Source organism: Arthrobacter stackebrandtii, from assembly GCF_017876675.1.
Lineage (GTDB): Bacteria > Actinomycetota > Actinomycetes > Actinomycetales > Micrococcaceae > Specibacter > Specibacter stackebrandtii.
The window spans coordinates 2,920,989-2,978,659 of record NZ_JAGIOI010000001.1; the positions used below are offsets into that span (position 1 = coordinate 2,920,989).

The following is a 57,671-nucleotide window of genomic DNA, read 5'->3' on the forward strand; positions in this document are numbered from 1 at the left end:
GGACAACCGGGACCTGATCCGCAAGATCTACCTGCCCCGGGAACTGTTCCCCGTGGCCACGGTGCTGGTCTCGGCCGCACACTTCCTGCCGCAGGTGGTGATCCTGCTCGGGGCTGCCCTTTTGGTTGGCTGGGCGCCGTCGGCACTGCAGCTGCTGGCAGCGGTGGCCGCGTTTATTGTGGTGGCCATCCTGGCCATGGGGCTGGGCCTGTTGTTTGGTGCCGTCAACGTCTACTTCCGCGACTCTGAAAACATTGTGGACATGATCCTCATGGTGGTCACCTGGGCCTCGCCCGTGCTCTACCTGTGGACCATGGCCAGGGACGCCCTGGGCCAGTGGTTCTTCCTGTACCAGGCGAACCCCATGACCGTCGCCGTGGAGATCTTCCACTGGGCGTTCTGGTATCCCACGCTCGACGGCGGCCAGACCGCCATGGTGGAGCTGCCGCCCAATCTCCTCACCCTGTGGCTTCCGGTGTCGCTGCTGGTGTCCCTGGGCGTGCTGTTCCTTGGCCAGTACGTGTTCCGCCGCCTCGCCGTCCACTTCGCCCAGGAGCTTTAGATGAGCGTCGAAACCGTTCCCGACAACATTGCCATCACGTGCCGGAAGTTGCGCAAGGTGTTTGTGCTGCGCAACACCCGGTCCATGAAGGAGTCCATCGTGTGGCTTGTGAAGGGCCGCAAGGGGGATCTCTCCAAGCGCTTTGATGCGCTGCAGGACGTGTCCCTGGACGTGGCCCAGGGTGAGACCGTGGCCCTGCTGGGCCTGAACGGTTCCGGCAAGTCCACGCTGCTCAAGCTCATCTCCGGCGTCCTGCAGCCCGACGGCGGAACCGTCCAGACCCGGGGCCGGGTGGCCGGGCTGATCGAGGTCGGCGCCGGTTTCCACCACGACCTGAGCGGCCGCGACAACGTATACCTCAACGGCGCCATCCTCGGCATGACCGAGAAGCAGATCGATACCATGTTTGACTCCATCGTGGAGTTTTCGGAGATCGGCGAGTTCATCGACACCGAGGTGAAGTTCTACTCCTCGGGCATGTACCTGAAACTGGCCTTCTCCATCGCCGTGCACACCGACCCGGAGATCTTCCTCATCGATGAGATCCTGGCCGTGGGCGACGAACCGTTCCAGCGCAAGTGCATCAAGAAGATCAAGGAACTGGCCGCCGCCGGCAAGACCCTCTTTGTGGTCAGCCACGACCTGGACCTGGTCTCGACCGTCTGTGAACGCGGTGTCCTGCTGGAACACGGCAAGGTCATCATGGATGCCGAGGTCCATGACGTGGTGCGGGAACTGCGCAAGCGATCGGAAGCCGCGTAGCCGGCAACACCGGCCCGGGACACCCGGAACGGCATGCCGGCCGGGCACTCCCGGACGGCTGAGAACAGATTTGTCCGGCCGGCCCTGTCGGGCCGGCCGCAGAAGTAGCAGTAAGGAAGCGTGGCATTGGTGACTTGGTGGGAAGCTCTACCCTTGATTTTGGTGGCGGGGGCAATCCTGGTCGTGCCCGGCCTGGTGTTCTCACTGGCCGTACGGGCCCGGGGCCTGGCCGCCCTGCTGCTCGCCCCGCTGTTCAGCGTGGCCATGGCCAGTGTGCTCTCGCTCGTGCTTCCCATGGCGGGCATCCGGTGGAACCCCGTCAGCTACGGCCTCGGCGCCCTCGCCCTCGCAGCCGTCGCCTTCGGCATCAAGCTGCTGCTGGCGCGCAGGTGGCCCGACCCCGATTGGCAGCCCGAGCCACGCACCCTGGTGCTCGTGTCCGCCGTCGGACTTCTTGGTGCGGGTGCCCTCATAGCCCTGCAGGTGGCAAGCGCGATCGGCGAGCCGGACAACATTTCCCAAACGTTTGACAACGTCTTCCACCTCAACGCCGTCCGCTGGGCGATCGACTCCGGCAACGCCTCGCCGCTGAACCTCGGTGCCTTCACGGGCATTGGCGCCTACCCGTCGGCCTGGCATGCAATGACCAGCCTCGTGGCCGTTGCCACCGGCGCCAGCGTCCCCGTGGCGATCAGTGTCACCAACGTCGCCATCGGCGCCATCGCCTGGCCCCTGGGCGTGCTGTACCTGGTGCAGCAGGTCGCGGGCCGGCGCCTGGTTGCCACGGCCGCCGCCATGATCTTTGTTGCGGGCTTCACCGGTTTCCCCCTGATGATGATCGACTGGGGCGTGCTCTACCCAAACCTGCTCTCCATTGCGCTGCTCCCGGCCGCGCTGGGCCTCGTGTTCAGCGCCATGGGCCTGGGCAGGGGCTGGCGCCCCAGCTCGCCCGTGGCCTGGCTTTTGGTGCTCGTGGCCGTGCCGGCCGTGGCCGTCGCCCACCCCAGCACGCTCATGGCGCTGCTGGCATTTGTGCTCCCCGCCGTCATCCTGTGGGCCTGGGGCCTGACGGCCCCGCTGCTGCCGGCCAACACACCCGAACGCCGCCGCAAGCTGTGGCTTATCATCGGTGCCGCATTTGTCACCGTGGCGGTCCTGGCCCTCGTCTGGCGCAAGTTCCGCCCGCCGCCCGGTGCAGCCGGCTGGGGCGCCGTGGAAACCCCGCCGCAGGTCATCGGGGAGATCTTCCTCGGCGGCGCCATGCAGCGGCCCGCGGCACTCATCATCGCCGTCTGCATGGTGGCCGGGCTGGTGCGCATCCTGGTGACCCGCCGGCAGCTGTGGCTCCTGGGCACCTTCCTCGTCGCAGCCATCCTGTTCTTCTACGCGGCCGGGCTGGACTTCAGCCCGCGCTGGTTCCTGACCGGCGTCTGGTACTACGACAGCTACCGACTGGCGGCCCTGCTGCCGGTGGCGATGATCGGCCCGGCAGCCCTCGGCGCCACCTACCTGTGGGACTGGGTGCACACCCGCGTGTCCGCATACCGCCGCAAGAAGGGCCTTGGCGCGGCCTCCGCCTCCCCATGGCGCATCCCCGCCTACGCCGCCGGCATCCTGGCCCTGGTCATCGGCACCCAGTACGGGGTCATGACATGGGCTGTGGTCCACGCCAACTTCAACTACCAGGCCACTGCCACCTCGACCCTGCTCAGCCCCGACGAGGAGGCGCTCCTGAAGCGGTTGGACCGGACGGTGGAACCCGGGGCCGTCATCGCCGGAGTGCCCAGCACCGGTGCCGCCCTCGCCTATGCATACTCCGGCCGGGAAGTCCTGCAGCCGCACATCCTCACCACGCACGGCGAGGACGTTGACATTGTCAACGCCGGCCTCAAGAGCGCCGGTGAGTTCCCCTGGGTGTGCGATTCCGTGCGGAAGCTCAATGTGAAGTACGCGCTGGACTTCAGCACCCGGACCGTCACCGGCACCATGCCCGGCATGGGAGGGCTCATGGACTTGGGCTGGTCCACGTCCATGGAACTGGTGGACCAGGAAGGCCCCAACGCCAAGCTCTACAAGGTCACCGCCTGCTGGTAGCGAGGGGCTGGACAGTCCCGGGCTGAAGGCCGGCATAAAGAAGTGCGACGGCGGGAGGCCACCTTCCATGTGAAGGTGGCCTCCCGCCGTCGCACTTTTTTGTTTGGGAGGGCTGTCTAGGACTCCAGGAGGCCCAGCAGGTAGGCCCCGTAGCCGCTCTTCATCAGCGGTTCGGCGCGCTGCCGCAGCTCGTCGTCGCTGAGGAAGCCCTGGCGCCAGGCAATCTCCTCTGGTGCGCCAATCTTCAGGCCCTGGCGGCTTTCCACCGTGCGGATGAAGTTGGAGGCATTGTTCAGGTCCTCGAAGGTGCCGGTGTCCAGCCAGGCGGTGCCGCGGGGCAGGATTTCCACCTGCAGCTTGCCGCGTTCCAGGTAGGTGCGGTTGACGTCGGTGATTTCCAGTTCGCCGCGGGGCGAGGGCTTGAGTGCCTTGGAAATTTCCACCACGTCATTGTCATAAAAGTACAAGCCGGGGACTGCGTAATGGCTCTTGGGGAATTCAGGCTTTTCCTCGAGGGAAATGGCGGTGCCGGCGTTGTTGAATTCAACAACGCCGTAGGACTTGGGGTCCTTGACCCAATAGCCAAACACGGCGCCGCCGTCAATGTTTTCGTGCCGGCGCAGCTGCGTGCCCATGCCCGGGCCGTAAAAGATGTTGTCGCCAAGCACCAGGGCAACGGTTTCGGAACCGATGTGGTCCTCGCCCAGGATGAAGGCCTGGGCCAGTCCGTCGGGGGATTCCTGCTTAACATACGTAATGGAGACGCCAAATTGGGAGCCGTCGCCCAGCAGACGCCGGAACTGCTCGGCGTCGTGCGGCGTGGTAACGACCAGAATGTCCCGGATTCCGGCCAAAATCAGCGTGGAAAGCGGGTAGTAAATCATGGGTTTGTCATAAACAGGCACCAGCTGCTTGCTGATACCATGTGTGATTGGATGCAGTCTCGAGCCTGTTCCGCCCGCAAGTATTATTCCTCGCATAGAGCAATCATGTCTGTTTGCCAAGGAGGAACGCAAACGGAAGGGCCGGGCATCCCTGAGCAACAGCAGCATCGCTGGCCGGGGACCAGCGAAACGTGCGTGTCTGGCGTCCACATTGCTAAGTGGAAGAGCTGGGTAATCTTGGGTCGTGCAAAAGTGGCAGGCAATGGCGCTGCCGGTATGTGGTTTGGTTCGGCGCTGGATGTTCGCAACAACAGCCTGAACATGATTCGACTGTTTCTGGCGTTTGCGGTGCTTGTCCACCACAGCTGGCCGCTCACAGGCCATGGCGGGGAACTCGCCTTCGCTGGCGAGACCGTGGGCGGGTGGGCCGTTGCCGGATTCTTCGGCATCAGCGGCTACCTCATCACCTCCAGCCGCTGGTCCAACGCACTGGGCCCCTACCTCGTGAACCGCGTGGCCCGCATCATGCCGGCGTTCTGGGTCTGCCTGGCCATGGTGGCCTTCGTCTTTGCACCCATCGGCTACCGCGTGGCCAACGGCACGCTGGACGGGTTCCTGACGGCCGGGCACTCACCCCTGAATTTTGTCTGGTCCAACGCCTTCCTGGAAATGCGGTTCTACGATGTTTCCGGGACACCTTCCAACGTCCCGTACGAGGGTGCCTGGAACGGTTCCCTGTGGAGCCTGTACTACGAATTCATCTGCTACCTGATCGTTGCCGCACTCGGCTGCTTCGCCTTCATGAAACGATCCCGCTGGCCCATGACCGCGGCGTTTGTGCTGTCCGTGGCCGCCCAGGCCAACATCGACACCATCAGCCGGCTGACCAACGACAACTTTGATGTTGTACTGCTGCTGCGGCTGCTGCCCTTCTTCCTTGGCGGGGCCACCATTTTCATGTGGCGGGAGCGGATTGGCTTCCACTGGATCCCCGGAATCCTGGCCTTCGTTGTGGCCGTCATCATTTGTTCCACAGTGCCCCGCTGGGGCGTGCAGGCATCGGCATTGTTTGTCACCTACGGCGTCATTTGGCTCTCGACGGTGATCAGGCAGCCGCTCCTGATCGCGAAGAACGACATTTCCTACGGCGTCTACATCTATGCCTTCGCCGTCCAGCAGCTGCTTGCGGTGTTCGGCATTCACGAGCTGGGACTGTTCTGGTTCAGCGTGATCGCGGCCATCCTGACGGTGCCGCTGGCCACGGCAAGCTGGCTGTTGGTGGAACGTCCCGTCATGCGCAGGGTGCGGGGCACACGCGGGAAAGCCAAGGCCGTGCACGTCCCCGCTGTGGGGGTGCACGCCGCACCTGGCGTGTGATCCGCATCGCATTGCGTCCCCCTGTGACGCAATGACAGGTATTCTGTCTGGTTGGGGGATCGTGGCGCAGAAAGCGATCACGTCGTTTTCTTGAGGTACCAAATCCATGACTTCCAGCGCCACACTGCTGCGCCCCGCCGGGCCCGCGGCCGCCGACACCCCGCCGCCGCCACCGGCACCGGCACGGACTACACGCAAGTTCCTCCCGGAAGTGCAGGGCCTGCGTGCACTCGCGGTGCTCATGGTGGTGGCCTACCACGTCTGGTTCGGCCGCATATCCGGCGGCGTGGACATCTTCCTGCTGATCTCGGCCTTTCTGCTGACCGGCCAGTTCACCCGGCGGCTGGAAGCGGGGCGGCCCCTTGAACTCCTGAAGTACTGGGTGCACCTTTTCAAGCGCCTGCTGCCGCTGATCGCCGTGACACTGTTGGCCGTCTTGGGCGCCGCGTGGCTCTTCTTCCCGGTGTCGCGCTGGCCTGACGTCTTTGGCCAGGCCTGGGCATCGCTGTTCTACTACCAAAACTGGTACCTGGCCGCAGAGTCCGTTGACTACTACGCGGCGCAGCACAGCGTCGCCAGCCCCCTGCAGCACTTCTGGTCGCTGTCCATCCAGGGCCAGATCTTCATCCTGTGGCCGCTGCTCTTCGCTGTCGCCGCGCTTTTGGCCAAGCTGTGCCGGCTGCGGATCCGCCCCGTGCTGATTGCCCTGTTTGGTGCCGTGTTTGCCGGTTCCCTGGCGTTCTCCATCACCAGCACGGCCACCCACCAGGCCTTTGCCTACTTTGACACACGCGCCCGCCTGTGGGAATTTGCCCTCGGATCGCTGCTGGCGCTGCTGCTGCCCTACCTCAAGCTGGGCCGCGGCGTCCGCATCGTGCTCGGCTGGGCGGGCCTGGTGGCCATGTTCGCCTGCGGCATCGTGCTGCAGGTCGGCCAGCAGTTCCCCGGCTACATGGCGCTCTGGCCCACCCTGGCAGCCGCAGCGATCATCGTGGCCGGCTTCACCGACAGCCGCCTCGGCGCCGACCGGCTGCTCAGCCTGAAGCCGCTGGTCAAGCTCGGCGACAGCTCCTACGCCCTTTACCTGTTCCACTGGCCCGCACTGGTTTTCTACCTGGTGGTCTCGGGCAACGAACAGGCGGGCCTCGTGCCCGGGCTGGTGATTGTCCTGGGCTCAGTGGCCGCCGCCATCCTGGCCACCAAATTCATTGACGCACCCATTCGCCGCAGCCCCTGGATCGAACGAAAGCGCCGCCGCGCCGTCACCGTCATCCTCGTGTGCGTGGCCCTCGTCGCGACACCCCTGGCTGCCTGGCAGCATCAGCTCAACGCCGCCAACGAGGCTGCCCGGCAGGCCGTGCTGTCGCAGGCGGCACCCAACAACCCCGGCGCGATCTCCCTGCTGCCGGACTACGTGGACCGGACAGGTCCGGATGCGGTGCTGGTTCCCTCGCAGCTGGACATGCCGGATGAGTGGCCGCGGTTCGAAGGGGGAAAGTGCCGCAGCGACGGCAAGGAGATGCTCAACATCTGCAACAACGGGATCGAGGACGGCGAGAAGTCCCTGGTGGTCCTGGGCAGCTCCCACGCCCATGTCTGGAACACGCCGTTGCTGGCCATCGCCAAACAGAACAACTGGTCCGTGAACTCGTACACCAAGGGTTTCTGCCCCCTCGGAGACGACTTGTCCACGGGCATCACTGAGAGTTGCCAGAAGTTCAACGAAGACACCATGAGTGAAGTCGTTGCCTTGCACCCCGACCTCGTGGTGACCACCAGCACCCTGACGAGTTCTGAAAAGGGCGAGCCGGAAGTACTGGAACCGTCCTGGGTTGCCGCTGTGGGAACGCTCAACACAGCCGGGATCCCGGTCCTGGCCATCCGGGACACTCCGCGCTTTGCAAACCTCGTACCCGAATGCGTCGAAGAGTCCCCGGAGGACCTCTCAGACTGCGGCTCGGTGCGGTCCGAATTGTTCGCCGCGGTGCCGCCCACGGACGCGGTGGCAGGGTCGCTGCCGGAAACCACTTTTGTGGATTTCACCGACTACTTCTGCGACGCCACCACCTGCCCGGCCGTGATCGGCAACGTGATTGTGTACAAGGACGACAACCACGTGACGAGCAGCTACCTGAAGACCATGACACCGATCTTCGAGCGTGAACTCCACACCGCCACGGGCTGGGACATGAAGTAGCGCCGCACCCGGAACATTTTGGGCGGCGCCACCGGATCCGCAGCGTCATGCCCTTTACATCACCGCGAACGTACAGAAGATGCCAATGTTGGCGGGCAACATTGGCATCTTCTGTACGTTCGAGGGGGATTGGGCGCTACGCGGGCTTTACATCAGGCTGGACATCGATCCAGTCGGCCAGCCGGGCGATGCCCTGCTCCAGGTTGTAGCGCGGTTCCCAGCCCAGGACTTCACGGGCTGCCGTGATGTCTGCCCAGGCGTGCCGGACGTCGCCCTGGCGGTACTGGCCCGTCACGTGCGGTTCTGGGGCGCCGTAGCGGGCCGCGATGGTCGCAGCCGCCGTGCCGATGGTCTGGAATTCACCGGAGCCGATGTCCAGCGGGGTGGCCGGCGCCTGCTCCGAGGTGGCGGCGGCAACCACGGCGGAGGCGATGTCGTCGATCAGGATGAAGTCGCGGCGCACCTCGCCGTCTTCGTAGAGGGGGATGGAGCGCCCGCCCATGGCCATGCGGCAGAAAAGGCTCATGATGCCTGTGTAGGGGTTGATGAGGGACTGGCCGGGGCCGTAGACGTTCTGCAGGCGCAGGATGGCGCTCTCCACGCCGTAGGACTTGGCCCAGGCGAGCAGGATGTTCTCCTGTGCCAGCTTGGTGGCGCCGTACACACTCACAGGGGCAGGGAACACCTCAGAGGCCTTCATCGCCGTGGGCTCGGCGCCAGGGAAGTCCCACTCGGAATGGTCCAGGGTCTCGCTGGTGCGCTGGCCCGGGTAGAAGAGTGCGCCGTCGGCATTGCGCCAGGCACCCTCGCCGTACACGGCGCGGCTGGAGGTGAGCACGATGCGGCGGGGGAGCGCCTTGTTCCGGAGGAAGCCGTCCAGCAGCTGGGTGGTGCCCACCACGTTGACGTGTGCGTGGCGCGTTGCTTCCTCAAGCGACTGGCCGGTGCCGGTTTCAGCGGCAAGGTGGATGACGACGTCGGGCTTCACCTCAGGCAGGACGGCGTCCCAGACGGCAGCATCGGTGATGTCGCCAACAACCAGTTCGACGCCGGCTGCCAGGCCCGCGGGCCGCTCGCCGCTCTCGTGGATCTGCGGGTGCAGGTTGTCCACAACCACAACCCTCTTGAAGGATTGCAGCAGGGACTCGGAGATGGCGCATCCAATGAAGCCTGCACCGCCGGTGACGAGGACGGTCTCGGTCCGTGATTCGGGGGAGTTCTGCATGGTGGGGTTCTTTCTTGACTGGGGGATGACGGCGGCGATGGAGGGCTTATGACCCGAAGGCGTGGCGTGCCAGGGTCTTGGCGGCCTTGGTGTCCCGGGCCAGCAGGGCCTTGGGCACCAGCGCAAGGGCATGGGCGCGGGAGGTGATGCGCAGCTTGGCGGCCCGCTCGGCCTTGGTCCAGCCCAGTTCACGTGCCTGTCCGGCGGCGACGGCGAAGTAGTCGCGTTCGCCCACAAACCGTGAACCGTCCACGAGCTTCGAGGACGAGGCGCTTTCGGAGTGGCGGCGGTAGGAGAAGCAGACCGTGGGTTCGATCAGCAGCTGGTCGCCGGCGTAGATCATGTCCATGATCAGGGCCAGGTCCTGGATGATGGGGAAGCCGTCGCGGAAGTCCACGGCCTGCATCCGGTCCGTGCGGAAGGCCAAGGCGGGCCAGTACAGCCAGTCGCCGTGCATCAGGTTCGCGGCGATGGACTCGCCTGAGACCAACTGGGGGCCGTTGCCGTGGGGGCGCACGACCTTCTGCTTGACGACGTCGACGAAGGTCTTGACGACGTCGCTGTTTTCATCGATCACCTGGACGCCGGGCTGGATGATGGCCGCCGAGGGGAAGCGCTTGTGGGCCGCCAGGATCGTCTCAACGTAGTTGGGCAGCATGACGTCGTCGCAGCCGAGGATCACCATGACTTCTTCGGTGGCCAGGGACACACAGGTGCGGTAGTTGGCGGTGATGCCGCCGTTTACTTCCTTGCGGATGTACTTGATGCGGGGGTCGTTGAAGCCGGCCATGAAGTTCTGGATCTCAAGGTCCGCGTAGGCGTCGTCAACAACCGTCAGGAGCCAGTCGTCGCTGGTTTGTGCCAGGACGCTGTTGACAGTTTCCTTCATGTAGCCGGGGTCTCCCCAATAGGGGATGAAAATGTCCAAGGGCATGGTGGGGTGTCACTTTCTCCCCTGGGGGCAGGGGTTGGGCCGTGCGGCCTATTCGTCGGTGGGGGCCTCTGTGCGGACCGGTGCGGGGCCGGTGTCGCCGGCCAGGGAATCGAGGCGGCTTTCCAGCGCGGTCAGCTGGGCCCGCAGGATGGCGGATTCCTCCGCCAGGACGCGGGTTTCATCTTCAACCACGGAGATCTCCCACGACAGGTGCAGGCAGACCCCCAGCGCGAGCACGATGCTCATGGCGAAGAGCAGGTTGGAGGGAACCTGCACGTTCAGTATCTCGGCCACGAATTCCAGCAGGCGCGGGAACACCGCCAGCACCAGCATGGCCAGGCCCACCAGCAGCCACAGGGCGGCGTACTTCTCACGGATCTTCTTGCGCCGGAGCATGTCAAAAACTATGAACAGTATGAAGAGGGAGAGGATGAATGCGGCAAGGACGGACATGTTCACCCCACTTCACTTTCAGCGTGGACCACTGTGGACGGTTTCCTTGTCATGGCGAAGAGAAAGGCAAAGATGCTCCGACCCAGGTAGAGGGCGGCCTTTGCCGGGTTGTGGCTGGGAGTGCCGGCCTGCCGGACGCGCATTTCCACGGGGACCTGGGTGACCTTGCAGCCGGAACGGATGGCCACCACGAGCGAGTCAATGGTGTCGCCGAGGTATTCGGCAGGGTAGTGGTCCAGGTATTGGGCAATGCCCCGGCGGTTGGCCGCACGGAACCCGCTGGTCACATCAGTGAGCCGTGTTCCGGCCAGCCGGGAAATGGTCCTGGCCAGGAACACCATGGCCCACTTGCGGGGGCCGCTGACCGTGTAGGTCCCCTTTTCGGCAAAGCGGGCGCCGATGGAGATGTCTGCGTTTTCCAGCCCGTCAAGCACGACGGCGATGTCCTTCGGGTCATGCTGTCCGTCGGCATCAACCTGGATCACGGCGTCATAGTTCAGCCGGTGGGCGTACTTGAAACCGGCCCGCATGGCCCCGCCCACGCCCAGGTTGAACGGCAGCTGGAGCACGGTGGCGCCGGCGTTCGCGGCCACCTGGGCCGTGTTGTCGGTGGAGCCGTCGTTGACCACGAGGATGTCGTATCCCTCGGGCCGGGCGAGCACTTCCCGCACCGTGTTTCCGACGGCGAGCCCCTCGTTCCACGCCGGCATGATGACGAGAACGCGTTCTAGAAGTGGTGGGGTCATGGTCTCTAATCTATACCAATCAGGGGCAGGGACAGGGGTCGTGGCATGCGCCGTGGCTCACGCGCGCCGGCCGGGGAGCTACTCCAGGCCATAGCTTTGCGCGGAGTGCTTAAGGTAAATTTTGGCGAAAGTTGAAGGCGCCGCCTTGAGCAGCAGCGCCGCTGCTGCGAACTTCGGCTTGACTGTGGCAGCACCCGCAATCCAGGCGGGCCGGAGCGCCCGGCGGCAGTCGTCCACCGTGGCCTGCGCTGCCGGCTGGGCGGCCAATTTCATGATGGCGCTCTGGGCCGTGAGCATGGTGATGAGCAGGCGCATGGTGGCGTAGGGCTTGGCATACGATCCGGTTCGCAGTTCCAGCGGCAGGTGCTGGTGGAGGTCGGCCAGGGCCAGGTCGGCGTCGCTGCGTGCCGGGATCCGGCCCCAGGTCAGCGAACCGGACGAGATGTAATAGCGGTTCAGCGGGACGGGCGAGCTGGTGACCTTTCGGGCCCGGGAGTCGAGCAGGATGTTGATCGTCATGTCCTCGAACCTGGTGGAACCCTCGGGGAATGCGACATCGGAGAACAAGGTGCGCCGGTAGACCTTGTCCCACGCGAACGGCAGGATTTCATCCAACATGGCGGCCCGCACGGCCTCATGCCCCGTGGATTGCCCAATGAACGCACTGTGCCGGGTGCTTTCGCTCCCGTCGGGCCGGACCACGACGTGCCCGGCCATCGAAATGTCGAAATCGGAGCCCAGCGCGCCGACGTGGTGGGCGAGAAAGCCCGGGAGGTACTCGTCGTCGGAATCCAAAAACGCAACAAAGGTCCCTGTCGCTGCACGCAGTGCCTCGTTGCGGACACCCGAGGGTCCCACATTGCGGGGCATGTCAATCAGCGTCACCCGCGCGTCGCCCGTGGCGGCACCCAGGGCCTTGACGAGCTCCACGGAGTTGTCCGTCGAGGCGTCGTTGACAACGAACAGCTCAAAGTCGGTGAAGGTCTGGGCCAGGACGCTGGAGATGGCCCTTTCCACGGTTGCCGCTGCGTTGAAGCACGGCATGATGATCGAGACTTGGGGGGAACTAGGCATCGCTTGGGTCCTTCGACGTCGACGGGGCAGGGGCCGGCTGGCGGCGCAACACACCGATTCCATGGACCAGCGCACCAACGGCCGGTCCGGCAAACAGGCTGGCAACCACCACCAGGTCCAAGGGGCCGGGCACAAACAAGATGCCGACGGAGACTGCGGTTGCTGCCACCCATCCGGCCAGGTACAGTCCGTGGCGGCCCTGTGCCATGGCCGTGGTGCCAGTCAGGGTGAGGATGGCCAGGAACGCTGCGGCCAGCGTCAGGGCACCGAGCAACCAGCCGTCGACGGAGTAGTCCGGGCCGAAGATGAGCATGATCCACGGCCCCACCAGGGCAGCGGCCACAGCACCTACAAGCCCAAGGGCAACCACTGCCAGAAACGGTTTGGCCAGCACCCGGTAGGCGGGCTCCCTGGAATGGATCAGCGCCGTCATGACAACGCCCTGAAAGGCCTGCAGCGGAATCATGATGGGTGCCCGGGTCAGGGAAACCGCCAGAAGCAGCGGGGCCGCCAAGGCAAAGTCTGCCGGATCCGCCGCAATCTTGATAACAGCGGGAAAGCCGGTGACCAGCACGGCGGTCGCCGCCGCCGTGGCCATGGCCATGAGGCAGCGCACCATGTAGGGGAGCATGCCGACATCGGCGCGGGCGCGCATGCCGGCGCGGCCGCCGGAGGAGAAGACGGCGAAGTACAGCCAGACGAGTGTTCCGCTCAGTGCTGCATACTCGAGCCCCGCCAGGCTGCCCCCGATGAAGGCGGCAACGGCCATGACCAGCAGCCTGAAGACGGCTTCGGCGGCAGCCAGCCCCGAATAGGTGCCCCACCGTTCCTGCCCTGCGCTCGCCCCGGCCAGCCCAATGTGCCCGGAGTACAGCAGGACGGCCAGGGCGATGCCCAGCCACAGCAGGGCCGGCGCGTCCGGAATCAGCACCGGCATCCACCAGGGGCTGGTGACGGCCACGATGAGGGCGGCGGCCCCGCCGATCAGCAGGGACACGGGGAGTACCGGGGCTCCAGCCATGGCGGCCGCGTGGTGCATCATCCGCCGTGACTTCACGGCCCGGGTCGCTTCCGTCATGAGGCCGGTCAAGACCCCGAACAAGCCGAGCAGGACACCCCAGAACGCGAGGAAGTTTGCGTTGTCGGCTGGTGTCAGGCTGCGCGAGGCCACGATGAGCACAATGTATCCGCAGGCTGCGGCAACCAGGGAGGACAGGCCGACGGCGGAGAGTGTCCTGCCCTTGCCGGGAGCTGCGGACGGCACCTCTAGCCGCGTCCTATGATCGGAATCAGCTTGTCCCACGCCCTGGCATTGCACAGGTTGTTGCGCTGGAAGGAAACCCGCACGTGCTCGCCCCTGGACTCGCCGAACACGTCCGCAATGATGTCGTTGCCGGTGTCGGTGCAGGCATCGTTGTCCGTGGGGACGAGCTCGCTGTCAAAGAGTTTGGCGGAGCCGGCGATCAGGGCGCATGCCTCGTCTGCGTCGGGGATGTTGGAGGGTGCAACGGCAGTGTCCCCGGAGCAGGCCAGCTGCCGTGTGGTAACAGTCTTGTTGTTGCCCATGAGTTCGGTGATGACGAGGTTGGTGTCCACCTCGCCGGTGACAGTTGGGTAGTTTGAATCCTGCGGGGCCGCGCTCGAGGCGGGCGGTGCACCCTGCACATTCACTGTTTCATCGACGACGGTACATCCGGAAACCGCGGTCACCAATGCAGCTGTCAGGGCGCATGTGGCCCAGAGTTTCTTCAAGATGCTCCTTACATATATTGCGTAGCCAGCCTACCTTACGGCGCCATCCCGGAATTTGCGGTTCGACGGCGGAAATCAGCTGCCGCCGCCGTCGCCGGGCATGCTCCCGGCTGGGTTGGGCAACGGGCAGGACGGCGGCCGGCCACGGGGAACGGCGGCCCGTTCACGTATGCTGGCCTAATGCGAAATCTCCTTGTTACCGGTGGGGCCGGGTTCATTGGTTCTAATTTTGTCCATTATGTGCTTGAGCACACGGAGATGTCCGTGACGGTGTTGGACAAGCTGACGTATGCCGGGAATTTGGCGTCGTTGGAGGGTTTGCCGGCGGAGCGGTTCACGTTTGTGCGTGGTGATATTTGTGATGCGGGGCTGGTGGATTCGCTGGTGGCTGGGGTGGATGCGGTGGTGCATTACGCGGCGGAGTCGCACAATGACAATTCGTTGCAGGATCCGCGCCCGTTCCTGGAGACGAACATCATTGGCACGTACACGCTGATTGAGGCGGCCCGCAAGCACGGCAAGCGGTTCCACCACATCTCCACCGACGAGGTTTACGGGGATTTGGAGTTGGATGACCCGCAGAGGTTCACGGAGGAGACGGCGTACGCCCCCTCGAGCCCGTATTCGTCCACGAAGGCCGGTTCGGACATGCTGGTCCGTGCCTGGGTGCGCTCCTTTGGCCTGGCGGCGACGTTGAGCAACTGCTCGAACAACTACGGCCCGTACCAGCATGTGGAGAAGTTCATTCCGCGCCAGATCACGAACGTGATCGACGGGATCCGTCCCAAGCTTTATGGTGCGGGGGAGAACGTGCGGGACTGGATCCATGCCGATGACCATTCCTCGGCCGTGCTGGCGATCCTGGAGCGGGGCCGCATTGGGGAGACGTACCTGATCGGTGCCGACGGGGAGAAGAACAACAAGGACGTGGTGGAGTTGATCCTGTCGATGATGGGCCAGGCCCCGGACGCGTACGACCATGTCATTGACCGTCCCGGCCATGACCTGCGCTACGCGATCGAGTCTTCCAAGCTGCGCACGGAGCTGGGCTGGGAGCCGGAGTTCGCGAACTTTGATGCCGGCCTGGCCGAGACCATCAAGTGGTACCGGGAGCATGAGGGATGGTGGCGCCCGCAGAAGGCCGCGACCGAGGCGAAGTACAAGGAACAGGGCCAGTAACCGTCATGGGCATCGAATTTTCCAAGCCGCTCACGGCCACGCAGACCCCGATCCCCGGCGTCATCCTCTACGAACTGCCGGTCCATGGTGACAACCGGGGCTGGTTCAAGGAAAACTGGCAGCGGGAGAAGATGCTGGCCCTGGGCCTGCCGGACTTCGTCCCGGTGCAAAACAACATCTCCTTCAACGAAAAGGCCGGCACGACCCGCGGGATCCATGCCGAGCCGTGGGACAAGTTCATCTCCGTCGCGACCGGGAAGATCTTCGGCGCCTGGGTCGATTTGCGCCAGGGCCCCTCGTTCGGGGCCGTGTTCACCACCGTCATGGACCCCTCCCAGGCGATCTTCATCCCGCGCGGGGTCGGCAACGCCTTCCAAACCCTGGAAGACAACACCGCGTACACCTACCTCGTCAACGACCACTGGTCAGCCGACGCGCAGGGCCAGTACACCTTCTTGAACCTTGCCGATGAGCAGACGGCCATTAACTGGCCCATCCCGCTGGGGCAGGCCGAACTCTCCGAGAAGGACAAAAACCATCCCCGCCTGGGCCAAGTCACCCCCATGGCGGGCAGGAAGACCCTGGTGCTGGGCGCCGACGGGCAACTCGGCCGCGCCCTGCGCACCCTCTACGCCGGGGATGCCAGTGTCGAGTTCGCGGCCCGGGACGGCTTTGACCTGACCAACCCGGACTCCTACACGGGCCGGAACTGGAGGAACTACGCCACGATCATCAACGCCGCCGCGTACACCGGCGTCGACACGGCAGAAACCCCCGCAGGCCGCACCCAGGCATGGGCCATCAACGCCACCGCCGTCGCGGACCTGGCCAAGGTCGCGACCGCGCACGGGATCACCCTGGTCCACATCTCCAGCGACTACGTCTTCGACGGCACCACCAACCTCCACACCGAGGACGAGGCCCTGTCCCCGCTGGGTGTCTACGGCCAGTCCAAGGCCGCCGGCGACCTCGCCGCGGCCACCGTGCCAAGGCACTACATCATCCGCACCAGCTGGGTCATCGGGGACGGGAACAACTTCGTCGCCACCATGGCATCCCTCGCCAACCGGGGCATCAAACCCGCCGTCGTCAACGACCAAACCGGCAGGCTCTCCTTCACCACCGACATCGCAGCAGCCATCAAACACCTCATCGACACCGGTGCGGCCCACGGCACCTACAACCTCAGCAACGACGGCGAGCCCCAAACCTGGGCAGACATCGCCGCCGACGTCTACGAACTCACCGGCCACCACCGCGCCGACGTCACCGGCACCAGCACCGCCGACTACTTCAAGGACAAAAACGCCGCCCCCAGGCCCCACCACAGCACCCTGGACCTGGCCAAAATCAAGGCCACCGGATACACCCCCGCCCCCGCAGCACAACGCCTGCGCGAATACCTCGCCCAATAGAAATGGAAACAATGAAAGTACTTGTCACCGGCGGCGCCGGCTACATCGGCTCGCACATGGTCCTTTGCCTGCTCGAGGCCGGGCACGACGTTGTGGTGCTCGACAACCTCCTGAACTCCTCGGCCGAGTCGCTGCGCCGGGTGGAGGAACTGACGGGGCGCCACCCGGAATTTGTGGAACTGGACCTGCTCGACGCTGCAGGCGTGGATGCGCTGTTTGCCTCCTCGGGCTTTGACTCGGTCATCCACTTTGCCGGTCTGAAGGCCGTGGGCGAGTCCGTGGCCAAGCCGCTGTGGTACTACCAGAACAACATTGTGGGCACCCTGAACCTGCTGGCCTCCATGGACAGGCACGGCGTGCGCTCGCTCGTATTCAGTTCTTCTGCAACCGTCTACGGTGCCAGCGAGGAAGTTCCGCTGATCGAGAAGATGCCGCTGGACGCGACCAACCCCTATGGACGCACCAAGGAACAGATCGAGGACATCCTCACCGACCTTGGCGCAGCAGACCCCACCTGGCGGATCGCCCTGCTGCGCTACTTCAACCCGGTGGGCGCACACGAATCCGGACGCATCGGCGAAGACCCCACGGGCGTGCCCAACAACCTGCTGCCGTTCGTGGCCCAGGTTGCCGTTGGCCGCCGCGAAAAGGTCATGGTTTTCGGCAACGACTACCCCACGCCGGACGGCACGGGCGTGCGCGACTACATCCACGTCATGGACCTGGCAGCCGGGCACCTGGCCGCACTGCAGTACCTTTCCGACCATGAGGGCGTGTTCCGCTGGAACCTGGGCACCGGCAACGGCTCTTCCGTCCTGGAAGTCATCCAGGCGTTTGGCGAAGCCGCCGGCAAGCCTGTTCCGTTTGAGTTCGCGCCCCGCCGCCCCGGCGACGCCGCGGTCAGCTACGCCGATCCCTCCTCCGCACTGGCGGACTTGGGCTGGTCGGCCCACCGCAACCTGGCCCAGATGTGCGCCGACCACTGGCGCTGGCAGAAGGACAACCCGAACGGCTACGCGCAGCCCTGACCCGCGGCCTGCAGAATGTACGGATAACCCATGAGTTGGTTTGAAACAGTGCCGGTCATCCTGGCCGCCGCATTGGTCATTTTTGTGCCCGGTGCCGTCCTGGGCCGGGCGCTCGGTGCCCGGGGGCTGGCCTGGCTGGCGGCATCGGCACCCCTGACGGCCAGCCTCGTGGCGGTGGGCACCATCGCGGCGGCGGCCATCGAACTGACGTGGAACCCGCTGGTGCTGGGCGCGTTCACCGTGCTTGCATCCGCTGCAGCCTGGGGCGTGCGGACGCTGGTTGCCGCGCGCCTCGCCGTCGTCCGCGGCCGCACGGCTGAATCCAGGCTGCGCACACCGGACCGGCCCAGGCCGGCCCTGCTGCTGGCGGGACTGGGCGGCTTCTGCTTTTCCGCAGCCACGCTCGGGACCAACCTTGCCAGGACGTTTATTGCGCCGGAGAACATCTCCAACACCTACGACAACGTCCACCACCTGAGTGCCGTCCGCGCCGTCGTGGAATCCGGGAACGGATCGGCCTTTGACGTCGGTTCCATGATCCACAACGGGCCTTCCTCCGTGTACCCGTTTACCTGGCACAATCTGGTGGCCCTGACCATGGAGCTGGGCAATGTCGCGTCGCTGCCGGCAGCCGTCAACAGCGCCAACATTGTCATCGGCGCCATGGTGTGGACCTTGGGGTGCATGTTCCTGGCCACCCGGGTGGCAGGCACCCGCCCGGCAGTCCTGCTGGTGGCGGGCGTGCTGGCCGGAGGGTTCGGGGCGTTCCCCTTCCTGGCCCTTGGCTGGGGAGTGCTGTACCCGAACTTCCTGGCGATCGCGCTGCTTCCCACTTTTGTGGGGCTGGTTGCCGACGTCCTGAAGCTCTCCCCGAAACCCAGGGTTGGAACCGCCCTCGGCGTCGTGCTGCTGGTTCTCGGTGCGCCGGGGCTGGCACTTTCCCACCCCAACATCGTCATGACGCTGGCTGCCTTCACTGTCCCCATGCTCCTGTTCTGGCTGGTGCGGCTCTTTGCCGCCCGTCGGCACCCGTGGCAGGCAACCGCTGCTGCTTCGGCCGGAGTGGCCCTGTACCTTGTTGTGTTTGTCGTCGCCTGGGACAGAATTCGCCCCAGCTCGGCAGGATCGCACTGGCCGCCAACGCTCACCTTTTCCGACGCCGTCGGGGAAGCGCTGGCCGTTGCCCCCCACGGGGTGCCGGCCTTCTGGCCCGTGTTCCTTCTGATTTTGTCCGGCCTTGCAGCGGTGTGTGTCCAATGGCGCCGGATCTGGGCTGCGGGGATCTTTTTCGTGGCGGCCTTGTTCTTTGTTGTGGTGGCAAGTTTCCCCGAGGCTGCCCTGCGCAATGCCATAACTGGAGTGTTTTTCAACGACAGCAACAGGCTGGCGGCGCTGCTGCCGGTTGCCGCCCTGCCGATCATGGCGGCCGGCGCCGTCTGGCTCTGGGACCTGGCCGTGAAGCTCATTCCGGCAGGAGCCCTGGATGTGAAGCCCCGTGCCATGGTGCTTGGTGCGGTGGGCGGCATTGCCGCACTGTTGCTGGGACTGGCCATGCAGAACAATTCGCTGCAGGCCGTGGTGGCGTCGACCGGCGACCAGTACTACGCCTCAACACCGGAGTCATGGCTGCTTTCCAGCGATGAAGCAGCCCTGCTCAAGCGCGCACCCGAGCACATCCCCGCAGGGGCCATGACGATTGGACACCCGGCAAACGGGGGCTCGCTCATCTATGCCCTCGACAACTACCCCACCGTGGTGCCGTCGCTGTCTTCCGCGCAAAGCCCCGAGATCCAACTGATCTGGACCAGCCTGCCGCAGCTAAACGATGACCCGGCCGTGTGCGAGGCCGTCCGCAAGCTGGACGCCTACTACTACCTGGATTTTGGCAGCGGCCGCCAGGTCAGTGACATGCGCATGACCATCCCCAGCTCGGAAGACCTCGCAGCAACCCCCGGCCTGACCCTCCTCGACGAGCAGGGTGCGGCACGTCTCTACCGGATCGATGCGTGCGGGTAGTGTGAAATAGTGGGCTGGCTCTCTTTTGGCGCGTGGGCGGCCCAAAGCTCGATATTCTAAGTGTCAAGGCAAACGGCACGGACGGCCTTGTCCGGGGCCCGGCAATTTACTGAAGATTAGGTTACACACGTGAAGATTGCAGTTATTGCACTCGGCAAGATCGGCCTGCCACTGGCTGTCCAGTTCGCATCCAAGGGCCACGACGTGGTGGGCGTTGACGTCAACCAGGCCGTGGTGGACCTGGTCAACGCCGGCACCGAGCCCTTCCCCGGTGAGGCGCACCTGCAGGAAAAGCTCGCCGAACTGATCCCCGCCGGCAAGCTGCGTGCCACCACCGACTATGCCGACGCCGTCCCCGGTGCCGATGCGGTGGTCCTCGTTGTGCCGTTGTTTGTTGACAAAGATGCGAACCCGGACTTCGGCTGGATGGACACCGCCACGGCCGAGCTGGCCCGCCACCTGACCCCCAACACCCTCGTTGCCTACGAGACCACCCTGCCCGTCGGCACCACCCGGACCCGCTGGAAGCCTGCCCTGGAAGCCGGCTCCGGCCTGGTCGAGGGCAAGGACTTCCATTTGGTCTTCTCCCCGGAGCGGGTGCTGACCGGGCGTGTTTTTGAGGACCTGCGCAAGTACCCCAAGCTGGTGGGCGGCCTGTCCGACGCCGGTGCCGCCAAGGCTGTCGAGTTCTACGAGGCGGTGCTCGACTTCGATGAGCGCCCCGACCTGAACCGCCCCAACGGCGTCTGGGACCTGGGCTCCGCCGAGGCCTCCGAGCTCGCCAAGCTGGCCGAGACCACCTACCGGGACGTCAACATCGGCCTGGCCAACCAGTTCGCCCGCTTCGCCGCCAAGACCGGCATTGACATCTACCAGGTCATTGCCGCCTCCAACTCGCAACCCTTCAGCCACATCCACCAGCCGGGCATTGCCGTCGGCGGGCACTGCATCCCCGTCTACCCGCGCCTTTACCTGTGGAACGACCCCGACGCCACCGTGGTCCGGGCCGCCCGCGCCGCCAACGCCGACATGCCCGACTACACGATAGGCCTGCTGGAAGGTGCCTTCGGCGACCTCACCGGGGCACGCGTCGTCGTGCTGGGCGCCGCCTACCGCGGAGGGGTCAAGGAGACGGCGTTCTCCGGCGTGTTCGACGCCGTCGAGGCCATCACCCGCCGCGGCGGCACCGCCCTGGTGCACGACCCCATGTACACGGACGCTGAACTGGCCAAGCTGGGTTTCGCCGCCTACCACCTGGGCGAGCCGGTGGATGCCGCCGTGGTCCAGGCCGACCACGCCGAATACCGCGAGCTGGGCCCGGCCGACCTGCCGGGCATCACAACGTTTATCGACGGACGCCGGGTAAGCTCGGCAGGGAAGTGGCCCGGCGTCACCTACCGCGTCATTGGCAAGGCCTAGCGGCCGCCCGCATCCACCAGGAGTAGCAGCATGAGTTACATTGCCCCCAGCGCCGACGTCGCCGAGGCGGCCACACTCGGCGAAGGCACCAAGGTGTGGCACCTTGCCCAGGTCCGTGAGGACGCGGTGCTTGGCGAGAACTGCATCGTGGGCCGCGGTGCGTACGTCGGCACCGGCGTCAAGATTGGCGACAACACCAAGATCCAGAACTACGCGCTCGTGTACGAGCCGGCGGTGCTGGGGCACGGCGTCTTCATCGGCCCGGCAGTGGTGCTGACCAACGACACCTACCCCCGCGCCGTCAGCCCGGACGGCTCACTCAAGAGCGCCCACGACTGGACCCCGGTGGGTGTCACCATTGAGGACGGCGCCTCCATCGGGGCACGGGCCGTGTGCATCGCCCCGCTGACCATCGGCCGCTGGGCCACGATCGCCGCGGGCTCCGTGGTGACGAAGGATGTCCCCGCGTTCGCCCTCATGGCTGGCGTCCCCGCTCGGCGGCTCGGTTGGGTGGGCAGGGCCGGCTTCCCGCTGAAGGAAGAGGGCGGCGTCTGGGTGTGCCCGGAAACCGGGGCACAGTACATTGAAGAAACAAACTCCCTGAACGAGACCTCCCTGACTGAGGCCGACACGAACCACGCAGAGGACAACGCATGAGCCAGGACTTCATCCCCGCAGCAAAACCGATCATCGGCGCGGAGGAGCGGGCAGCGGTCGACGCCGTCATGGCCTCCGGCATGCTGGCCCAGGGCCCCGAGGTGGCCGCCTTTGAGAAGGAATTCTCCCAGGTGATGGTGGACGGGCGCTCGTCCGTCGCTGTGAACTCCGGCACCTCCGGTCTCCACCTGGGCCTGCTGGCCTCGGGCGTCGGCCCCGGCGACGAGGTCATCGTCCCCTCCTTCACCTTTGCCGCAACCGGCAACTCCGTTGCCCTGACCGGCGCCACGCCGGTGTTCGCCGACATCGAGCTGGACTACTACACACTCGATGTTTCCCATGTGGAATCGCTCATCACGGACAAGACCAAGGGCATCATGCCGGTGCATCTCTACGGGCACCCCTTTGCCGCCGACGCATTCACGGCGCTGGCCGAAAAGCACGGGATCGACCTCTACGAGGACGCAGCCCAGGCACACGGTGCCGCCGTCAACGGCAAGAAGGTGGGCACCTTCGGCAAATTCGGCATGTTCAGCCTGTACCCCACGAAGAACATGACCTCCGGCGAGGGTGGCATGGTCACCACCGCGGACGCCACGGTTGAGCGCAACCTCCGCCTGCTCCGCAACCAGGGCATGGAGAAGCAGTACGAGAACGAGCTGGTGGGCTTCAACAACCGCATGACGGACCTGCACGCAGCCATCGGCCGCGTCCAGCTGACCAAGGTGGAAGCATGGACGGCGCAGCGCCAGAAAAACGCCGCATTCCTTTCTGCCAACCTTGAAGGGGTGGGCACGCCGAAGGTGGCGCCCGGCGCAGAGCACGTCTACCACCAGTACACGGTCCGCGTCTCCGAGGGCCGCGACGAACTGCACGAGCGCCTGCGCTCCGAGTTCAACATTGGCTCCGGCGTGTACTACCCCGTCCCCAACCACCGCCTGCCGTCCTTCAACCGCACCGAGGACCTGCCCAACACCGAAATCGCGGCCAGGGAAGTTCTCTCCCTGCCCGTGCACCCGTCGCTGACGCAGGGCGACCTTGAACGCATCGTGACCGCCGTCAACACCATCGTCAAGGCAGGTGCCTGAGCCATGGCGAACCTGCGCGTGGGCCTGATTGGCCTGGGCATGATGGGGCGCCACCACGCCCGCGTCATCCGCGAAGTTGAGGGCGTCGACCTGGTGGCCGTCGCCGATGCCTACGGCGACCCGCACGGCGTCGCCAAGGACCTGCCGGTCCTGCGCAACGTCGAAGAGCTCATCGCTGCCGGCATCGACATGGCCGTCGCGGCCGTGCCCACCGGCATGCACGAGGAAGTGGGACTGGCCCTTGCAGAGGCCGGTGTCCACACGCTCGTTGAGAAGCCCATTGCCGCGAGCACGGAAGCCGGCAAGCGGCTCCTGGCCGCCTTCACTGCGAAGGGCCTCGTCGGCGCCGTCGGACACATTGAGCGCTTCAACCCGGCGCTGCAGTCGCTGCGCAAGCGCATCGCCGACGGCGAGCTCGGCGAGGTCTACCAGATCGCCACACGGCGGCAGGGCCCGTTCCCGTCCCGCATCGCCGACGTCGGTGTGGTCAAGGACCTTGGCACGCACGACATCGACCTGACGGCGTGGCTGGCGCAGAGCCACTACGAATCCATCTTTGCCCAGACCACCACGCGCAGCGGACGCCCCCACGAGGACATGGTCTCCGCCACTGGCAAGCTGGACAACGGCATCATCACCAACCACCTGGTGAACTGGCTGTCCCCGATGAAGGAACGCCTCACCGTGGTGACGGGCGAAAAGGGCGCCTTCGTGGCCGACACCGTAACGGCCGACCTGACGTTCTACGAAAACGGCACGGTGGCCACCGAGTGGGACTCGATCGGCGCGTTCCGGGGCGTGTCGGAGGGCAATGTGACCCGGTTGGCCATCGCCAAGCCGGAACCGCTGCGCACCGAGCACGAGGCATTCCGCGACGCGGTCCTGGGGCTGCGCAGCGATGTCGTCACCATGGCCGAGGGCCTGGAGACGCTGGTTGTCGCCGAGGCCGTGCTGGAGTCCGCCCGCACTGGCCAAAGCGTGAGGATCACCGTTTAGTGGCTGGTGAAGTGGCCACAAAGGTAACCGTCGTATCCCGCCTCTATGCGCCTGAGGTGGGAGCGGCATCCTTCCGGCTCAAGGCCCTTGTCGACGGCCTCGGGGCCGCGGGTGCCAGGGTAAACGTTGTCACCACGAAGGCCCCCGCAGGGTCGAAGCCCTTCAAACCAAGCTACAAGATCAGCCGCTGGCCTGTCCTGCGGGATGCCGGTGGCAATGTCCGGGGCTACGTGCAGTACCTGAGCTTTGACATCCCCATGTTCTTTCGAATCCTCCTTGGTCCACGTCCCGACGTCTTTGTCGTTGAGCCGCCTCCGACCAGCGGGTTCGTCGTAAAGACGGTTGCATGGCTCCGCAGGGTCCCGTATGTCTACTTTTCTGCGGATGTCTCCTCGAGCGCTGCCCGCGGAATTGGCGTCAACCCGGCTGTGGTGAAGGTGCTCACTGCCGTGGAACGGTCCATCCTCAGTTCAGCCTCGGCTGTATTGGCCGTGTCGGACGGGGTGGAACGGGAGATTGGCCAGCTGACCGGGAACACGGCACGTGTGGTCAACGTGGGCACCGGTGTGGACACGGCCGCGTTTTCCTACGAGGGGCCCAAGGAGCCGGCGGAGGGCCGGTACTTTGTCTATGCCGGAACGATGTCGGAAATCCAGGGGGCCGGTGTCTTCGTCGATGCTTTCAAGGAAATTGCGGCGGAATACCCGGACGTGCAGCTCATGATGTTTGGTCAGGGCGTCGAGTTGCAAGAGCTGAAGGCCAGCGCAGCGCCGCTGTCCGGCCGGGTTCGCTTCCTGCCGCCCGCACAGGGGACGGAAATCGCGCGGTGGCACCGTGGTGCGGCTGCGAACCTCGCTTCAGTGCGTCCCGGTCGCGGCTACGACTTTGCATTTGCCACGAAGGCACTGGCCGGCCTCTCGGCCGGAGCCCCTGCCGTCTATGCGGGCGTTGGTCCGCTGGCAGAGATCATCAGGGAACACAGACTGGGGATCGCCTGCGAGTGGGACGCCGTATCCGTTGCCGACGCAATGAGGACAATGCTGGAACGTCCATTCGACGGGGATCGCCGCAAACAGCTCTCCGAGTGGGTTGAAGAAAACTACTCATTGAATGCCGTGGGCGCGGCTGGTGCCGAGGCCGTTCTATTGGCGGCAGCTCAAGGCTGAACTCGCTTCGAGACTGAAGCACCGACTCCCTGCACATCCACGCCCACGGCGATATGCGGTGCGAGCCGTCACGTGCCGCCCGCTTGGGACCCATGCGAACGCCTCGTGGGCACAAGTCGTTGACGAAGTAGGCTACATCCCGTTCGATCAGGACTCCGCGAACCTGTTCTTCCAGCTCGTCTCCTCCCGCCATGAGCGGGCCTCGCTGATCCTGACCGGCAACCTGGCCTTCAGCCGCTGGGCCGACGTCTTCGGTGACGCCACGATTGCCTCGGCCATGATCGACAGGAACGTCCACCACGCCCAGGTCATCAACTTCTCCGGCAACAGTTACCGCCTCCAAGGCCGGCTCAAGCCACAAACAATGGCACAACAAAAACAACACATCGTGGCCCTATTTTCAAATGGCAAAGGTGGCTCTACTTTCGGTTGGCGTTTGCAACCACCATGACTTCGCCTGTTGTCAACCGCTTGGCGGCACGGACCGCCGTCATGGAATGCATCGAGTCCTGGTACAACCTGCGCCAACACCATGCCAACAACCTGGAACTGCCACCCGCCAAAGCCCTTGCCGAATGCAAAAACGGGCATCAAGCCGAACAAGCCGCAGTGCAAGAAGAAAATCAATCAAACTGTCTCAGAATCTTGACGGTCCATACTTCATGATGGTGGCGGCGCCCGGGCCTTCTTTGGTCCTGTGATCGAGCTCCGCAGGTGTGTCTCGATGCGGATCAGGACGGACGGCTCCTACCACGCATCGCACAGCAACGCCGGCCAGCAGGCAAAGACTTGGGTGCAGTACCCGTCACAATAGAAGGCACCGCCGCCGCTAACGAACTCGCAGCCGAGGGCCACCATATCCACTCCGGTGATCTCGCCCTGCTTCACCAAGACCATTCGCGGCTTCGGGGTTGTTTGGCTGCCGGCGGCTCATCCTTATTGGCGGCGAGAACAACCAGTTGGAGGATCCAGTCCGGGTGGGTACCGACATTAGAATGGAAATGTCACCTGCGAGACTTGAGAGTTGGATTCTTAGTGCCCACTAAAGCGATGCAAGCACCGCTAATGCGTCCTGGCCTGAGCTGGCTTGGTTTTGGCTTCCATGGCGCTTTTTTTGCTCTGATGGTCTCTTCCGTTATCCGATACGTGATGCGCCACGGTCCCGTGAACAATCTCTGGATCCTTGGACTGGCCATAGCCGTTACGGGACTTTACGGGATAATTGCGTGGCTGACGCACACAGGGAATCCCCATCCATTGTGGCTAGTGGCGCTGGTTGTGCTGTGGGCAATACTGGTGGTCATGGCCCCGAGCTTCGCTTGGTGCTCCTTCGCGATCTTCTTCATGGGACGGGTCGGATACGACGGATGGTTATCCTATGGGGCATCGGGGGGTTGTCACCGTAGCCACAACCGTCGGACTCGTCCGCATCAGCGGGGGCACAGATATCGCCATGCTGTTGGGCCCCCTCTTTGTGGGTGCTCTGCTGACCTTGGTTTATGACAAGATTGAGGCAGCCGCACGCGTTGAAAAGCAACTGAGGCTTGAGGTGCAACAGGCACAACGGAAGTTGCTGGCGCAGGAAAGGACAGAAGGAGCTTCGGACGAACGCGAGCGTGTATCGCGCGAAATCCATGACACGGTCACCCAGGGGCTGGCCTCGAACATCCTCCTGCTCGAAGCTGCACAACAGGCATGGCCGCGCCCTGAGGGGCGCGATGCGGTACGGGCCGCCAGCTCAGCACTTCGTAGAAACCTAGCTGATACCAGAACCCTAGTTCACCAACTCACTGCACCGGAAGCCGACGATTTGTCCCTTCCAGAGATGATTCTCGCGGCAGCCCCCTACGTGTCAGGCTGGGACGGTACCACGGTGAAAGAGCAAGTCCGTTTGATCGCGTGGGGCGAGAACCAGGAAACCAGTAATAATGTCTAGTCCAGTTTTGTCCGCGGTAGGCCATGATGGTGGCATGAGTAGTTCCGGTCCGCGTGCCGGTGGCCCGACCCGTCGTAGGTCGTACACCCCCACGCAGAAGCTTGATTTTTTGGTCCAGTACGAGGCCGCTGTCCTCTCCAATGAAGGTGGTGCTTTCCTGCGCCGCGAGGGCTTGTATTCCTCCCAGATGACCGAGTGGCGCCGCCTGCGTGACGCCGGTGTCCTGGAGGGCAAGAAGGCCGGGGAGTCCATCGGCAGGCTCTCCAAGGACCAGGCCGAGATCGCGCGTTTGCGCCGCCAGCTGGAGGTGACGCAGGGCCGGTTGAAGACCTCCGAGGCAGCCCTGGGTGTGCTGGGAAAACTTCACGCTCTCTTGGAGGATCTCTCCGAGAGGGAGGAAGGCGGGCCGAAGCCCGGCAAGCGCTGATGGCCGCCTACAAGGAACTCCTCGCAGTGGGGGTTCCCCAGCGTCGTGCCGCGGTTCTGGCCGGCGTCTCGAGGACGACCATGAATCGGAAGCCGGCCGAGCCCCGGGACCATGCACCGGTGGTCCCGCCGAACAAGCTCAGTCCCGCCGAACGGACCGAGCTTCTGGCCGCGGTGAACTCGCCCGAGTTCGTTGATCTGGCACCCCAGCAGGTCTACACCAAGCTCCTTGATGTGGGCGTCTATCTGGGCTCTGTCTCAACGATGTACCGGGTGTTGGAGGAGAACCAGCAGGTCAAGGAACGCCGCCGCCTGGCCAAGCATCCGCCCCGGGCCGTGCCTGAGCTCGTGGCCAACGCACCTGGCGAGGTGATCACGTGGGATATTACGAAATTGGCTGGCCCGGTCAAGGGTAAATACTTTGACTGCTACATGGCCGTGGACATCCATTCGCGGTTCATCGTCGGCGCGCACGTGCACGCCACCGAAACCGGCGATTTGGCGGTGGAGATGATGAAGGAAATGTTCGGCATCCACGGCATCCCGCACGTCCTTCACGCCGACCGCGGCACCTCGATGACGTCGAAGACCGTGGCCACGCTGCTGGCCGATTTGGAAGTCACCCAGTCCCATTCCCGACCCCGGGTCAGCAACGATAATCCGTATTCTGAGAGCTTGTTCAAGACAATGAAGTTCGGCCCCACTTTCCCCGAACGCTTTGCATCCCTGCCCGATGCCGGGGCCTTCATCAGCGAGTTCGTGGACTGGTACAACTGTGAGACTTGTTTTAGCTGGTCTGGGACTGGCTGGCAGGATAGTTACCGGCCGCTCCACACTGCAGGCGTGACCCTTGGTACAACTGACCCTCATGGTGTCCTTTTGTGGACTTGTCCGTCTACCAGGATGGTTCGGCCGGTACCCGTCCGGCCCACCACGGTAGCTTGATTAGAAGATTGTCCACCCTCACGGGCGTGACCCCTCACAGTTCTGTTCCGTAGTGATTCCTACCCGGACTTGTACCGGCCGTCAACGGCCACCAACCAAGTCCATCACAAAAGGAAAAGCACGGTGACCGCTCTGTCTATCGTCTCTCATTGCCACCCATTTGTCGTGGGTGTCGACACTCACGCACGCAACCACGTCTACGCCATCCTTGACGCCACCAATGGCGCACTGCTGGATACGCAGTCTTTCCCGACTACCGCGGCCGGTATCAACCGCGCCATCAAATGGGTCGCACGCCGCACCAACGCCGACGCCGATACCCTCTGGGTTATCGAGGGAGCCGCGTCCTACGGAGCGATCCTCGCCGGTACCGTAGCCGCCCATGGATTCCCCGTTACCGAGGCTCCTCGTATGGATGCCAAGAAGAACCGCGGTGTCGGTAAAACCGATGCCTTGGACGCCCACCGGATGGGCATGGCCGTGCTGTCGTTGCCGGTCGAGAAACTGCGCTGCCCCCGCTTGAATGAAGGGATCCGCCAAGGCTTGCGGATCCTGGTCACCGCCCGCGAGTCCATGACCAAGGGCCGTACCCGTTCGATCAACGCATTGAACGCTTTGGTACGAAGTAACAATCTCGGCATTGATGCCCGCAGGAAGCTCACCCCAGTCCAGATCGAGGAGATCTCACGCTGGCGTGAACGCGTGGAAGAACTGGCTTTGAGTATCGCCCGCTCCGAGGCGGTCCGCCTCGCCAAACACATCCTGGACCTCGGTGAGCAGTTGGAGTCCAACGAGCAAAAGCTGGACGAGCTGGTCAAGGTCAGCGAAGCCGCGCCCCTGCTTGAGGAGAAGGGATTCCAGGCGGTCGCCGCGGCGAAATGTCTGGTGGCGTGGTCGCACGAGGGACGGGTCCGTAGCGAGGCTGCCTTCTCCTGTCTGGCCGGCGTGAATCCCATCCCCGCATCGTCCGGGAACACCGTTCGGCATCGGCTGAACCGTGGAGGCGATAGAAGGCTCAACAGTGCTCTTCACATGGCCGCGATCACCAGGATGACCTACGACTCTGAAACCTGCGACTACGTCGAGAAACGACGTGCCGAAGGTAAGACCGACAAAGAAATCCGACGTTGCATCAAGCGCTATCTGGCCCGTCGGGTGTTCAGGATTCTGACTGCCGCGGCTCAGGCGACAAAGGTGCAGGAAGCGGCTTGACAGATATAGAAGAGTCCATGACCACCAACACTCCGGAATCGGCTTCCACACACCCGCAAACGTCCACTACGGCCTCGCCGCCGAGATAGCCAGGCAACGCTCCGAAACACTCGCCGCAGCCCGGTCAAAAAACCCGATTCGCTTCAACAAAAACACTGACCCCAAGATCCTCGACCTGCCCGGGCCGGCGTGGATCAACAAACCAAAGGAAAGCACCCAGAAACAAGCCGCCTAACTCCCGTTGGTACCACCCGACTTGAAAAATTCCGCGACGCGAGTTACCACGCAACTGTGCGCATACTCGTTGCCGGTGGAGTGGATTTCAACACTCCTTCGGCAAATGAGCGAATGACTCCATTGCAAATGGCAAACAGCAAAGGATTCACCGCTCAATCTGCTGTGCTTCAAGCGCTCACGGCGGGACCTGCCCCGGCGGACCCGACTGCCGCGCTCTTCTCGGCCGCAGAGTCAGGGGACGCCAACGCAGCGGCGCTTGCGCTCCGTGCTGGCGCCGTACTGCACCTGCCGAACGGTGATGGGCAGACACCGCTGCAGATCGCGGAAAATAAAGGACATATTGAGGTGGCTCAAGTGATCCGGGCATTATGCAGCGCCTGCCGTTGAGACTGCCCGAAAAGGCCCTTGAGAAGTGGCCCCACGCGTGGGGACAGCCAAGCCCGTCACGGCCGGATGGAGACGGGGCGCCGAAGGCATGAGTGAACCGGCATTGATTGGTGGTTAGTGTTTCCCGCCCGTGCTGGGGTCGAAGAACAGCGTTTCTGAAGAACCCAGAGGGTAGACGACCGCAACTCCCGTGCCCGTCCCGCCATCACGTCGGTCAGCACTCGGTTGTGCTGCTCCGTCATGCGGCAGTTGAAGGAGCGCAGCCCGGCCGTCATTGCGCCCGTCTGTTCGCCGTGCTTGCCGGAGCCCACGCCCAGGTTGTAGTCGGGGGCCGGAATGCCGAGGTCCTGGAAAACATGTCGCTCAACAGCTCGTCATGGTTCTGGCCCGTGTGCACAATGACGTGCGCCGCCCGGCCCTCCATGGAACGGGCAATCTGGGCACGCTATACAAACTGAGGGCGTGCACCCACAACACTCAAAATTCTCGTGACACTAGCCTAACGGAGCGCGAACACTCCCTTTCGTGTCCGCAGCACCTCGAGCACGTAGTGGCGCAGCACCGAATCCCGCGACACCACGGCCAGCGGGTTGTCGGTGAGCAGCTCGCCCACGCGCCCCGCCCCTGAATGGCGCACGACGGCGGCACGCAGCTCCTCCGTGCTGTCCGCCTTTGCTGCCTCCCGGCACAGCTGCGCATCCTTGCGGCTCAACGCCGGAAGTTCTCCTCCCGCCATGTCGCGGAGGCTTCGGCTGATCTGCAGCCACGCGGCCTGCTCGGAGGGTGACCACACTCCAACTTCGTCAGGGCCGTCGCCGGTTCCACGGCGCAGCAGCGCGCCGATGCCGTGGATCCGCATGAGCTTCAGGGCAATGGTGCGGCGCTCCCGCAGGGGTGCCTGGCGCAGCCACGGGGACTGGACCATGGCATCGAGCCACTGGAATTCGTCGGCAAGCGGGCGCAGCGTGCTCGTGACCCGGTCCGTGCCGGCATCATCCGTTTGGCAGTAGGCGGGCGCCCCGTAGGGGTAGGCGATCCGGCCGCCGCGGAACCACAGCTTCAGGGTGGTTTCCAAGTCTTCACCAATCGGAATATCTTCTGCATAGCCGAAGCCGCAGTTCGTCAGGGCATGGCGCCGCAGCAGGCCAAACGGCAGGCTGCGGTAGGCGAGGCCGTCGCGCACGGGGTCCAGCACGGCGGGCATGGACGGGCGGATTCTCGGCGTGCGCAGGATGTCGCCTTCGGGTTTGCGCAGCGGTGCAATGACGGCGGCCGCATCGTTGTCCCGGGCCGTGCGCCACCAGGCTGCCAGCGAGCCGGGCTCCAGATGGTCATCGGAGTCCAGGAAGCTCAGGAAGGTAGCGGTGCTGGCGGCCAGCGCGGCGTTGCGCGGGCCAGCCGGTGAGGTGCCGCCGTCATGGCAGGGGAGCCAGGTGACGGCGTCGTCCGTGGCCAAAGCCTCAGCAATGGACGCCTGCATCTCCTCCACCGCGATGTTGTGGCACACCACGGTGGTGCGCAGTTCCACGCCCAGCGCGGTGAGCTCCGCCTTCTGGGACAGCACGGAGGCCAGGGCGCGGGACAAGGGACGGGCGGCGCTGTGCACGGGGATGACGACGTCGATGCTCTGACTCATGGTGCTCCTGCCTGGGCGGTTCAGGGTGGTTCCGGTGTTCCGCGATAACCTTACTGGGTGGAGAACGTAAACAAGGATTCAGTGCTGGTGGACGTGGTGATTGCCGTGCACACGCCTGACCGGCCGGTGGGGCGCACAGTGGCGTCCCTCATGGAGTCGGGGCTGCCCACTGCCGACGGGGCTGCGGGGCGGCTGCGGGTCACCGTGGTGTGCCACAACACGGCGGCCGGGCCCATCCGGGAGCGGGTGGCGCCGGAGCACCGGGACCGCGTGCGCTTCGTGGAGTATGCCGACGGCATCAAGAGCCCGGCAGGGCCGTTCAACCACGGGATTTCGTTGGCGACGGCCACGTGGGTGTCGATCATGGGCAGCGACGACTCGCTGGAGCCGGGCGCCTTGGCGCAGTGGGTGGAGCGGGCAGGTAAGGAGTCGGCCGACGTCCTGATCGCGCCCATGGCCCACGCAGGCGGCAGAGTCATCCGCACGCCCGTGGTTCGCCGCCACCGCACGGCCGGGCTGGACCCCGTGGCCGACCGCCTCACGTACCGCACCGCGCCGCTGGGCATCATGCGTCTCTCCCTGGTCCGCTCTTTGGGCCTCGTGCTGCCCACGCGCTACGCCACGGGGGAGGACCAGTCGTTCTCTGCTGCCCTGTGGTTCTCCGGAGCCCGCATCAGCTACGGGCGCGGCCTGCCGCGCTACCTGGTGCACGACGACGCCGTGGTCCGCGTGACGGCCACACCCCGCTCCGTCACCGAAGACCTGGCCTTTGCCGCCGACCTCGTGGACACCGGGTGGTTTGCCGGGCTCCCTGCCAAGGCACAGACGTCCATTGTGACCAAGCTGCTGCGCATCCATGTGTTCGGCCACGTGCTGCTGCGGGCCGACGCAGGCACCTGGTCCGAGCAGGATGCAGCCGAGATGGCCGAGGTGGCGAGGCGCCTGCTGTTTGCCGCCCCGCGGGCCGCCCACCCCCTGTCCCTTGCAGATCGCACCCTGCTGGACGCCGTGGCGCGTGGCGAAGGGGATACGCTCACCATGAAGTCGCTGGCCATCGCCCGGCGCACCTTCAGCAGCCCGCGCACGTGGCTGCCGCGCGACGTCACCGCCCTGCTGCACCCTGAAGCGCCGCTGCGTTTCATGTCCGCCTCGGCGCTGCTGTCTTAGTCCGTACTTTTCGCCGTCATCAAGGAACCCATGAAGATTCTGGTTGTTGCCACCTGGTACCCCTACGAGGAGAACCCTGCCGAGGCTCCGTTCAATGCCGAGCATGTCGAGGCCATCCGCGGGCAGGGCCATGAAGTACGCGTGGTTCATGTGCGCCTCGGCACCGGCCAGGCGATGCCGTCCCAGGCCAATGGCAGCTGGGAAGGCGTGCCGGTGCGCCGCGTGGCCGCCGACCCCAAGCGTCCGCTGACGCTGCTGGCCTGCCAGCGGTTGCTTGCCCAAGAGATGGCCTGGGCCGACGTGGTGCATACCATGGCGTTCTCTTCGGTCCTTGTGGCCCTGCCAGTGTGGAATGCCCGAATGCTGACGGGCCGGGGGCGTCCATGGGTCCACACCGAACACTGGAACGGTGTGGTGAACCCGGCCAGCGTCTCGCCGCTGTGGAACAAGTTGTCCGGCTTGCGTCGCGTATTACGCTTCCCGCATGTGGTGACGGGCGTGACCGGCCAGCTTGCCGGCGAGATGCAGCGATTCGCCCGTCCGGGTGCGGCACGGGTGGTTCCGTGCGTGGTGAAGGGCCGCGGCCCGGTGCTCCCCAGCACTTTCGGCAGCCCGTTGAAACTGGTGGCTGTGGGCGGGCTCATCCCTCGCAAGCGTCCGCTCACCACGATCCAGACCATTGGCTGGCTGCGGGACCAGGGCGTGCCGGCCCACCTGACTTGGGTGGGGGACGGGCCGCAGCGAACCGAATGTGAGGCGCTCGTGGCAGAGCTCGGACTGGAGGACTCCGTCACCCTGGCCGGTTCCGTCCGGCCCGCAGAAGTCGCGGCCCACCTCACCGCCGCAGACCTGTTCTTCCTTCCCACGGAACAGGAAAACTTCTTCACATCCGCCGCCGAGGCGCTCGCGGCCGGCCGGGCCGTGGTGGCCACACGGGTGGGCGGATTCAGTGACTACGCCGACGATTCCAACAGCCGCCTCGTGGACGACCCGCGCCCCGAGGTGCTAGGAGCCGCCATCCTTGACGCCGCCGAGGCATTCAAGGATGTCTCTGCCGACACCATTGCCGCCCCCATTCGGGAGCGCTTTTCGCCGGAAACCATCGGTGCACTCTTTGACAGCGCGTACCTGGCCGCGATAGCCAAGGCATGACCCCTGTACCGAATTTTGCCTAAGGAATCCTCATGGCCATACGCCGTCTAGTCCTGCTTGCCAATCAATACCCGTTCGTGACAGGTGACCACGTATTCGTGGACGCTGAGATGCCCGCGTTGGCGGCCCGTTTCGATGAAGTCGTGGTGTTCAATCATGCTCCCGCGGGCGCAGCAGCCATGGTGGAGATGCCAGACAACGTTCGATACGGGGGGACCCTGTACGGGACCTCCCGGATAAGAAAGGTTTTGGCCCTTGTTTCCCCGAGGAGCCTTGGCACGCTGGCCCGTGTTGCCTTGACCGAATGGCGCACCGGGCGCCTGAAAGGGCATGAAGCGGCCTTTTTGATGGGGGCAGTGGCAGCCATGGGGCTCGCCAATGACCGTCGGTTGAGGATGGCGCTGTACGAAGAGGGGGTTGAGACCACCGTCTACAGTTTCTGGGGCATGGGTGCCGGCATTCTGCTTCCGTGGATCCGGAGCCGGGTCGGCTCGGTGAACCTGCGGCTGCACAGGTACGACTTGTATGAGGAAGAATCGGGCTACCTGCCATTCCGGCCGTCTATGTTCCGGCGCAGCGACCGGATCCTGGCCATTTCAGAGCAGGCCAAATGCTACCTGACGCAGAGTTATCCGACGGAGGATCTTGGCGGAAAAATCCACGTGAGCCGTCTCGGCAGTGCGGCACCACGGCAACATGAAACGTCGGACGCCTTGGTCGTGGAGGAGACGGATACGGCCACGTTGGTGGTCAGCTGCTCAAACCTCATCCCCGTCAAACGGGTGGGACTCATTGTCGATGCATTGGAGAAGTTGCCATTGGACAAGCCGCTAAAGTGGATCCACTTTGGCGGCGGGAACCTGGAAGACGAACTGAGGCTTCGTGCGGAGGCTGCGGTACGGCCGGGGCTCACCATTGAACTCCGGGGCGCGATCCCGCACGAGGAAATTCTGGCCTTCTACGCCAGTCACAATGTGGCAGCATTCGTGAATGTCAGTGCCTCGGAAGGAGTGCCGGTAAGCATCATGGAGGCAATTGCCTACGGGATCCCCGTTGTTGCCACAGACGTCGGCGGAACGTCGGAAATTGTGGGCCGCGAACTACGGACGGGGGAACTTGTTCCGGCTGACTGTAGTGGTGGTGAACTCGCCGTGACGCTGCAGAAGGTCTTGGACGCCGAACAGGGGACGTACCAGCCCGAGCAGTTGTGGGCACAACGATACGACGCTGCCGTGAATGCCGAGGCTGCTGCAGAACTTATCGCCACCCGGCCGTGACCAGTCTGCCGTTCCCGCAGCCGGGCGCGAGAACGGCAGACAGTCGCCAGGCCTGTCGAACCTATTTGGTCAGGCCGGCAAGTGCAGCCTGTTGTGCGAAGGCAGGGTTCGCTGCCACCACTTCTTCAAAGGTCCCACGGGTCTCGATGGTGCCTTCGCTCATGAAGAAAACCTGGTCGCAATTGCGAATGGTGGACAGACGGTGTGCAACGGAGATGACTGTTACATCCCCCTGCAATTCCTGAATGGCCTGTGCCACGGCAGCTTCTGTCGAGGTGTCGAGGGCGCTGGTTGCCTCGTCCAGCACCAGCACCAACGGATCCATGTAGAGTGCACGCGCAATGCCGAGGCGCTGGCGCTGGCCGCCGGAGAGGGAACCTCCCCGTTCACCCACACGGCCGTTGATGCCGCCAGGCCTGGCGTCAATGGTATCCAGCAACTGGGCGCGCGCCAATGACGTTCGAACGCGCTCCTCGTCCACTTCGCTGCCCCAGGACAGGGCAACGTTTTGCGCCACGGTGCCGTCAAAAATGGCGACTTCCTGCGGAACATAGCCCACCCGGTTGCGCCAGGCGGCGAGAACATCCTCAAGGGGGACGCCGTCGAGCGTCATTGAACCACTGGACGGAACCAGCAAGCCGAGAAATATGTCGATCAGGGTGGACTTGCCGGCTCCCGATTGGCCAACGACTCCAACTGATGTGCCGAGCGGGATCGAAAGGTTGATGTTGGTGACGGCCGGTGACTGGGCCCCTGGGTAGGTGAACTCAACGTTCCGCAAGTCCAGCATCTTCGGTTCGCCGGAAATGGGCTGCCTGCCGAGCTTCTCCGCATTCTCCCGGAAGTCTTCGGCTTCGCGGATATCTGCCATGACGAGTTCGGAATACGGCAATGTGGACTGGACGAGGGTGACTTGTGACTGGATGGTTGTCAGGGCTGGAACCATCTTGAAACCAGCCAAGGCAAAGATGGCCACAGACGACATTGCAGCACCGATGCCGCTGGTCAGATAACCGACCGTGCCAATCAGCAGGAAGCCGCCAATGAGTGCCATGTCGATGACAAATTTGGGAACGGAGGAAAGGAAACGGATGTTTGAGCGGGAACGTGCAGCCTTCTCGCGGCTGATGAACACTACATCCCCGACCTCCTCAGCCTCGTCCCTGAGAGTGATCTCCTTCAGGGCAGCGAGCATCTCGGCGACCAGTGTTGACATGCGCATGGCAGCATCGCGGTTGACACGGCCCGCCTGGTAGGACTTCTTGGACAGGTACAGATAGAGGAATGCGGCGATGGCACCGAGATAGACAACAGTGATCAGTGCTGTTTGCCACGACGAGACGACCAGGATCATCAGGACCGAAGCGAACGTCAGGATTTGTGCGGGCAGTACGACCGCAGGCACAAGAACACCAGAAATGGTGTTGGCAATGCCCACATCAATCATGCGGACCAGCTCGCTGGTTGACCTATTCTGGCGGGAGATCCACGGTGCCCGGATGTAGCTCTGGAAGAGCGCCGTGCCGATCTCCAGCTCGTAGTCGGCAAACTTCCGGGTGGAGATCCACTGCAGCCAGATATTGAGGAATGATTTCAGAATCATGACTGCGGCAGCCGAGATCAGGATGATGAGCCCCGTGGTTTGGGAGATCTCACCTATAACCGGCAACTTCATTGATCCGTCGACAGACTCAGCCTGCATGATCTGGTTCAGAACCAGCGCGAAGACACCTAGTGCGGCGGCATCCAGCAAGACCAGCAAGGACGACAAGGAAGCAAAGAGGAGCAGGAACTTTCTCGCGTTGGACGGAAGCAACGGCAACAGCTGGCCAAGCGTTCGGCTCAGATTTTTCAAGTATTACTCCAAGACTGCATCGGAAGAATTCTTTTCATTCTACGGGCTGGGCGTCCACGCTCCCGCAGCCTGTGATGTGGCAGACTCCTGGCTTAGGCAGCTGTGCACAGTAACTATTGGCCTCGATGCGACAATGGAAGGCATGAGCAAGGAACTTCGGATCACCCAATTGTTTGACTGTGCCGACGTTGGCATGAACTTTGTCCGGCAGGCGCGGCGCGAGGGCTTGCCCTGGAAGATGGTGCAGGGGCCGTGGATGCGGGGCGGCAGCAAATTTGCCTACTACCGTTTCTTGGCTGACATGGCTGTTGCCTACCCCCGCACCGAGTTGTGGCATGTCAACATGGGTGGCCGGGCCAAATGGGCCCGCGGGCGATTTTCACGCCCGTATGCGCTGACCCTGCACGGCACGGATATCCGGGAGAACTACTGGCAGGAGCAGCACCATGCTGCCATCAAGGCCGACATCGACGGTGCCGGCCAGGTCTGGTACGCAACCCCGGACAACCGTGAAAAGGCTGAGCAGGCCCGTCCGGATGCCGAATACATGCCCATTCCTGTGGACCTGAAGGAATTGCCGGCCTGGGTGCCGGCAGAAAAGCCCAGGGTGTTCTTCCCATCCCGCTGGGATGCTTCAAAGGGCGGTGATGCGTGGGTGCAGACGGCCGCCGACGTCGTCGATTCACTCAAGGGCATGGATGTTGACATCGTTGGCCTGGACTGGGGCGACAGGGCCCCTGAAGTTGCAGCAATGGGTGTGCAGTTGCTGCCCAAGATGGCGAAATCTGACTACCTTCTCGAGATGTCCCGCGCCCATGTGGCAGTAGGACAGATTGCCGGTATTCTCGCCACCAGTGAGCTGGAGGCGATGGGCATGGGCATCCCCACCATTTTTGCTGACCAGGATCCTGGCTACCCAGCCGATGTCGCCACGGTGTCCGTTGAACGTGCCCAGGTTGGTGATGCCGTGCGGGAGTCCCTGCGCGACCCAAAGGCGCTTTCCGGACAGTTGGCCAGCGTTGATTACATCCAGCGGACCCACTCCCCGGAAGTCTTGCTGCCACGCTTGATTTCAGGATACGAAAAGGTTTTGGGGGGCACCGCATGACCCGGCCCCACCTGCTGTACATTGCCTTCGCCTTTCCTCCAAGCTCGGCATCATCAGTTTACCGCTGCACAGCTGTCGCCAACGGTTTCGTTGAAGATGGCTGGGACGTGACCGTTCTGACCGTGGACGGGGAGATTTGGGCGGAGCTGACTGGCATGGACAGGCAATTGCTTGAAGCGGTTGACCCCCGCATCGATGTCGTCCACACATCCGACGGTGGATCGGAAGAACCAGGACGGCGAGACATTAGGCGCTACTCCAGATTCCGCATCCACGCCCCGTACCTTTGGAAGGAATGGTTCCGGCGCCGCAGCCGCAAGGGATTCCCGGAGGACTTCCACGCACTTTGGTACAAGCCCGCCAGCCAGGCCGCCCAGGAAATCCACCGCCGCAAGCCGGTGGACCTGGTCATGGCATCGGCCAGCCCCTACGTTTCGTACAAGGTTGCCGGAGAATTGCCCGACGTGCCTTATGTGCTCGATTACCGTGATGCATGGTCTTTTAACACATTTACGGGCGCCGAGATATTCAGCGTGTCATCCGAGCGTGGACAACTGGAACATGGATATCTGCGGCGTGCGCTGCAAAGCTGGTTCGTCAATGAACCCATCCGCGATGAATATGCCCGCAGGTATCCGGATGTCGGCGCCGACATGAGGGTCGTACCCAACGGGTTTGATCCACAGCCAGGCCACGGACGGCAGACGGCCGTGGCAACAGGGCAGCCCCGCTTCGGATATTTGGGAACCCTGCAGTACACGGCTGTTCCATTGGCCGAGTTCCTCGCCGGCTGGGACCAGGCATTCGGCAGTGAAGACTTGCCGCCGGCCCATGCCATCTTCAAGGGAAAACTAAGCCCCACTGGCCTCGTGCCGGGCAAGGTACTGGAAATTTTCAATTCAGGGCGACACCGTGGACTGGCCTACGGGGGCCCCATCTCAAAACGCGAAGTTGCCAGTTTCTATCACAGTGTTGACGCGTTGCTGCTGATCCTGCCTCCCGGCAAATACGTCACAGGCGGCAAAACCGCGGAGTACCTGGCCACTGGATTGCCCATCGTATCCATCCACGCAGCCGATAGCGCAGCCTCAACGATACTGCGGGACTACCCGCTGTGGTTTGAAGCGAAGGACCTTTCCAAAGAGAGCATTGCCGATGCCCTGCGGGCTTGCGCCGCGGAACTGGCTAACCCTGATCCGCAACGCTGGGCCGCGGCGTGGGCGTATGGCCAGAGCTTTGAACGCTCCGCCACGCTTCGCCCTGCCATTGCTGAACTGCGCACTCTGATTGGGTGCGAACCCTCGTCCGACCCGCAGACCGCTGAGAGGAACAACTCGTGAGCAAGGCAATCCACCTGGCCATTCTCGTAGCAGACATGGATCGGGCAGACCTGGCCATTGAGGATTTTTGGCGGACCGCCCGATCAGCGGTGCCTTCCGACGTCCAACTGTCCTGCACGGCAGTCCATGCTGCGATCCCCGGCGACAGCGCCATCGCTGGCCATCCTGCCCTCAAAATCGTGCCGTTGACAGTACCCGACCATGGCCCGGCCGCCCGCACCTTTACTTCGATTGCACGGGGGAAAGGGCCTGTGGGTGTCATTGGGCGTCTGGGCGCCTACAACATTTCTGCGCACCGCATCGCGCGGGCGTTGGCCAGGAACAGGGCACTCACGGAGACACTGTGCGCGGCAGACATTGTTGTCTCTGCCGATCCCCACGCCGACTGGGCTGTCTGGAACTTGCGCAACAAGACGGCTGCGCCGCTGATTCACGGTCCTTTCGCCATGGCCAACGCCCTCTCAGAGATGGCCCGGGCTTGAGGCCGGCGGAGGCCGCCTCGGGCCGGGCCGCAGCAGGCTTGTGTGGGATACTGTCTCAGTGAGTCGAACTTGGATAGTCATCCCCATGTATAACGAGGCGTCAGTTGTTGGCGACGTTATTTCGGGGCTGCGAGAGGTGTTCCCCTATGTTGTGTGCGTCGACGACGGCAGCACCGACGGCTCCCAGAAGGCGGCACGCGAGGCAGGCGCCGTCGTGGTCCAGCATCCCGTAAACCTTGGGCAGGGTGCGTCCCTGCAGACCGGCATCGAGTACGCGCTCAATGATCCTGAGCTGGACTGCATTGTTACGTTCGATGCCGATGGGCAACACCGCGTTGTCGACGCCCAGGCCATGGCCGAGCGCATCAAGTCCGGCGAGGCCGAAGTGGTGCTCGGTTCGCGCTTCCTGGACAAGCGAACCAAGATGTCGCTGGCCAAGAGGATCGTGCTGCGCACGGCCGCAGTCCAGTCGCGCATGTCCACGGGCATGGCACTTACGGACGCCCACAACGGCCTGCGGGCACTGAGCCCGCACGTTGCCCGCAAGGTCCACCTGACCCAGAACCGGATGGCGCACGCCTCGGAGCTCGTCCACCAGATTTCCGAACTGAAGCCCAAGTGGGTGGAACAACCGGTTGAAATCATCTACACCGATTATTCAAAGGCCAAAGGACAATCATTGCTGAACTCCGTCAACATTCTTGCTGATCTGCTGTTCAGGTAATTCCATGCAAATAATCGTACAAATTGCCCTGGTCCTCGCCGTCGTCCTGGTGTCGCTGACGCTCATGCGCGGCGGATCCAACGCACGCCACCTGGCCATCCGGCGCATCATGCTGATCCTGTTTGCCGCCATCGCGGCCTTGTCCATCTTCTTTCCCACCCTGTTGACCAAGGTGGCGCAGCTCTTCGGCATCGGACGCGGCACCGACCTTGTCCTTTACGGCCTGGTGGTCAGCTTCCTCGTCTACATGGCAACCACTTACCAGCGATTCCGGCAGATGGAGACCACGCTGACCAAGCTGTCCCGGAGGGTGGCCATCGATGAGGTTAATCGCAACCAGTCGCCGACGGCAGTTGCCGAGATGATCGCTGACGGGACGGGCCGCGGGCCAGAGAACTCTGCCGCGCGTGTTCCCACCAAGGATCAGCTGCCCGACGAATAACAGCGGACATGTGGGGTTTGCCCGTTGGGGTCTGAAGTAGAAATTTTCATGCATCCATCGGGGCAAGGATAATGGGAGCCATGTCTTCCCTGCCCTCGCTGCTGATTCTGACCTTCTCACCCATCCGTTCCGATCCTCGCGTGCTGAAGCAGGTTGAGCTGCTCAAGGGGAAATACCAAGTGAGCACCTGTGCCTATGGTGCCGCTCCCGATGGCATCGACAGCCATTTTCCACTGCCGACCGACTCACGCGGATGGACTTCGGACAGGATCGGTCTCATAACGCGCCAGTATGGCCGCGTGTACAACGGCATGACGGCCGTTCAGGAGGCCAGAAAGATACTGCCTGTCGGCCATTTTGACATTATTCTGGCGAATGACTTGAATGCTTTGCCGCTTGCATTGGATCTGAAACCGCGACTGGGGGTCCACGCTGACCTGCATGAATATGCGCCGAGCGAAAAGGAATCCGACCTCAAATGGCGTCTCTTTGTGGCACCGTTCATGCGGTGGATCTGCCGGAAGCAGCTGCCGATGGCAACATCCGTGACGACAGTTTCCCAAGGAATTGCTGACGAGTATCACCGTAGATTTGGGGTGGAGGTTGGTGTTGTGACGAATGCCGCCCCATACCTTGAAGCGGAGCCAACGCCGACCGCTGCGCCGCTGAAAGTCATCTACAGCGGGGCGGGGCAGCGCTACCGAAAGATCGAGTTGATCATTGACGCCATGAAAGGTGTCGACGACAAAGTCCAGCTCGACTTTGTCGTCATGCCGAACGAGCCCGACTACGTCGATGAATTGAAACGATCGGCAGCGAACCTGCCCAATGTCCGCTTTATTGATCCGGTGCCGTATGAAGAACTGGTCTCTCTGATTCGCAACTATGACGTTGCAATGTGTTTCCTGCCGAACTCAACTTTCAACCTGCAGAACGCTTTGCCCAACAAGTTCTTTGAGGCGGTGCAGGCAAGAATTGGCGTAATTACCGGACCGTCACCGGCGATGGTTGCTTTGGTTGAAAGCTATGGCCTGGGTGTAGTCACGAAGGATTTCTCCACAGAAGCCCTGCGCACGGCACTGAATGGGCTCACAGAGACGGAAACCGCGAGATGGAAAACGGCGGCCAATGATGCCGCATGGACGCTGTCCGCCGAGTCGCAAGTCGCCCTGTGGGATGTTGCCATAAGCGACATTGCGCAGCGGGCTGGGTAGGGACCCAAGACTGCTTCGTTCCCTACCCAGCGGCGTGGCTACGAGGCAGCTCGACGGCGGAGCAGCACAATGCCACTGGCAATGGCCAGGAAGACGGCAATGGCACCGATGGTCAGGAACGTTCCGCTGCCAGTGACCGCGAGCCCGGCCTGGGCTGGTTCGATGCTTGGCGTAGGTGTCGGATTGTCTCCGGCTGCCGCAGCGGATGACGGAGGGGCCTCCGTAGTCTTAACCGGTGTCGCGGAAGCCGTCGGAGCTGCAGCAGACGTCTCATCTGGTGCTGCCGCGGCGGAAGTCTCTGGTGCTGCAGCAGCCGTGGTTGCAGGTGCGGGGCTGCCCGTGGACACAGCAGCCAGGGTCTGGCTTCCGTCATCGTTGCTTCGGATGAACCAAACCAGGTTGCCGCCAACCGGTGCAGATAACCGGCCTACGTTGCCTGGGGCTGAGAATACGGACTCGATCTGCATGGAGGCCATATCGATTTCGGCAACTTGACGGTGCATGTTTCCAGCCACGATCAATGTGTCGCCGTCGGAAGTGAGCGCACCATAACTGCCCTGGAACCCTAGATCCAGGGACTGTTTAGGGGTGCCCGACATGGTGTCAAATGCTGAGACTTGTCCGTTGCCGCAGATGATGTACCCCGTGGATCCATCGTCACTGAAAACGACATCGCCGGGTACTTCGCAAGACTGCACCGTCCTGACGGAATTTTTCAAGTCGGGTGGTACCAACGGGAGTTAGGCGGCTTGTTTCTGGGTGCTTTCCTTTGGTTTGTTGATCCACGCCGGCCCGGGCAGGTCGAGGATCTTGGGGTCAGTGTTTTTGTTGAAGCGAATCGGGTTTTTTGACCGGGCTGCGGCGAGTGTTTCGGAGCGTTGCCTGGCTATCTCGGCGGCGAGGCCGTAGTGGACGTTTGCGGGTGTGTGGAAGCCGATTCCGGAGTGTTGGTGGTCATGGACTCTTCTATATCTGTCAAGCCGCTTCCTGCACCTTTGTCGCCTGAGCCGCGGCAGTCAGAATCCTGAACACCCGACGGGCCAGATAGCGCTTGATGCAACGTCGGATTTCTTTGTCGGTCTTACCTTCGGCACGTCGTTTCTCGACGTAGTCGCAGGTTTCAGAGTCGTAGGTCATCCTGGTGATCGCGGCCATGTGAAGAGCACTGTTGAGCCTTCTATCGCCTCCACGGTTCAGCCGATGCCGAACGGTGTTCCCGGACGATGCGGGGATGGGATTCACGCCGGCCAGACAGGAGAAGGCAGCCTCGCTACGGACCCGTCCCTCGTGCGACCACGCCACCAGACATTTCGCCGCGGCGACCGCCTGGAATCCCTTCTCCTCAAGCAGGGGCGCGGCTTCGCTGACCTTGACCAGCTCGTCCAGCTTTTGCTCGTTGGACTCCAACTGCTCACCGAGGTCCAGGATGTGTTTGGCGAGGCGGACCGCCTCGGAGCGGGCGATACTCAAAGCCAGTTCTTCCACGCGTTCACGCCAGCGTGAGATCTCCTCGATCTGGACTGGGGTGAGCTTCCTGCGGGCATCAATGCCGAGATTGTTACTTCGTACCAAAGCGTTCAATGCGTTGATCGAACGGGTACGGCCCTTGGTCATGGACTCGCGGGCGGTGACCAGGATCCGCAAGCCTTGGCGGATCCCTTCATTCAAGCGGGGGCAGCGCAGTTTCTCGACCGGCAACGACAGCACGGCCATGCCCATCCGGTGGGCGTCCAAGGCATCGGTTTTACCGACACCGCGGTTCTTCTTGGCATCCATACGAGGAGCCTCGGTAACGGGGAATCCATGGGCGGCTACGGTACCGGCGAGGATCGCTCCGTAGGACGCGGCTCCCTCGATAACCCAGAGGGTATCGGCGTCGGCGTTGGTGCGGCGTGCGACCCATTTGATGGCGCGGTTGATACCGGCCGCGGTAGTCGGGAAAGACTGCGTATCCAGCAGTGCGCCATTGGTGGCGTCAAGGATGGCGTAGACGTGGTTGCGTGCGTGAGTGTCGACACCCACGACAAATGGGTGGCAATGAGAGACGATAGACAGAGCGGTCACCGTGCTTTTCCTTTTGTGATGGACTTGGTTGGTGGCCGTTGACGGCCGGTACAAGTCCGGGTAGGAATCACTACGGAACAGAACTGTGAGGGGTCACGCCCGTGAGGGTGGACAATCTTCTAATCAAGCTACCGTGGTGGGCCGGACGGGTACCGGCCGAACCATCCTGGTAGACGGACAAGTCCACAAAAGGACACCATGAGGGTCAGTTGTACCAAGGGTCACGCCTGCAGTGTGGAGCGGCCGGTAACTATCCTGCCAGCCAGTCCCAGACCAGCTAAAACAAGTCTCACAGTTGTACCAGTCCACGAACTCGCTGATGAAGGCCCTGGCATCGGGCAGGGATGCAAAGCGTTCGGGGAAAGTGGGGCCGAACTTCATTGTCTTGAACAAGCTCTCAGAATACGGATTATCGTTGCTGACCCGGGGTCGGGAATGGGACTGGGTGACTTCCAAATCGGCCAGCAGCGTGGCCACGGTCTTCGACGTCATCGAGGTGCCGCGGTCGGCGTGAAGGACGTGCGGGATGCCGTGGATGCCGAACATTTCCTTCATCATCTCCACCGCCAAATCGCCGGTTTCGGTGGCGTGCACGTGCGCGCCGACGATGAACCGCGAATGGATGTCCACGGCCATGTAGCAGTCAAAGTATTTACCCTTGACCGGGCCAGCCAATTTCGTAATATCCCACGTGATCACCTCGCCAGGTGCGTTGGCCACGAGCTCAGGCACGGCCCGGGGCGGATGCTTGGCCAGGCGGCGGCGTTCCTTGACCTGCTGGTTCTCCTCCAACACCCGGTACATCGTTGAGACAGAGCCCAGATAGACGCCCACATCAAGGAGCTTGGTGTAGACCTGCTGGGGTGCCAGATCAACGAACTCGGGCGAGTTCACCGCGGCCAGAAGCTCGGTCCGTTCGGCGGGACTGAGCTTGTTCGGCGGGACCACCGGTGCATGGTCCCGGGGCTCGGCCGGCTTCCGATTCATGGTCGTCCTCGAGACGCCGGCCAGAACCGCGGCACGACGCTGGGGAACCCCCACTGCGAGGAGTTCCTTGTAGGCGGCCATCAGCGCTTGCCGGGCTTCGGCCCGCCTTCCTCCCTCTCGGAGAGATCCTCCAAGAGAGCGTGAAGTTTTCCCAGCACACCCAGGGCTGCCTCGGAGGTCTTCAACCGGCCCTGCGTCACCTCCAGCTGGCGGCGCAAACGCGCGATCTCGGCCTGGTCCTTGGAGAGCCTGCCGATGGACTCCCCGGCCTTCTTGCCCTCCAGGACACCGGCGTCACGCAGGCGGCGCCACTCGGTCATCTGGGAGGAATACAAGCCCTCGCGGCGCAGGAAAGCACCACCTTCATTGGAGAGGACAGCGGCCTCGTACTGGACCAAAAAATCAAGCTTCTGCGTGGGGGTGTACGACCTACGACGGGTCGGGCCACCGGCACGCGGACCGGAACTACTCATGCCACCATCATGGCCTACCGCGGACAAAACTGGACTAGACATTATTACTGGTTTCCTGGTTCTCGCCCCACGCGATCAAACGGACTTGCTCTTTCACCGTGGTACCGTCCCAGCCTGACACGTAGGGTGACGAGTGTTCCGGTACCCGGATCAATGACCAGAACATCCGACTCGGAAGTGCTGGGGCTGACCAGCGAGCTTCGAGCGACATAGGCATGGGAGTCGGTTGGGCTGGTGTGAACCGCCATGGCTTCAAGATCTGACGGCATTGGAAAATCCTTTGTCACAGTCCATGAGGCGCCATCAATGACGTATAGCTTTTTCGGGGATGATTCCCCCAAAGCGAGCACGCTCTTCCCGTCAGAGGATTCGGCCAGGGAATACGTTGCGTCGGCGATAGTCGTGGTGGATGAGACAGTGTTCGTGTCAGTAGATATGGACACAATGGTGTTGCCGCCATCTGCGAGACTGCTCGCAAAGATCATGGATCCATCACGGCTCGCTGTGAGTGCTGTTACCAATCCGGCGATGGTGACGGTTGCTACGGCATTGCCAGTCTGCAGATCGTAGGCTGAGATGCCTTCCCCCTGGGCAACGTAGGCGCGGGACCCGTCAGGACTGGTCACCATGACGGCCGCCTGGGGGCCGACTGCGATCTCGGGGGCTTCCTCCGCGAGAGCTGCTGCAATGGTGCCAGCCATCGGGCCTGCAGCGGCGGTTGTGACACCGGAGATGGATAGTGTCCCCACCACGGCGGCGCTCAGAAGCACCTTTGCCATGGACACTCGTGTAATTTTCACTCTTACCTCGGATTCTGTCCTCGTCGGCTGTTGTCCGTGTCACGGCAGCAGAGGATGATACAAAGAGTAAGGTAAAAACTTGACACGTTGGTGCACATTGCGACTTGGTCTCGAACCATAATGGCGGTGGCAAGGCCAACAACCGCGCAGTTCCGTCAAGAGGCTGGAAAGAACAACTTTCAGCGTCGAGCCCGCGTCCAAATCGTTAGGTGGGCCTGCGCAAAATAACGACTTCGTTATACATCCGTCAGCGGGCGTAGTTCTGCAGATCCCGCATTACCCCGTTGCTGACTGTGCCGGTGCCGCCAAGGATGACGATCCGTTGCGGCTTCAAGCGCTGGAGTTCCGCCTTGACCGAGTTGGGCAGGACGTTGGGCGCCGTCAGCAAGACCGGGCTGCCATTATGTGCTGCCACGGCGGAGCCGGACAATGCATCGGAATATACCGCGCCGCTGGCAACGTAGACAGTGGTTGTGCCAGCCCAATAGGTGGACCTGGAGATGGATGCAGAGACCTCGTACCTGTCGGCGCCGCTAATCCGGCTGACTGAGGGGCTGTACCGCTTCAACAGATTCATGACACTGCCGCTGACACTTCCGGAACCGCCAAGAATGACGATCCGTTTGGGCTTCAGCCGTGTCAGTTCTGCGCGGATGGCATCGGGAAGGACCATCGTTGCGGTCAGCAGCACGGGGCCGCCTTGGTGCCCGGCCAGGGCCGACCCTGAGAGAGCATCCGTATAGATGGCTCCGCTGGCAATATAGGCAGTGTTTGTCCCTGCCTTGAACGTCGATTTTGAAACACCTGCTGAGACCACATAGCGGTCCTTGCCGCTGATGCGGCTCACGGAGGGGCTGTACCTCTTCAGCAGCCTCATGACAGAGTCGCTGACGGTGGCGGGTCCGCCAAGGATGACTATGCGTTGCGGCTTGAGTCGGGTGAGCTCGGCCCGGATGACGTCGGGAAGTACGCCCGTCCCCGTGAGCAGCACCGGGCTGTCGGTGAAGCCGGCAGCTGCGGAGCCGGACAGGGCATCCGTGTAGACGGCGCCACTTGCGATGTATGCAGTTTTCACACCCGGACGGAATGCGGACTTGGATGCGGCTGCTGAAACTTCGTAGCGGTCCTTGCCGCTGATCCTGCTGACGGTGGTGCCGGAGGCGAAACGCCTGAGGTTCGTCAGGGTGCCGTTCCATACGTTGGAGTCGCCGGCAAAGGGGCCTGTGGAGCTGAACTGCCACATGCTGTAGGTAGGCCATCCACCCGGGATTTGGAGAGGTGCACCACCGGTGTACGCTGCGATGTGCAGCGGCTGGTTCGTGAAAGCCCTCGAGTCTCCAGTGCAAGAGACCCACCAACCCTTGTTTGTGTAGATCATGGGCAGGCGCCCGGTTTTGGACTTGACACGGTTTGAGAAGGTCTTGATCCAATTGACCATGGCTGCCTGGCTCAGGCCGTAGCAGTTGGCGCCATAGGGATTGTTTTCAATGTCCAAAAGGGGAGGGAGGGTCTTGCCGTCTGCCTTCCACCCGCCGCCGTTACGGACAAAGTGGTCAGCCTGGGCGGTGGCCGTTGCCTGGCCAGCCCCGGGAAGCGCGAAGTGGTAGGCCCCGTGCAGCATGCCGACCTTGGTTGCGCCTGCGAGGTGGGAGGCGCGGGACTTGTCGACGAAGGCGCCGCCCTCGGTTGCCTTGACGTAGACAAAGCGTGCACCCATGGACCATTCGTTGCCCCAGTTGACCGTGCTTCGTGTATAGCCTGAGTCGGCCTGCCAGCCGCTGACGTCCATGCCACGGACACCGGCCGGGATCCAGGGCTCACTGGCGGCCAGTGGTGCCGCGCGGGCCATCATGGGTGTGTTGGCGGCGGCAGCTGCCTCCTCCATGGCCAGGCCCTGGCCCATGTGCGCGCCTGGGGTCCCGCTGTCGGCAGCATCGGCTGGTTTGCCTGGTTCTTCGGGTGCAGCCGGAAGGTCCACTGCGGGCGGGGCTGCGGGCGTTGATCCGGGGCTTTCCGTGTCTGGGGCCGACGGCGCCTTCGGTGCCACCAGTGCGGGTGGAGCCGTAGGGGAGGGTGCCTCCATGAGTGACTGAGCGTCGGGCAATGCGGCGGACGGGTCGACGGCTGCGGGCGCCTGCTTGGCCTGCGGGGCAGATTCGGGTGCCGCTTCAGATTCGGGCGTGACGGCTGGTGGCTCCTCATCGGATTCCAGCGGTGGGATCGCATCTTGGCCGGCATCAGGTGCCGCTTCGGGTGCGGGGTCGGCAGCCGGTGGCGTGCCTTCCGGTTCGGCCGGTTCATCAGGCGCCCCAGGATCCAGGGACGGCGCGGGCAGCTGGGCATCGTCCGGCACGGCAGGCTGTTCCGTGGCAACGGCGGTGTCCGGTTCCTGGGCTCCGGCAGGTGGGATCCCTCCGGCAAAAACGAGCGAGAGGCCCAAGGCGCCGGCCACTGCGGTCCGGCAGGCCTTGGACAAGAAACGCCCGGCAGGGTGGGAATCTTGGCTGGACACAGGTAAAGGCATTGTTTTAGCTCCGAAGTCATCTGCGGCCGGTGGCCGCGCGTGAGGTGCTGCCAGCTTATGCGGCACGGCCTGAACGGTCAGGCACCATGCGTGCATGTCGCCAACTATTGCAATAAACGTTGAATTTTCACAGTTTTTGGTGACATCGGCCACCACCCCGTGCAAAGGTTTTCGCCCGAGTGGACAGCCTCAGCAGGGGCCGTGGTTATCCACAGAAAGCAAAATTGGCTCTGGCGTGCCCGGATGGAATCGGTCTATGCTCCTGAATTACACACTGTATGGACACCGCGAGGGGGCGGGGGCGGTCTGGTTGGATGCATTCGCATTGCTGGAGGATGAAGTCAGGGAACTCATCCGCCGCAAGGGCCTTGACCCGTTGCGGCAGGGCACCGAGGTGCGTGCCCTGGTGGATGCTGCTGTCAACGACTACGGTGAGCGGGCCCTTCTCGGTGCGGTCCCGGCTCTCGCCCAAAGTGACGATGTCGGGCGGCACGTGTTCAACGCCGTCGCAGGCTTCGGTGCGCTGCAGCCCTTTCTGGACGATCCCGACATTGAGGAAATCTGGCTCAATGCGCCGGACCAGGTGTTCGTGGCAAGGCACGGTGAATCGGAACTGACAGATGTCGTGTTCACGCCGCAGCAGGTCCGAGACCTGGTGGAGCGGATGCTGAAGAGCTCCGGGAGGCGGCTGGATCTGAGCAGTCCCTTCGTTGACGCCGCGCTGCCTGATGGCAGCCGCCTGCACGTGGTCATCCCTGACATCACCCAGAGCCACTGGGCGGTGAACATCCGCAAGTTTGTGGCGCGGGCCAGCCGCCTGGACCATCTGGTGGAGCTGGGCTCGCTCACCCCGCAGGCCGCCCGCTTCCTGGGTGCAGCCGTCAGCAGCGGCCTAAACATTCTGGTTTCCGGCGCCACGCAGGCGGGCAAGACCACCATGCTCAATTGTCTGGCTGCCGGCATTGGCTCGCGGGAGCGGGTGGTGACGGTGGAGGAGATTTTTGAGCTGAGGCTGCCGCTGCGTGATGTGGTGGGGCTGCAGTGCCGCCAGCCGAATCTCGAGGGACACGGCGAGATCCCCCTGCGCCGCCTGGTCAAGGAGGCGCTGCGCATGCGCCCGGACAGGCTCATCGTGGGCGAGGTGCGGGAGGCAGAGAGCCTGGACATGTTGATCGCCTTGAATAGCGGCCTACCGGACTACCGCAAACACGCTATAAGGCCTAGCCTGTCCCCATGGGAACTAGAGCCTTTATCTACTGCCGCATAAGCCAAGACAGGACCGGGGCAGGTTTGGGCGTGCAACGCCAAGAGGAGGACTGTCGGGAGCTGGCGGCCCGGCTGGGCCTCGCCGTGGCCCGTGTGTTTGTGGACAACGACGTAAGCGCATACTCGGGCCGTCCTCGGCCCGGCTATCGGGACATGCTGGCACGGCTCCGCAAAGGAGACGCAGACTATGTGCTGTGCTGGCACACAGACAGGCTCCACCGTCGGCCTGTGGAGCTGGAAGACTACATAGACGTTTGCGAACAGAACGGCGTCACCACGCACACGGTAAAGGCCGGAGAGCTGGACCTGTCCACGCCGTCGGGCCGCATGGTGGCCCGCATGCTGGGGAGCGCGGCCCGCTATGAGTCGGAGCATAAGGCGGAGCGCGCCAAGCGCAAGATGAGAGAGCTTACAAGCAAGGGCAAATACACCGGGGGCCAGAGGCCGTTCGGCTGGACGATAACGGACAAAGTGCCAAGCCTCCACCCAGAGGAGGCGCACGCCGTGCGTGAGCTGTTCGGGCAGGCCTTGGAGGGCCGGAGCTTGGGGGCTATGGCCCGGTGGCTCAATGGGCAGGGGCTACGTAGCACCATGGGGAATGAGTTCGGAGCGCAAACCGTGCGCGCTCTGCTGTTGCGGCCCCGCAACGCGGGCCTAGCCACGCAGGACGGCGAGATAAGCGGCCCGTCAGAGTTCCCGGCCATTGTGTCGGAGGACGTCTACCGTGCCGCTCGGTCACTTCTCACGGACCCCAAGCGGGGACGCTTCTACTCAATCAAGCCCAAGTACTTGCTAACGGGGATAGCGCAATGCCATTGCGGCTCAAAGGTGATTACCGGCTATGTGCGTTCCGGCAAGCGTGCCCCTTACCCGGTGTACCGCTGCCCCGTAAGGGGCATAGGCCACGTGGGAAAGCGCGTGGATTACGTGGATGACTACGTAAATACGGTTATCGTGATGTACCGCAATTGGCTGTCCAAGCAAGAGCGGGCGGGGGACTCCACAGAGGAGGCCCGCTACCTTGAGACAGAGGTCCTAGCGCTACGGGAACGGCTTACGGAGGCCGCCACAATGGCGGCCACAGGCACCATAACTATGATGCAGCTGGCAACCATGAGCGAGACGATACAGGCCCGGCTACAGTCCACAGAGGACAGGCTTACAGAGCTTGCCCTCATGCAGAACTTGCCAGCGTTGCCCCAGCTGGACTACACGAAAGACGTGGAAGCAACGGAGCTTATGGCATGGCTGGAACTGCCGATAGATGACAGGCGCGACTATGCGCGCCAAGTGTGCAATGTGGTGTTGCTTAGCCACTTCAAGGGCACGGCCCGAGTCTTTGACCGGGACACTGTGCAAGTGGTCCTGAAAAACAAATCCAGCGCTCGCGGCCTGCTCACGGTGGAAGAGCTAGACCAGTTAAAACAACAGTGGCGAGATAGCGGTATTCTCCCGGCAACGGACACTAGGACATTCAACAATCATAGGCCCGGTGGCGACGGCCCGATATTGGTACAATAACTGATACATAAAACAACCAGGGCGAACACTACAGGGGCCACGCGGCCCCTGTTAATTCCCGTCAGTTGGCGTTAATCTTGAGTTCCAGTCACCACACGGAAAGGCAGGACCATGGAACAGAACAGCGCCACGTTGCAAGCACTCATTAGTGACCTCCCGGAGAGTTACCGCGTCATCCATCGGACGCCAGAGGTTGCCCTCTGGACCGACGGGGAACACCACGGCGGGGCCACGCTGGCAGGCGTGCCCCTGTACGCGGCGAGCAAGGCCGCACACGCTCACGGCTTGGGCTTGGGGGAGATGCACACGGACAACGAGACAGGCGCGGTAATCCTGTCTCTCACGCCGCTACGGGGCATTGCCCCAACATTGGTGGGCTAACGGCCCTACGGTGGACACAGGAAAGGCCCGGCGTTGACCGGGCCTCTCTTGCGTGGTGGAGCGGCTAGCTCCGGGCGGGGCCTGTAACCGACGTCAGCACCTGCCGAACTGTGGATGGATGCCACGTCTTGCCCGTTGCCGTGGGCACGCCGTCGGCGTTGAGCATGTCAGCTATCCGGGCCATGGAGGCCCCGGCCTCCCGTTCGGCAAAGATACGCGCCACCGTGTCGGCTGGCAGGGCGCTAGGCCTGCCCATGAGCTTGCCTGTGTCGGCCTTGATCTTAGCCATGGCCTCCCGCGTCCGGCCTGCAATGCGCTTACGCTCAAGCTCCGCAAATACGGCCGTCATTTGGGCCATTGAGGCCCCCGTGTCGGTGGTGGTGTCCACGCCAAGATCTAGGCAGATCATTGCCCACCCTTGGCGGCTGGCAGTTTCCAGCATGGCCGAAAAGTCGGCGACGTTGCGAGAGAGGCGATCAAGCTTGGATACGGCGAGCGCGTCATAGCGCCTGCTCTTCAAGTCTGTAAGCGCTCCGGCTAGGACCGGCCTGTTCGCTAGAGACTTTGCGCTTGCGGCGTTCTCACGGCGTATCTCAAGGCTCCATCCCTTGCGGGATGCCTCCGCTTCAAGTGCTGCAATTTGTACCTCCGGGCCTATGTCTTGCTTGTTGGTGGACACGCGGACGTAACCGATAACTCTAAGGGCTGGGGCTGTTTCCATGACTCCAATATACACAAAGGGAACCCTTTGTGTATAGAGGCTAGTTCCATGGCCTCAAGGCGGGCTCTAGGTAGGGACTTGTTGCCAGCCCCACAGGCTGGCGTCTAACGGGCGTAAGGGTGGAAGTGGAACAGCTAGCCACCTTGATCATGTAGGGCCGTGAGAACGGCACGCAGGGCCGCCTAGCCCATGTTTCCCAGCCGAGGCCAGTGTGTTACGCGGGCCACCACGGAAAGGTGGGGGTAGGCCCCCGAAACTTCCCGTTCCAGCGCCCGCCCGTGGTAGCTGTTGGGAATCTGTACGGATTAAAAAGCTTTGGAATCAAAAAATATCTGAAAGAGACAGGAAAGGCGCGGGGCCGTAAAGCCCCACGCCGTCAACTGCTTTTAGTGGTTGCCCTGTGGCATGCCCTTGCGGGAGCTGCTGCCGTTGGCCTTCCACTCGGCGTAGAGTTCCGCGCCTGTCTTTTCTGACTTGGAGTAGAGAGCCCTTATTTCGGGGCTACTGTTCCATTCCTCCTCGGTAACGCCCTCCGTGAGGGCCCCGGCCTTGGAGGCTCGGATAGCCTCGGTTGCCTGCTGCTGTGGCGTCATGGCCTCAAAGGCCATGGTGTCGGCGTAGGACCGGTTGCCGCTAAGGCGGTTCTCTTCCCTTCGCCATTCCTCTAAGGCTCGTGAGTAGGCTTTTTCGGCCGCTTTGTCGGCCTCCTGCTTAGAGCGGTGCAAGACGTTTGATCCGGGCACTTCCCAAGTGTCCCGTCCTACTTCCACGGGGTTATAGTCGGCCCTGTTGGGCTCTTTGTTTTCGTTGCTCAATATGGTTTCCTTTGATGGTTGATTGCCGGTGCCTGGGCTCCGGCTGTAGTCGTGGAATTGCCCACCCTCAAGGGTGGCGCGCGCGGGGTACTAATTAGTTATCTCCTCCGTGATGGAAGTGGCCCCAGAGGGCCACGGCAGGGCCTGTAGGGGCCTTGATTTCAGCGGGCTACCGCTGTTCTACTCGCCAGCTGTAGGGCGCGACAGGCAGGCCGTGAGAGCCTGCCCATAGCAACAGTGGCACCGGTGGCATGTCGGCTAGGTAGTCCTGTTTCCAGAATTGGAAACCGTCGCGAGCATCACGCCATGCCCTATTCTTTTCATTCTGCTTTCGTGTGACAGAGTAAACGTGGTTCGGCCTCACACAATCGGGACGGTTGCAAATATGGTCAAGCTCCCAGTTATTCCGCTGTGCCCCATAAAATAGGACAAAAAGGAAACGGTGAACTAACCACTTACGCCCTCCAATTCTCATGCGGGCATATCCTCCCGCATTCAATTCCCCTTGCCATAACCAACATCCGGTAATCGGGTGTGGCTTCACTGTGTCGGCTATCTTTTCCAGCTCGTCGGCAACCTTGACCGGCCCCATTTGCTCAATGAGCAACGGCTCATGCGGGCGGCAGTAGCCGCCAGTAATCGGCGCTCTTGGGCATCCTGAAACCTTGCATGTGCCAGCACTCCGAACGGTGGCCCGGTAGTGCGTTTGACACTTGCCCTTGGCGTGGTTCGGCCTGTCGCAACCGGCTACAGAACAGGCGGGGCGGGGGACTCTGGGCACGCGCTGGAAACCTCCTAAATCTGTACCGCTTTAGACCACCGAAAATAAACCGTGAGAGCCCCGTTTGCCCCTACTGGCGTATGGGATGCAGGCACCTTGAGTAAGAGCTGTTTTCGGGGCGCGCATTGCCGAGGTCCTAACCTCCGCTGCGGTACCCTCTCGCTACGGCTCAAGGCCAGCCCCACAGGCTGGCATCAGTGGCACTATCCGCCAGAGGTCCGGCCCTCAAGGCCGGGCTACGCGCTGCGAGTCAACCCATGCGTCCAGCTCATCCCGCCGGTACCTCATCACACCGCCCACGCGATAGGACGGGACGCAGGCCCGGCCCGTGGTGGCCATCCATCCAACCGAAAGGCCTAGGTAGTCGGCGGCCTGCCGCCGTGAAAGATATTCGGAATTGCTCATTATCACGTCTCCCTGTTTCGTGTCCATTTATGACGTATTCCAGAGTGACATGGTTCACGGTGCAACGGGGGCCTGTTCGCCGTTGGCGCACGATATCGTTGCGGAAGGCTCCGACGGCCCGCCGTCGGCTGGAACTGGAATTTGTGGGAACTAGCTAAAGCTCTTGACGGCGGGCGCATGCCGTGCTTGCCGCGTAGATAAGCTACACTTTGCCAATACTTGACGGAATAGCGCAAGGTGTGGTGTTTGTAGGATTCCACCAAATGCACCGACGGCCCCGCCGTCGGCCTCCCGCGTATTCTCGGCATTCCCAGAGTCATCGAGCTACGGCAGGCCAGCCGCCAGAGCTGGCCAATGTTAATTGCGTGTCAGCACTTCCCGGCCTTCCCGGGATGGCGAGCGTCCACGCAAACTCCGCCCACGACGCCGTGGTCAAGATCTGCACGCTCCCCCTCCTCGCAGGCGAGAACATCACAGCTGCCTTCGTGGTGCCCACGGTCGCCGCCTGCATCGACCTTGTGGTCCACTGCGTCCGGGCCCCCAACGGACGGCGCAGCGTGGGGGAGATCCTCGCACTGGGACGCCGAGTGGAGAACGGCATCATTGAGTCCGGCCTGGTGTTCAGCACCGTGGACGGACGGCTCACAGCATCCAAAACCGCCATGCCTGCCCCGGAAAAGTTCACCGCGGCCGGCTACAGCGTCGCCGCGCTGATGGGGGAATTCTGATGGCGGCAGCTGTGGGGCTGCTCGCCGGCATGGGCCTGTTCCTGATCTGGAATGCCTGCTGGAGCCAGCCGCCGCGCGCACCCCAGCCCGGACACCGCAGCAGGATGCAGGTGCTGCTGCACCAGGCCGGTGTGCCGCAGGTGACGCCGCTGTCGCTTGTGGCCAGTGCCGCCGGGCTGGCACTGCTGATGGCCCTGGTGGTGTTTGTCCTGACCGGCGTCCCCGCCATCGCCTTGTGCTTCAGCCTGTTCGTGGCCTACCTGCCCTTCGCGCTGCTGCGCATGAGGGCACGACGGCGGGCCGCCGTCATGCGCGAACTCTGGCCTGATGTGGTGGACAACCTGCGCTCGGCCATCCGGGCAGGACTGTCGCTGCCGGAGGCTCTGGTGCAGCTGGGGCACAAGGGCCCGGTCCAGCTCAGGGACGACTTCCGGAGCTTTGGCGCCGATTACAGAGCCAGCGGACACTTTGAAGCGGCCCTGCAAAAGCTCAAGGCAACCCTCGCCGACCCCGTCTCCGACAGAATCATCGAGGCGCTGCGCCTGACACGGGATGTGGGCGGCTCTGACCTCGGCAAGCTGTTGGGCACGCTGTCCGAGTTCCTGCGCGACCACGCACGCACCCGCAGTGAATTGGAGGCGCGCCAGTCCTGGACAGTCAACGCCGCCCGGCTGGCCGTGGCCGCACCCTGGATCGTGCTGATGCTCATGTCCACCCGGCCCGAGGCCGTGGCCGCCTACAACACACCGGCAGGGTGGGCGGTGCTGGGCGGCGGGCTGCTGGTGTCGGTGGTCTGCTACCGGGTCATGCTGCGCATCGGAGCGCTGCCGGAGGAAGACCGGGTGCTGCAATGACCACGCACCTGGCCGCCATGATCGCCGTCGGGCTCCTGATGGGGGCGGGGCTGTGGCTGTGCTTCGTCCGGCTTCCGGTGATGCGCAAGACCAGTTTTGCGCAGCGGGTGGAGCCGCAGCTGCGGTCAGTGGACAGCCGCTCCCGCCTGCTGGAGGGCGAGGGCCCCGGAACATTGTTTGGGCCGCTCGAACGGATCTTCCGGCTGGTGCTCTCCGACGCCGTCCACCGGCTGGGCCGTTTCAATGTCAGCGTCAGGGGCCTGGGGGTTCGGCTGGAACAGGCCGGCCGGAGCGAGACCCCGCTGGAATTCAGGGCCATGCAGTTCCTGTGCGCGGCGGCCGGGCTCCTTGCGGGGGTGGTGGGCGCCATCCTGCTGCTGTGGCAGGGGACTATCAATTTCATGGGGGCGGTGGTGCTGACGCTGGCGCCCATGGTGGGCGGGTACTTGTTCTACGACTACCTGCTGGGCGCCAGGACAAAGCGGCGCCAGGCCCAGATGCTGTCTGAATTTCCAGCGCTCGCAGAATTGATGGCGCTCGCCGTCAGTGCGGGGGAGAGCGCCTCCGGCGCGCTGGACCGGGTGGCCCGGACCTCGAACGGGGTGCTGTCGCAGGAGTTTGGCAAGGTGCTGGCACAGACCCGAACCGGCGTTCCGCTGGTCGAGGCACTCAACCAATTTTCCGCCCGCGTCAACGTCCCTGCACTCTCACGGTTTGTGGACGGCATCGGGGTGGCGGTCAACCGGGGGACGCCGCTGGCAGAGGTGCTGCGGGCCCAGGCACAGGA

Annotated in this window: 49 protein-coding genes and 8 pseudogenes (2 of these 57 cut by a window edge); 36 read left to right on the forward strand and 21 right to left on the reverse strand. The window is 63.3% G+C overall.

The window, feature by feature from the left end:
• The 3 genes from JOF48_RS12680 to JOF48_RS12690 all read left to right on the forward strand — a co-directional run.
• Positions 1–562 carry the 3' portion of an ABC transporter permease gene (locus JOF48_RS12680; RefSeq protein WP_209681214.1) on the forward strand. The gene continues 308 nt to the left of window position 1, outside the view, so the window shows 562 of its 870 coding nt (coding positions 309–870); its start codon lies beyond the left edge, outside the window; it ends in the stop codon at positions 560–562.
• Positions 563–1,324: an ABC transporter ATP-binding protein gene (locus JOF48_RS12685; RefSeq protein WP_209681223.1), complete on the forward strand. Its 762-nt coding sequence runs from the start codon at positions 563–565 to the stop codon at positions 1,322–1,324. It abuts the gene before it with no gap.
• A 120-nt stretch (positions 1,325–1,444) separates the two neighbouring features.
• Positions 1,445–3,418, forward strand: coding sequence for a DUF6541 family protein (locus JOF48_RS12690; protein ID WP_209681225.1), 1,974 nt, complete (start codon positions 1,445–1,447; stop codon positions 3,416–3,418).
• A gap of 116 nt (positions 3,419–3,534) precedes the next feature.
• Here the strand turns inward: JOF48_RS12690 and rfbA are convergent, their stop codons facing one another.
• Positions 3,535–4,398: a glucose-1-phosphate thymidylyltransferase RfbA gene (rfbA, locus tag JOF48_RS12695; protein WP_209681235.1), complete on the reverse strand. Its 864-nt coding sequence runs from the start codon at positions 4,396–4,398 to the stop codon at positions 3,535–3,537.
• A gap of 180 nt (positions 4,399–4,578) precedes the next feature.
• Between rfbA and JOF48_RS12700 the strand changes: the two genes are divergently transcribed.
• Positions 4,579–5,679 (forward strand): acyltransferase family protein, encoded by a 1,101-nt coding sequence (locus JOF48_RS12700; protein ID WP_209681237.1) that lies wholly within the window; start codon positions 4,579–4,581, stop codon positions 5,677–5,679.
• Positions 5,680–5,785: 106 nt separating this feature from the next.
• A complete protein-coding gene (locus JOF48_RS12705) occupies positions 5,786–7,876 on the forward strand; it encodes an acyltransferase family protein (protein ID WP_209681239.1) in 2,091 nt (696 codons plus the stop codon).
• Between the two features lie 136 nt (positions 7,877–8,012).
• On the opposite strand, the gene JOF48_RS12710 is transcribed toward JOF48_RS12705, so the two are convergent.
• From JOF48_RS12710 to JOF48_RS12740, 7 genes are all read right to left on the reverse strand, one after another.
• Positions 8,013–9,101 (reverse strand): NAD-dependent epimerase/dehydratase family protein, encoded by a 1,089-nt coding sequence (locus JOF48_RS12710; protein WP_209681241.1) that lies wholly within the window; start codon positions 9,099–9,101, stop codon positions 8,013–8,015.
• A 46-nt stretch (positions 9,102–9,147) separates the two neighbouring features.
• On the reverse strand, positions 9,148–10,035 hold the full coding sequence (locus JOF48_RS12715; RefSeq protein WP_209681243.1) for a glycosyltransferase family 2 protein: 888 nt from the start codon (positions 10,033–10,035) through the stop codon (positions 9,148–9,150).
• Positions 10,036–10,083: 48 nt separating this feature from the next.
• A complete protein-coding gene (locus JOF48_RS12720; protein ID WP_209681245.1) occupies positions 10,084–10,488 on the reverse strand; it encodes a DUF2304 domain-containing protein in 405 nt (134 codons plus the stop codon).
• Positions 10,489–10,490: 2 nt separating this feature from the next.
• Positions 10,491–11,234, reverse strand: a complete 744-nt coding sequence (locus JOF48_RS12725; protein ID WP_245346521.1) for a glycosyltransferase family 2 protein — start codon at positions 11,232–11,234, stop codon at positions 10,491–10,493.
• A gap of 78 nt (positions 11,235–11,312) precedes the next feature.
• Positions 11,313–12,308 (reverse strand): glycosyltransferase family 2 protein, encoded by a 996-nt coding sequence (locus JOF48_RS12730; RefSeq protein WP_209681247.1) that lies wholly within the window; start codon positions 12,306–12,308, stop codon positions 11,313–11,315.
• The gene (locus tag JOF48_RS12735; RefSeq protein WP_209681248.1) at positions 12,301–13,572 is read right to left on the reverse strand and encodes a polysaccharide biosynthesis protein; all 1,272 of its coding nucleotides are present in this window, start codon (positions 13,570–13,572) and stop codon (positions 12,301–12,303) included. Before JOF48_RS12735 ends, JOF48_RS12730 begins: the two co-directional genes overlap by 8 nt.
• Positions 13,573–13,574: 2 nt before the next feature.
• Complete coding sequence (locus JOF48_RS12740; RefSeq protein ID WP_209681250.1) at positions 13,575–14,060, reverse strand: hypothetical protein; 486 nt, start codon at positions 14,058–14,060, stop codon at positions 13,575–13,577.
• Positions 14,061–14,240: 180 nt separating this feature from the next.
• Between JOF48_RS12740 and rfbB the strand changes: the two genes are divergently transcribed.
• From rfbB to JOF48_RS12820, 16 genes and pseudogenes are all read left to right on the forward strand, one after another.
• Entirely contained in the window at positions 14,241–15,239 is a 999-nt protein-coding gene (gene rfbB, locus JOF48_RS12745) for a dTDP-glucose 4,6-dehydratase (RefSeq protein ID WP_209681252.1), read from the forward strand.
• A gap of 5 nt (positions 15,240–15,244) precedes the next feature.
• Positions 15,245–16,654, forward strand: coding sequence for a sugar nucleotide-binding protein (locus JOF48_RS12750; protein WP_209681254.1), 1,410 nt, complete (start codon positions 15,245–15,247; stop codon positions 16,652–16,654).
• A gap of 11 nt (positions 16,655–16,665) precedes the next feature.
• Positions 16,666–17,682 carry a UDP-glucose 4-epimerase GalE gene (gene galE / locus JOF48_RS12755; protein WP_209681256.1) on the forward strand — a complete coding sequence of 339 codons (1,017 nt, stop codon included), beginning with the start codon at positions 16,666–16,668 and terminating at the stop codon, positions 17,680–17,682.
• Between the two features lie 30 nt (positions 17,683–17,712).
• Entirely contained in the window at positions 17,713–19,698 is a 1,986-nt protein-coding gene (locus tag JOF48_RS12760; protein WP_209681258.1) for a DUF6541 family protein, read from the forward strand.
• Positions 19,699–19,827: 129 nt separating this feature from the next.
• Positions 19,828–21,117: a nucleotide sugar dehydrogenase gene (locus tag JOF48_RS12765; RefSeq protein WP_209681260.1), complete on the forward strand. Its 1,290-nt coding sequence runs from the start codon at positions 19,828–19,830 to the stop codon at positions 21,115–21,117.
• Positions 21,118–21,147: 30 nt separating this feature from the next.
• Positions 21,148–21,774: an acyltransferase gene (locus JOF48_RS12770; protein WP_209681262.1), complete on the forward strand. Its 627-nt coding sequence runs from the start codon at positions 21,148–21,150 to the stop codon at positions 21,772–21,774.
• A complete protein-coding gene (locus tag JOF48_RS12775; RefSeq protein ID WP_209681264.1) occupies positions 21,771–22,862 on the forward strand; it encodes a DegT/DnrJ/EryC1/StrS family aminotransferase in 1,092 nt (363 codons plus the stop codon). The genes JOF48_RS12770 and JOF48_RS12775 overlap by 4 nt, the downstream gene beginning before the upstream one ends.
• Before the next feature lie 3 nt (positions 22,863–22,865).
• Positions 22,866–23,858 (forward strand): Gfo/Idh/MocA family protein, encoded by a 993-nt coding sequence (locus tag JOF48_RS12780; RefSeq protein WP_209681266.1) that lies wholly within the window; start codon positions 22,866–22,868, stop codon positions 23,856–23,858.
• 11 nt (positions 23,859–23,869) lie between these two features.
• A complete protein-coding gene (locus tag JOF48_RS19890; RefSeq protein ID WP_209681268.1) occupies positions 23,870–25,024 on the forward strand; it encodes a glycosyltransferase in 1,155 nt (384 codons plus the stop codon).
• 115 nt (positions 25,025–25,139) lie between these two features.
• Positions 25,140–25,475: pseudogene (locus JOF48_RS12790) on the forward strand (ATP-binding protein); the annotation flags it as partial.
• Entirely contained in the window at positions 25,472–25,690 is a 219-nt protein-coding gene (locus JOF48_RS12795; protein WP_209681270.1) for a hypothetical protein, read from the forward strand. The pseudogene JOF48_RS12790 and the gene JOF48_RS12795, both read left to right, overlap by 4 nt.
• A gap of 787 nt (positions 25,691–26,477) precedes the next feature.
• The gene (locus JOF48_RS19670; protein WP_245346522.1) at positions 26,478–26,960 is read left to right on the forward strand and encodes a sensor histidine kinase; all 483 of its coding nucleotides are present in this window, start codon (positions 26,478–26,480) and stop codon (positions 26,958–26,960) included.
• Between the two features lie 34 nt (positions 26,961–26,994).
• Positions 26,995–27,322 (forward strand): annotated as a pseudogene (locus tag JOF48_RS20180) (transposase); the annotation flags it as partial.
• A 64-nt stretch (positions 27,323–27,386) separates the two neighbouring features.
• Positions 27,387–28,160, forward strand: a pseudogene (locus JOF48_RS19675) (transposase); the annotation flags it as partial.
• A gap of 294 nt (positions 28,161–28,454) precedes the next feature.
• Positions 28,455–29,543, forward strand: coding sequence for an IS110 family RNA-guided transposase (locus JOF48_RS12815; protein WP_209676708.1), 1,089 nt, complete (start codon positions 28,455–28,457; stop codon positions 29,541–29,543).
• A 189-nt stretch (positions 29,544–29,732) separates the two neighbouring features.
• The gene (locus JOF48_RS12820) at positions 29,733–30,167 is read left to right on the forward strand and encodes an ankyrin repeat domain-containing protein (RefSeq protein ID WP_209681274.1); all 435 of its coding nucleotides are present in this window, start codon (positions 29,733–29,735) and stop codon (positions 30,165–30,167) included.
• A gap of 209 nt (positions 30,168–30,376) precedes the next feature.
• Here the strand turns inward: JOF48_RS12820 and JOF48_RS19685 are convergent.
• Positions 30,377–30,603, reverse strand: a pseudogene (locus tag JOF48_RS19685) (UDP-N-acetylglucosamine 2-epimerase); the annotation flags it as partial.
• A 63-nt stretch (positions 30,604–30,666) separates the two neighbouring features.
• On the reverse strand, positions 30,667–31,803 hold the full coding sequence (locus JOF48_RS12825; protein ID WP_209681276.1) for a glycosyltransferase family 2 protein: 1,137 nt from the start codon (positions 31,801–31,803) through the stop codon (positions 30,667–30,669).
• Between the two features lie 57 nt (positions 31,804–31,860).
• On the opposite strand from JOF48_RS12825, the gene JOF48_RS12830 reads away from it, so the two are divergent.
• From JOF48_RS12830 to JOF48_RS12840, 3 genes are read left to right on the forward strand one after another with little or no spacing between them, the layout of a single operon-like run.
• Entirely contained in the window at positions 31,861–32,970 is a 1,110-nt protein-coding gene (locus JOF48_RS12830) for a glycosyltransferase family 2 protein (RefSeq protein WP_209681278.1), read from the forward strand.
• A 30-nt stretch (positions 32,971–33,000) separates the two neighbouring features.
• Entirely contained in the window at positions 33,001–34,122 is a 1,122-nt protein-coding gene (locus tag JOF48_RS12835; RefSeq protein WP_209681280.1) for a glycosyltransferase, read from the forward strand.
• Positions 34,123–34,154: 32 nt separating this feature from the next.
• A complete protein-coding gene (locus JOF48_RS12840) occupies positions 34,155–35,399 on the forward strand; it encodes a glycosyltransferase (RefSeq protein WP_209681282.1) in 1,245 nt (414 codons plus the stop codon).
• A gap of 61 nt (positions 35,400–35,460) precedes the next feature.
• Here JOF48_RS12840 and JOF48_RS12845 read toward each other — a convergent pair whose 3' ends face one another.
• Positions 35,461–37,002, reverse strand: coding sequence for an ABC transporter ATP-binding protein (locus tag JOF48_RS12845; RefSeq protein ID WP_245346523.1), 1,542 nt, complete (start codon positions 37,000–37,002; stop codon positions 35,461–35,463).
• Between JOF48_RS12845 and JOF48_RS12850 the strand changes: the two genes are divergently transcribed.
• The 6 genes from JOF48_RS12850 to JOF48_RS12875 all read left to right on the forward strand — a co-directional run bounded on the left by JOF48_RS12850 (position 37,001) and on the right by JOF48_RS12875 (position 42,564).
• Entirely contained in the window at positions 37,001–38,362 is a 1,362-nt protein-coding gene (locus JOF48_RS12850) for a glycosyltransferase family protein (RefSeq protein ID WP_245346524.1), read from the forward strand. The two genes, JOF48_RS12845 and JOF48_RS12850, sit on opposite strands and share 2 nt — an antisense overlap.
• On the forward strand, positions 38,359–39,702 hold the full coding sequence (locus JOF48_RS12855) for a glycosyltransferase family protein (protein ID WP_209681289.1): 1,344 nt from the start codon (positions 38,359–38,361) through the stop codon (positions 39,700–39,702). Before JOF48_RS12850 ends, JOF48_RS12855 begins: the two co-directional genes overlap by 4 nt.
• Entirely contained in the window at positions 39,699–40,184 is a 486-nt protein-coding gene (locus JOF48_RS12860) for a hypothetical protein (RefSeq protein WP_209681290.1), read from the forward strand. Before JOF48_RS12855 ends, JOF48_RS12860 begins: the two co-directional genes overlap by 4 nt.
• A gap of 85 nt (positions 40,185–40,269) precedes the next feature.
• Positions 40,270–40,908, forward strand: a complete 639-nt coding sequence (locus tag JOF48_RS12865) for a glycosyltransferase family 2 protein (protein ID WP_209681292.1) — start codon at positions 40,270–40,272, stop codon at positions 40,906–40,908.
• A gap of 4 nt (positions 40,909–40,912) precedes the next feature.
• Entirely contained in the window at positions 40,913–41,350 is a 438-nt protein-coding gene (locus tag JOF48_RS12870; protein WP_209681294.1) for a DUF2304 domain-containing protein, read from the forward strand.
• A gap of 80 nt (positions 41,351–41,430) precedes the next feature.
• On the forward strand, positions 41,431–42,564 hold the full coding sequence (locus JOF48_RS12875; protein ID WP_209681296.1) for a glycosyltransferase family 4 protein: 1,134 nt from the start codon (positions 41,431–41,433) through the stop codon (positions 42,562–42,564).
• 38 nt (positions 42,565–42,602) lie between these two features.
• Here JOF48_RS12875 and JOF48_RS12880 read toward each other — a convergent pair whose 3' ends face one another.
• The 7 genes and pseudogenes from JOF48_RS12880 to JOF48_RS12905 form a co-directional block, all read right to left on the reverse strand.
• On the reverse strand, positions 42,603–43,067 hold the full coding sequence (locus JOF48_RS12880; protein WP_209681298.1) for a hypothetical protein: 465 nt from the start codon (positions 43,065–43,067) through the stop codon (positions 42,603–42,605).
• 237 nt (positions 43,068–43,304) lie between these two features.
• Positions 43,305–43,523: pseudogene (locus JOF48_RS19690) on the reverse strand (IS3-like element ISAar46 family transposase); the annotation flags it as partial.
• A gap of 16 nt (positions 43,524–43,539) precedes the next feature.
• Entirely contained in the window at positions 43,540–44,628 is a 1,089-nt protein-coding gene (locus tag JOF48_RS12885) for an IS110 family RNA-guided transposase (RefSeq protein ID WP_209676708.1), read from the reverse strand.
• Between the two features lie 294 nt (positions 44,629–44,922).
• Positions 44,923–45,696 (reverse strand): annotated as a pseudogene (locus tag JOF48_RS19695) (transposase); the annotation flags it as partial.
• A gap of 64 nt (positions 45,697–45,760) precedes the next feature.
• Positions 45,761–46,088 (reverse strand): annotated as a pseudogene (locus JOF48_RS20185) (transposase); the annotation flags it as partial.
• Between the two features lie 44 nt (positions 46,089–46,132).
• The gene (locus JOF48_RS12900) at positions 46,133–46,867 is read right to left on the reverse strand and encodes a YncE family protein (protein ID WP_209681302.1); all 735 of its coding nucleotides are present in this window, start codon (positions 46,865–46,867) and stop codon (positions 46,133–46,135) included.
• A gap of 268 nt (positions 46,868–47,135) precedes the next feature.
• On the reverse strand, positions 47,136–49,400 hold the full coding sequence (locus JOF48_RS12905; RefSeq protein ID WP_209681304.1) for a cell wall-binding repeat-containing protein: 2,265 nt from the start codon (positions 49,398–49,400) through the stop codon (positions 47,136–47,138).
• Between the two features lie 268 nt (positions 49,401–49,668).
• Between JOF48_RS12905 and JOF48_RS12910 the strand changes: the two are divergent.
• The 3 genes and pseudogenes from JOF48_RS12910 to JOF48_RS12920 form a co-directional block, all read left to right on the forward strand.
• Positions 49,669–50,607: pseudogene (locus JOF48_RS12910) on the forward strand (TadA family conjugal transfer-associated ATPase); the annotation flags it as partial.
• Positions 50,608–50,645: 38 nt separating this feature from the next.
• Positions 50,646–52,199, forward strand: coding sequence for a recombinase family protein (locus JOF48_RS12915; RefSeq protein ID WP_209681306.1), 1,554 nt, complete (start codon positions 50,646–50,648; stop codon positions 52,197–52,199).
• A gap of 111 nt (positions 52,200–52,310) precedes the next feature.
• Positions 52,311–52,580: a hypothetical protein gene (locus JOF48_RS12920; RefSeq protein WP_209681308.1), complete on the forward strand. Its 270-nt coding sequence runs from the start codon at positions 52,311–52,313 to the stop codon at positions 52,578–52,580.
• A gap of 64 nt (positions 52,581–52,644) precedes the next feature.
• Here the strand turns inward: JOF48_RS12920 and JOF48_RS12925 are convergent, their stop codons facing one another.
• The 3 genes from JOF48_RS12925 to JOF48_RS20190 form a co-directional block, all read right to left on the reverse strand.
• On the reverse strand, positions 52,645–53,301 hold the full coding sequence (locus tag JOF48_RS12925; RefSeq protein ID WP_209681310.1) for a recombinase family protein: 657 nt from the start codon (positions 53,299–53,301) through the stop codon (positions 52,645–52,647).
• A gap of 386 nt (positions 53,302–53,687) precedes the next feature.
• Positions 53,688–54,116, reverse strand: a complete 429-nt coding sequence (locus tag JOF48_RS12930; RefSeq protein ID WP_209681312.1) for a hypothetical protein — start codon at positions 54,114–54,116, stop codon at positions 53,688–53,690.
• A 169-nt stretch (positions 54,117–54,285) separates the two neighbouring features.
• Positions 54,286–54,708 carry an HNH endonuclease gene (locus JOF48_RS20190; protein WP_425353738.1) on the reverse strand — a complete coding sequence of 141 codons (423 nt, stop codon included), beginning with the start codon at positions 54,706–54,708 and terminating at the stop codon, positions 54,286–54,288.
• A 959-nt stretch (positions 54,709–55,667) separates the two neighbouring features.
• Between JOF48_RS20190 and JOF48_RS12935 the strand changes: the two genes are divergently transcribed.
• The 3 genes in view from JOF48_RS12935 to JOF48_RS12945 are tightly spaced (each overlapping or abutting the next) and all read left to right on the forward strand, a layout consistent with a single transcriptional unit that may run on beyond the window.
• Positions 55,668–56,030: a hypothetical protein gene (locus tag JOF48_RS12935; RefSeq protein WP_209681314.1), complete on the forward strand. Its 363-nt coding sequence runs from the start codon at positions 55,668–55,670 to the stop codon at positions 56,028–56,030.
• Positions 56,030–56,884, forward strand: a complete 855-nt coding sequence (locus JOF48_RS12940) for a type II secretion system F family protein (protein ID WP_209681316.1) — start codon at positions 56,030–56,032, stop codon at positions 56,882–56,884. The genes JOF48_RS12935 and JOF48_RS12940 overlap by 1 nt, the downstream gene beginning before the upstream one ends.
• A protein-coding gene (locus JOF48_RS12945; protein WP_209681318.1) for a type II secretion system F family protein crosses the window boundary here: on the forward strand, positions 56,881–57,671 show its 5' portion. It continues 148 nt past the right edge of the window; the window shows 791 of its 939 coding nt (coding positions 1–791); it begins with the start codon at positions 56,881–56,883; its stop codon lies off the right edge, out of view. Before JOF48_RS12940 ends, JOF48_RS12945 begins: the two co-directional genes overlap by 4 nt.

Bases quoted from the DNA above. Each gene is read 5' to 3' on its own strand.
- JOF48_RS12880 (WP_209681298.1), bottom strand. From the start codon at position 43,067: ATGCACCGTCAAGTTGCCGAAATCGATATGGCCTCCATGCAGATCGAG.
- rfbB (WP_209681252.1), top strand. From the start codon at position 14,241: ATGCGAAATCTCCTTGTTACCGGTGGGGCCGGGTTCATTGGTTCTAAT.
- JOF48_RS19670 (WP_245346522.1), top strand. From the start codon at position 26,478: ATGCTGTTGGGCCCCCTCTTTGTGGGTGCTCTGCTGACCTTGGTTTAT.
- JOF48_RS12940 (WP_209681316.1), top strand. From the start codon at position 56,030: ATGGCGGCAGCTGTGGGGCTGCTCGCCGGCATGGGCCTGTTCCTGATC.
- JOF48_RS12795 (WP_209681270.1), top strand. From the start codon at position 25,472: ATGACTTCGCCTGTTGTCAACCGCTTGGCGGCACGGACCGCCGTCATG.
- JOF48_RS12900 (WP_209681302.1), bottom strand. From the start codon at position 46,867: ATGGCAAAGGTGCTTCTGAGCGCCGCCGTGGTGGGGACACTATCCATC.
- JOF48_RS12715 (WP_209681243.1), bottom strand. From the start codon at position 10,035: ATGCCCTTGGACATTTTCATCCCCTATTGGGGAGACCCCGGCTACATG.
- JOF48_RS12710 (WP_209681241.1), bottom strand. From the start codon at position 9,101: ATGCAGAACTCCCCCGAATCACGGACCGAGACCGTCCTCGTCACCGGC.
- JOF48_RS12730 (WP_209681247.1), bottom strand. From the start codon at position 12,308: ATGCCTAGTTCCCCCCAAGTCTCGATCATCATGCCGTGCTTCAACGCA.
- JOF48_RS12835 (WP_209681280.1), top strand. From the start codon at position 33,001: ATGAAGATTCTGGTTGTTGCCACCTGGTACCCCTACGAGGAGAACCCT.
- JOF48_RS20190 (WP_425353738.1), bottom strand. From the start codon at position 54,708: ATGGGGCCGGTCAAGGTTGCCGACGAGCTGGAAAAGATAGCCGACACA.
- JOF48_RS12705 (WP_209681239.1), top strand. From the start codon at position 5,786: ATGACTTCCAGCGCCACACTGCTGCGCCCCGCCGGGCCCGCGGCCGCC.
- JOF48_RS12845 (WP_245346523.1), bottom strand. From the start codon at position 37,002: ATGATTCTGAAATCATTCCTCAATATCTGGCTGCAGTGGATCTCCACC.
- JOF48_RS12925 (WP_209681310.1), bottom strand. From the start codon at position 53,301: ATGGAAACAGCCCCAGCCCTTAGAGTTATCGGTTACGTCCGCGTGTCC.
- JOF48_RS12875 (WP_209681296.1), top strand. From the start codon at position 41,431: ATGTCTTCCCTGCCCTCGCTGCTGATTCTGACCTTCTCACCCATCCGT.
- JOF48_RS12825 (WP_209681276.1), bottom strand. From the start codon at position 31,803: ATGAGTCAGAGCATCGACGTCGTCATCCCCGTGCACAGCGCCGCCCGT.
- JOF48_RS12850 (WP_245346524.1), top strand. From the start codon at position 37,001: ATGACTGCGGCAGCCGAGATCAGGATGATGAGCCCCGTGGTTTGGGAG.
- rfbA (WP_209681235.1), bottom strand. From the start codon at position 4,398: ATGCGAGGAATAATACTTGCGGGCGGAACAGGCTCGAGACTGCATCCA.
- JOF48_RS12720 (WP_209681245.1), bottom strand. From the start codon at position 10,488: ATGTCCGTCCTTGCCGCATTCATCCTCTCCCTCTTCATACTGTTCATA.
- JOF48_RS12725 (WP_245346521.1), bottom strand. From the start codon at position 11,234: ATGACCCCACCACTTCTAGAACGCGTTCTCGTCATCATGCCGGCGTGG.
- JOF48_RS12780 (WP_209681266.1), top strand. From the start codon at position 22,866: ATGGCGAACCTGCGCGTGGGCCTGATTGGCCTGGGCATGATGGGGCGC.
- JOF48_RS12770 (WP_209681262.1), top strand. From the start codon at position 21,148: ATGAGTTACATTGCCCCCAGCGCCGACGTCGCCGAGGCGGCCACACTC.
- JOF48_RS12840 (WP_209681282.1), top strand. From the start codon at position 34,155: ATGGCCATACGCCGTCTAGTCCTGCTTGCCAATCAATACCCGTTCGTG.
- JOF48_RS12870 (WP_209681294.1), top strand. From the start codon at position 40,913: ATGCAAATAATCGTACAAATTGCCCTGGTCCTCGCCGTCGTCCTGGTG.
- JOF48_RS12775 (WP_209681264.1), top strand. From the start codon at position 21,771: ATGAGCCAGGACTTCATCCCCGCAGCAAAACCGATCATCGGCGCGGAG.
- JOF48_RS12750 (WP_209681254.1), top strand. From the start codon at position 15,245: ATGGGCATCGAATTTTCCAAGCCGCTCACGGCCACGCAGACCCCGATC.
- JOF48_RS12855 (WP_209681289.1), top strand. From the start codon at position 38,359: ATGACCCGGCCCCACCTGCTGTACATTGCCTTCGCCTTTCCTCCAAGC.
- JOF48_RS12685 (WP_209681223.1), top strand. From the start codon at position 563: ATGAGCGTCGAAACCGTTCCCGACAACATTGCCATCACGTGCCGGAAG.
- JOF48_RS12760 (WP_209681258.1), top strand. From the start codon at position 17,713: ATGAGTTGGTTTGAAACAGTGCCGGTCATCCTGGCCGCCGCATTGGTC.
- JOF48_RS12865 (WP_209681292.1), top strand. From the start codon at position 40,270: ATGTATAACGAGGCGTCAGTTGTTGGCGACGTTATTTCGGGGCTGCGA.
- galE (WP_209681256.1), top strand. From the start codon at position 16,666: ATGAAAGTACTTGTCACCGGCGGCGCCGGCTACATCGGCTCGCACATG.
- JOF48_RS12700 (WP_209681237.1), top strand. From the start codon at position 4,579: ATGTGGTTTGGTTCGGCGCTGGATGTTCGCAACAACAGCCTGAACATG.
- JOF48_RS12915 (WP_209681306.1), top strand. From the start codon at position 50,646: ATGGGAACTAGAGCCTTTATCTACTGCCGCATAAGCCAAGACAGGACC.
- JOF48_RS12920 (WP_209681308.1), top strand. From the start codon at position 52,311: ATGGAACAGAACAGCGCCACGTTGCAAGCACTCATTAGTGACCTCCCG.